Consider the following 57671-nt stretch of genomic DNA (forward strand, 5'->3'; position numbering starts at 1 on the left):
CCACATCAGGCATTAATTCGATCAATTTTTCAACTTGAAGACCCGCTTCACGAGTTTTCTTTAAGGTTGGAATTTTGTCTAATTCAGGCAACACACTGAAATAAGCTTGTTTTAAATCTGGCGCGTACTGCGTAAGCGAATCACTCCAACCCGCAATACGAGATATCCCACTTTTACCCGCAGCAATATCCACTGGCAAAATATCACGACTATCCACCAAAAATAATTTTTCAACGGGAAGATTAACTGTGACTTCACGACCTTGTAAGTCGGTAATCACCGTTGGCGTTTTTGCCTGCCCCCAAAAGCTTAGTAAGCACAATAATCCTGTGAGAAATAATTTCATGGAAAATCTTTTACCTTAAATTTAAATAGGTTGGTATGAATAAAGCCACTGTACAGTGGCTTATCATTAGTTAAAATATCAAATTAGAAAGTCACACTGTAATTAAGGGCAAAAGTTCGGCCACGGCCTTTATAATCGTACAGGTTTGCAGCGCCATATTTAGGGCTATATAAGCTTTGTGCCCGCTGTCCCCAAATTGTGGAGTAATTTTTATCCAGCAGGTTTTCGACAGCAAAGCTAACTTTACCCACTGGTAGCATATAACTTCCTAATAAATCAACGGTATTATAACCATCGAGTTTCTTACCAGCCGCATCCGTTAAATTGAACGTTTGCTGGCTTTGTAAGCGTAGCGCCCAGTCATTCGGCTCCCAACCAATATAGGCATTCACTTTTGATGGGCTCGCGAAATCAACGCTCCATTTTTCCCAACTACCATCCACTTTAGTTTCTGATTTTTGTAGATTGAAGTTACTTCCAACACTCCAATCTGAGTCAGCAAAGAAGTAATCCACCGCACCTTCTACCCCATAGATACGGCGTTTATCGGTTTTCATATAGATGGTCATGTCATCTTTATTAATGCCATAGCTTCTATCAGACAAAGAATAATAGGTAGCAACTTGTGTGCGTAAGTTTTCCCCTGTGTAACGCCATCCTAACTCGAAAGAGTTAACCTTAATTCCTTTTACCTTGGTATCATTAATGTTAACACTTTTATTGAGATGATAGTGGCCATTGGCATCTGGGGTCTTCGCATAATCACCTGTTCCGTAATACTTAGCAATATCAGGAATTTCAAAGCCTTGAGAGAAATTAAACCATGTTTGTTGCTCTTCGGTTAAGTTAACCAGCAGCCCTGCGTTAAACAGTAAGTTGTTGTAATCCGTTTTCCCACCCGGTACTGCATCTGCTGATTTACCTTTTCCGTTAGCAATCGCTTCTTGCTGTGCATAACCAATAAAATCATCGACTTTATTTTCTGTGTACTGATAACGTACACCACCGCTTAACGTGAACATTGGCGTAATGTCATAACTACTTTGTAAAAATGTCGCCATATTCGTCGTGGTATAGCTTGGATAGCGGCCAATTTGGAAAGCTTTAGTTAAGTCCATTCCCCCGGATTCTTTCGCTTTATCTAAATCAAAAAACATTTGGTTCGCACGAAATTGCTCATGATCTGCATCCACACCATAAGTTAACGTTAATTCATCGATAGGTTGGCTATTGAACGTCAGCTTAGTTCCATAAAAATTGGTTTTTTGATCCGATGAGCTGATACTTGTAACATCTTTGCCTGTAAGGGTTGGGAAAGGATAAAACTTTTGTGATTCATCACGATAATAAACTTGTGCAACAAAATCCTGCCCAAATACATCTGCATTTGAATATTGTAAATTGAGCAAATTACGCTCAGTTCCCGGCAAACGGTCAGAACTTAATTTGCTGCTGTTATAAGCTTCACCTTGCCCTTTAACCGCGGAAAAATTTTTTCCTAAATAGAGGCCGTGTTTACCATCAGACTCACTTTTATAATGCTGATAAACAGCTTGAACCTGTTGTTTTTCATCGATTTTGATAGTACCTGACGCCATCACATCCAAACGATCAGAAAATTGCAGCCCTGTTTGGGTATTATCAATATTAATCGCATTACCTTTGCCATCATACCAACCGCCATAGCGTTGATAAGCAACAGAAACACGTCCGTGAGCGTTCTCATTACCACCACTTACTGCTGCAGCAATATTTTCATCGTGATCTTTACCACTGTTAAAGCCTGTTTTTCCACCTAATTGCAGGGAAACTTGTTTTTCTTCTTGGCCTTTTTTCGTCACAATATTAATCAAGCCACCACTGCTACCACCACCGTACATCGCCGTTGCGCCTGAAATAACTTCGATATGATTAATATTAAAAGGATCGATAGAATCTAATTGGCGGCTATCACTACGAGAAGAGTTAAGGCGTACTCCATCCACCATCACAATCATTGAACGGCCACGCATATTCATGCCATAGTTTGTCCGCCCTTGGCCACTGACACTCATTCCTGGAATAAGCTGCGCTAAAATATCTTTTAATTCTTTTCCACCTTCAGCTTGCTGCTCAATTTCAGCATTATCAATCACCCATGTGGTTTGTGCCATTTCTGAAACGGTTTTATAACCACGTGTAGCAGATACGGTTATGGACTCTTCTTTTTTATCGGCACCAAATACGGAGGGGGAAATAAAAGGGAGAAAGCAAGGGGAGATAATAAAAAAATGCTTTATTTTCATTAAATTAAACCTTTACATTATTAGAATTGCTGTTATTGAATCTAAAAAATAAATCACAATGCATAACTAAATTACTGTTTATTATTTTATCAAATAATTATTATCAACAGTAACTAAGAATCAAGATAAATATAAGAATTATTATTATTAACAACAGATAATGAAAGGTTATTCAGTACTAGTCACGCATCCTTGCGCAAGATCTTCCTATTAATTACTTCACGCTAACGACTGCAATATAATTCAACTTTCCACGATTTTGCCGAAAATGACGGAACATACGCAAAAATTGGGGACGATTTTCTTTCTTCAATGCATTACGGATAATCTTTAGGGCACCCAAAATGCCTTCATCGTAAATCAACCCTTTTGGTGATAGCAACGTCATTGGCCCAGTGTGAGATACCACTTGTTGGAAGCCCGCTTGTTGAAATAATTCTACCCATTGCGCTTCAGGTAATGGCTGTGCTTTAACATTAATCGCTTGCTGCATTTGGGAAACCACACTTTGAACAGCTTGGGCATCCTTAAATGCAATATCATGGGTTAATAAACAGCCACCCGGTTTTAGTACTCGATAATACTCCTGCAATAGCTTCGCTTTCGCTTTATCGCCGTACATGGTTAGCATGGCTTCATTAATAACCACATCAAAACTGTTGTCCTCAAACGGTAGTTTTGATGCATCCGCCATTTGGATTGCCACTAAATCTGCTAGCCCTTTATTCGCAACATTCTTTTGTGCTTGTACGAGCGCCTGCTTGTCCATATCAATACCCGTAATATGACAATGGAATTGGGAGGCAATTTCAATGGCAGTGGTTCCCATATTACACGCGACTTCAAGAACTTGGCTGTTCTTGTGTAACCCTGATTGGCTAAGTAACCATTCGGTTGCTTCTTTTCCCCCTGGGCGTAAACGTTTTTTCCCCAAGCGTGCTAGAAATTTGTGCCCTGCTTCGTGGGCGGTAAATGATTGGTCCATTTTCACCTCCAAGTTAATGTGTACAAGCCGTTTCAGGCTCACGTAACATAACTAACAGCATTTTTGCGGGCTCAAGCGCATCTACCGCATGAGGAATATTAGCAGGCATTCTGACAACTTCCCCCGGTTTAGCCATTACAGGCTTTCCTTCGATGGTAAGTTGTAAGCTCCCTTCAACAACCATCACAATCGCATCAAAAGGGGCGCTGTGTTCAGACAGCGCTTGGCCTTTATCAAAAGCAAATAAGGTGATATTTCCCCCGCCATTTTTCGCTAATACGCGGCTTGCAATACCTTGTTCAGTATAATTAATTAACTGATTGATAATCAGCGCTTCTGAAGGTGTTATTGTGTTATTGCTCATCGTTTAATATTCCTTAATTCAATCGTTTTCATTCAGTTATCTAAATAGCGGAATGACCCCTTGGGTCTGCCGGCCTTGATAATCCATTGGCGTAATTGCGACGGGTAATTGGTACAGTTGTGTCAGGTTTTCTTCCGTTAAAATTTGTTCAGTTTCACCAAATAAACAACCGCTGCCGTTAAATAACAACAGTGAATAATCAGCGATATGCAGCGCATGTTGTGGATAATGACTCGTGAATAAGATAGTCATTCCGCGATGTATGGCTAAATCACGTAAAACGCTGAGCACACTGTCTTGGTTGGCAAGGTCCAATGCGGATGTCGGTTCATCAAGAATCAGAATTTCTGGTTCGCTGGCTAATGCCCTCGCAATCATGACCATTTGTTTTTCCCCGCCGCTGAGGCAGTTAAAGGGTTGGTCAGCAAATTTGCTTATGCCTAAGTACGCTAAACACTGCTCTACAATTTGGTTATCTTTTTCATTGGGTGAGGCATACCAAGGTAAATGACGAATACGCCCGAGACTCACCATAGTGCGAACAGAGTAATGAAACAGTGAACCACTAAGCTGTGGAACATAAGCGACGGGTGCATTTAGGGAAATATTGCCTGTTGATCCTTTTTGTAAGCCGAGTAGTAGTTTTAATAAAGTTGTTTTTCCGCGGCCATTTGGCCCTAAAATCGCGCCAATACTGCCCTTTGGTTGCCGAAAACTAACATTCGTAAATAATTGGCGTTGGGCTATTTTGAAATTAAGGTGTTCAACTTGGATCATAAATCGGCCACCTTTTTATTCAATGTGTGGATCAGTAGTGCAAAAATAGGGGCGCCGATCAGTGCGGTGATCACACTTAATGGAATTTCTGCATTCGTCATACTGCGTGCAAAGGTGTCGACAGCTACCATATAAATCCCACCAATGACCGCACTGGCAGGCAGTAATATCCGGTGATCATGCCCTACCATTAGCCGTGCAATATGTGGAACAATCAGCCCTACCCAGCCGATGGTGCCGGATACCGCCACTGTCGCACTGGTGATCAAGGTTACGCTGAGTAACACAGCCCAGCGGGTTCTATTAATTTTCATTCCTAAAGCTTGTGCATTTTCTTCCCCAAGGGACAGCACATTGATACGAAAACGCAGCGCAAAAATGACCAAGACACAGACCAGCACAACCGGAAAAACAATATTGAGTTTGAGGTAAGACGCACTGGCAAAGCTGCCCATAAGCCAAAAAACAATGGTTTGTAACGTGTTGTTTGGGTCTGCAAAATAGGTAATTAACGAAATTAATGCAGCAAAAAAAGCATTAATAATGACTCCAGCAAGAATCAACATTAATAGCTGGCTGCCTTGGCGATTCAAACCAAGTAAAAAAACCATCACGATAGCCAACAACCCACCGATGAAAGCCAATGAAATGGTGACCAACAAAGAAGAAAATAATAAAATAGCTAGCGCGCCACCCAATGCAGCCCCTGATGAAACACCAATAATTTGCGGCCCAACTAATGGGTTGCGGAAAATACCTTGCAAAGCAGCCCCCGCAACCGCCAGCCCAGCCCCTGCCGTTCCTGCTATCAGAACACGCGGTAAGCGCACATTCAGCACCACATTTTGTTCCGTTCGGCTATAGTTCCCCATCATTTCATTACCAAAAATAGTGTCATAGAGAATATGCCAAACCGCGGAAAACGAAACTGGGTAACGCCCACAGCTTAGGGCCAAAACAAAAGTCAACAATAAGCAAATGGCAAAAACGAACCAAAGATATTGGGGCTTACGCATGCGGTTCCCCCATTAAAGAAAGGTAGTGTTGGCTACTTTTGTTCATCTCTATTTGCAAAATTCCGTCAATTTGCTCATCTGACACGTCATAGCCATAAAGTTGCTGATATCTAAGGCGAATTTCCTCACGCAATGGCATTTTCATCGTTTCTGGGTGAAAAATCATCGATAACCATTGCCAGTACAGTGGTGTTTCTTGGTTTGGTGCATCCCAGATAAAACCACCAATAGGGAGCTTATACACACGCTGGTTTTTCACGGCGGTGACTTCACTTAGCATAGGGTTGCGGTAAACATCAGCTGGCGATAACCCTTCTTCGAAATTACCTAATAGAATAATGTCAGGGTCCCAAACCAGAATTTGCTCAATATTGAGGGTTCTTGGCCCAGTGAGGTCACGGTTTAAGCTCACCCCACCCGCCAGTGCAAAATCTGCATTGTTGTGTGATGTTGAGCCAAATGTTTGAATACTCTGGTTAAAATGGGATAAATACAGGACTCGGGGCTGCTGCGCTTCTGGGATTTTAGCGGTGGTTGCCGATAATGCATCGACAACTTGTTGCCGCCACTGGATCATCTTTTGCGCTTTATCATTGTGGCCAAGTGTTTGCCCCATTAGGCGAACCCACTCTTGCGTATAGCGTTCTTGCCCATAATCTAACGTAGCAACGGTGAGCCCTGCATCACGCATAGGAGAAATAATGTCATCTCCTCTATGCCCCCATTGCCACACTAAATCGGGCTCCACATTAAGTAATGCTTCAATGTTTGGCGTAAAATTGTTACCCACCACATTTGAATTCACCTGTAAAACAGAAGAAAACATTTGGCTTAGCATGCCATCTCGCGCAGCAACCTTTGCAAAAGGATGCATTCCGACTAATTTTTCACTGCTTTCATCCATGCCAACTAACATCGAAGCGGCAGGGATTGGGATCACGACAATACGTTTTGCAGGGGCTGATAAATGAATTTTATCACCTGACATATCTGTGAAATCAACGGCTTGTGATGCATATACATTGGCTATTCCACCGAAAGTTAGAAAAACGGCGGCGAGTCTAAAAGCATTATTTATCATAGGGTTATTCAGCTCTCTGCTAACATCTCAATTGATAATGTGTATGATTATCATTTATACTTAAGCCATTCTAAGACGGCGTAAGAGGATGACCTATGACATTTGTCAAAAACGTTTTCCCCCATGCACAATCACTCAATGCCCTTAAATCGTGCTTACTGTTTAATGGGGTAGAAGATGAGAAACTGGCATTACTGCTGGAAAATTGTGGCCATATTCGCTTTAAAAGTGGTGAAATTCTGAACCATGAAGGGGAACCATTTAAGCATTGCCCCTTGATGATCAGCGGGCAAATGGAAGTGTATCGCCACACCTATTTGGGTGAAGAAAAAATTTTTGGTTTGTTTTGTACGGGGGAAATTGTTGCCATCGCAGCCGTTTTTATGCCTCACAACCGTTATCCCATGAGTTTACGGGCAAAAACCGACGGTGAAGCTTTGCTACTTGATAAACGCGATATTTTACGACTATGCCATGCCTGCCCGCAAATTATGGAGAAACTGCTAAGGCGTTTTAGTAGCAAACTATATGAGAACATTAACCATATCGACTGGCTAACTTCGAGTTCTGCTGAACAACGGCTAGCGGCCTATATTCTCGATTTAAAGCATAAGCAACTGACTTCAAATATTGTTTTGCCTTTATCTCGGGGCCAGCTCGCGGCTAAATTAGGCATACGTTACGAAACACTCAGTCGGTTAGTTTCTGGGTGGCGGCAAAAAGGGTTTATTGATATCGAGAAAGACACTGTGCATATCCATAATGAAAACTACTTAACGAAATTATCTATTTCTGCACAGCGCCCATTTTAAGAATAACGCATTAACGAATATTAATGCGTTTATTCATTATTAGAAGTTATAGGTTACACCACCATTCACATTAAAGCCCATACCGGGGAACAAGGTGCTATCTTTTGCTGTGACGGTCTGATTAGCAACTGATGTTGTCGCATAACGTTCATCCGTTAAATTATCCATCGATAAATACACAGACCACTGCTCTGTTGGTTTATAGCTACCTTTAAGCCCTAATACGGCGTAATGTTTACGTTTTTGAATATCGAGATTGTTTTGGTGATCAACAGCCATATCCGTTGGCGCCCAATGAATATTTGGCCCGAAGCTCCAATCCCCAATTTCATATAACACCTCGGCAGCGACAATATTGCGAGGAATACCTGCGATATAGTTGCCGTTATACTCTCCCCCCATAAAACGGAAATCATTATAAGTCCATGAAACTCGGTAATTGATATCCCCCGGCCCTGCGCCAACACGTCCTGTCAGCCCAGCTTCTAAGCCTTGATGGCGGGTTTTCGCGGCATAATTAAACACGCCAACAACCGTCCCTGCACTGTCATAAGTGGTAATATACTCATCTTTAATTTGACTGCGGTACAGCGCAAGGTTCCATTTCAACCCATCAGTGACATCCCCTTCTCCACCAATTTCATAAGTAATGGCTTTTTGTGGTGAGAGTTTCGTCAGTTTTCCATTGCTAGAGTTAATAATTTCCCAAAATGTTGCAGGTTCTTCACTCGCACTGATATTAGCAAAGTAGCGCTGGCTTTCCGTTGGGCGCCAAATAACCCCCGCTTTTGGTGTCCAAAATGTCCAACTTTGGTCTAACGACAAATGACTTTGCCGTTTTTCTACGTCACGGCGTGCATGCGTACCTTTGACATCTAAGTTAACTGTCACTGTTGGTGTAATATGTAAGTCTACCCCCACACTGCCATAGAGGTTTTCAGCTCGGCCATCATATTTGCCTATTTTTGTTTTGTCTGCCGGTGTCCCTTTACGGTTTTGCATTAATTCAGTCTGCAAGGTCATTTGGTCCCATGCAAGTGCCGTACGGTATGTCACGGGTTCAGTTTCAATATTATAGGTGAATTGTAGCCCTTCACTGTGGCTGCGGCTAAAACGGTAGTAAGCGGGAGTAGTAAAATTATCATGAGTACGAATGTGCCAAACTCCAGCGCCAATCGCTTGGTTATCCACTTGCCAGTCAGAGCGGTTAGCCACTCGGAATTGCTCAACATTACGGTGTGGGTCACGTAGCCACACCATCGGGTACACATCTGTAGGGTTATTATTGAGTACCTCTTCAGAAACAGGCCCCGCAACGTCAAAGCGCAAATCTGTCCAACTCAACCAAGTTCGGTTTTCAAAATTATTAGTCACATAACCAAAGTTGCTGCGTAACGTTTTACGTTGAGAAGCAGAGTGTTTGCGATAGCCATCAAAATGGTCATAAGTGAAATTAACACGACCATCAAATACCCCATCGTCAGAAACGCCACCAAATGCCGTTTGTAACCCTTCGCGACCATGGGAGCCGTACTCATAACGTAGGCGGCCTTGCTCGTTTCGACCCGTGTAAGAGAGCACATCCAATTCACCTCCCAAACTATTACTTTGTGGGTTAAGGCTATTTGCGCCGCGGCGTACACTCACCATCCGCGCATCACGCATTTCTAAGGTGCTGATGTGAAAACTGCCGTCTGCATCTGTTGCAGGTAAGCCATCTTGGAGCAGCAATACACCACGAGCAAGCGGTGCGCTTTGTACTCCAGACCCACGAATATTCAAACGTGGCTGGTCAATCCCCCCAAAGAAATTTTGAATCACTAGCCCTGGCTGATAATCAAGAGCATCTTGTAAGGTCGCAAGGCGAGTCTCTTTTTCGATAACAACTAAATTTGTTCCGCCAGCCACTTTTTCAAGCTTGCCTTTTTCTTGCTGTTCACTCGGTGACAAACGGCTTTGACCTGTTGAAGACGTGACGATCAGTTTGTCCGATGTCACTGCTGGTGCAGCGAACCCAATTGGTGTCGCCAAAGTTCCTATACCTAAAGTGAGTGCAATACAATGCGCCAATTGGTGCCGTTTTAAACGATAAGACATATATTCACCCCAATAACAGTAATGGTTATCATTTTCATTTAAGGGGTTTAAAATAGAGGATGGGTTTAGATATCCCTATGACATTTGTCAAAAATGCCTAGAGTGAACTTCGTTTTCAGGCTAATCACACATGTAATTAGCCAAGTGGCACTTTAAGTTACTGTGGGTATCAAAGTATCAATAGCCCATTTTGATTACATGGCAATTTATCATCACGATCCCACGTTAAAACCAATACAGATAAGTCATCTTGAACTGAAAATTCACTTCCTTCAATAATGGCTTGTTGCTTTTCATTATCACATTCAGCCCAAAAACCATCTGTTGCAATAATTAGCCGACAATCCACCTCAGTGACTTCTTTATAATCAAGTAAAAATGCTTTTTGTAAATTAAAACATCGAGTGACTATTTTTCTATTTTCATCCTTCAACATACTTTGTACAAAAGGTTCGCCGAGTGGATTAGCACCAGTATGAACATTAGTAAGCCAATTTATCGATTTATCTTTTTTCCAGTTACCTAAACGAATATCTCCCGTATGAAAACAGAAAACAGATTCCCCCGAATTAAAAGTTCCAATAACTAATAAGCTCGCCTTCCCAATTTTATATTTAGCTTTAGTTCCTTTAAATCCAAGCTGTAAAATATGATCAACGATATTTTCAGTTAAGTGGCTCTGCTCTATTGAATTTAATTCTTGAATAACTATCTCAAAGAAGAATTTAGCCATTTCAGTAGTAGCTGGAGATGACGTTGAAACGTCAAAAGCAATCACCAAATTAAAATTACCTCGGTCAATTAACGCATATAAATCTTTATTTTGTTTTCTATCAGCACCCATTTGAGTTGCAAATAACCATGAGAGCTCTTTAGCTGTTCGCGTTAATGTTTGATGCATTGGGTTAATCTTTCAAAAATAATATCTTCTCGTGAACGAACTCCTTGGCTAGTGCTCTGTACTGCCATTTCAAAATCATATTCATGAATCAATAAAGCTAAATTATTTGAAATATATTCTTTTAATGCTGTATTTGACTGAGAGATCTCTTCAACAATACTTTCTCTTCCATCGAAAATATTTAAAATATCTTCAATATCTCGACTACTTAATAAATCACCATTCCCTCTACCTAGATACGCCTCTAATTTTGTGGCAATAAAATATTCAGGCCGAATTAAATTTATAGTGACATTCTGAGTTAATTGATATTGGCATGCCATTTCTACAGCTTCTTTGTACCAGCGATTACTAAAACCTAATACATTTTGGTCTACAGGCATAAAGTCAACTTTGAGTTCACCAATTAACATTCGGCAGATAACATCATCAAAAGGATCTTCCCTGAACCCTCGTTCTCTCAACTTTTCTTGTAATTGGCTCCACTTAGCATAACCAACTATATCGACCACCAAGTCAACATCATCAGTATATCTAATTTGCTCTTTGGTATATTCATCAGTGACTAACAAGCCTGTAGTACAACCGCCAACAAAAACAACTTGAGCTAATAGCTCTTCACCTAATGCATCTGCAACCACCAGTAACATACTTTTTTGTAAGTTAACCTTTTCGCTCATTTAACTTCCTCAAAAATGATTTTTAGTTTTTCTAAGGATAGATTGTGCTCTCTCGGTCTGCCAATCCTAACCGCATCAACTAAAGCTAACATTGCATACAGCCTACTATCTAATTGAACTGCACGAATAATATTAGAATGTAATGGCTCAATAGCAAATCCTTTTGTCTTTCCTCTTGGATCTGGCCATACAAGAGGAAATTCTCCTGATGTCATTAGTTTTCCTTTTAATACAGGAGCTGCTATTGATGTTGCAATCCCCCTTGTCAGCTCACCTTCCTTTGCAGGAAAAACATACTTGATTCCAAAAGCAATAAAATCAAATAAAGCCTTAGTATTCACCTTGGGAATCGCTAATCTTCTATCTGGCTTCGCTAGACCAACATCGTACATACGATTTAAGCCTAAACTGATTTGTGACTTACTAATTCCTGTCAAAAACTCAAGGTTTCTGACAGAAAAACGGCTTTTAATCGCGCTTTCCTCATTATAACTAGGCTTTAGCCCTTTTTCTGTCCATTCATCCTCTACGACGACTAAAATATCATCATCAACATGAGCTAAAGAAAAATCCGCGGATGACTCTCCCGAAGCATCCTGCCCCCCAAACATATCCCCCCAATCAACTTTACTTTCATATAAATGAAAAGTATCACTATCGAAATTCTGACGATTCAAATCGATATGCATCGAAATTATTTTTAAAAGAATCAGTATATCTTGACTTTTCATATTCTAAATTCCGCCTTGTCTCACGTCCTAGGACACGGGACGATTATTAATAAAAAAATATTTTTGTCAATACACGAACTTCATCTAGGTTTTGCTAACTCCCCAAATACGGCTACACACTTTCTCTAATAACGCTTTGTTATGGCTAAAAATAACCATTGCGAGTGGTCGCTCTTCGGATAATTTCACTAACAACTGCCAAATTTCTTTTTGCAAATTGGCGTCTAACTGTGCGGTGATTTCATCGGCAATTAAAATTTTCGTTCGCGGGTCAAGGGCTCGCAGTAACGCAATACGAGCAAGTTCACCACCCGATAACTCACTGGGAAGCCTTTCAAGCCAAGCAGGTTTAATCGAAAAGCGCTCTAACCAATGGGTTTCTGGCTGCCAAGCATCAAATAAACTCGCCCCCACCTTGCGATAGGGGTTAAAGCTTTTTTCGGGATGTTGGGGGACTAATTGAATTGGGCAATAACCTTGTTGAGGTAACGGTTGCCCTTCAAACAAAATGGTTCCTTGGGATGCCTTTTGCCACTGAGCTAATACTCGGCCCAACGTGGTTTTCCCAAAACCACTGGGCGCAGATATCCCAAGACGTTCACCGCTAGTCAGTGATAAGCTAAAGCCATCCCACACCCGCTGCCCACCTTGTTCAATGCATAAATTATTTACTTGTAAAATAGGTTCAGTGATACTCATTTACTTGCCATAAATTGATGTTCCGGTAACGCATTCCACAACGATTGCAGCCATTTTCCACCACCACCTTGTTGTAGCTTTTGGCTGCTTAACACTTCTTCCAACGCTCCATTACGCAATAAGGCAATACGGTCAGCAAAACGCACAGCCATGGATAAATCATGGGTGACCCATAAAACACCTCGGCCATCGTGGCAAAGCGATTTAATGTTTTCGAGCAGTTGTGTAGCATGGTCATCATCCAGCCATGATGAAATTTCATCCGCTAAAATATATTGCGCGCAAGAGAGTGTCGCACTGCTGGCGAGTACCCGCTTTGCCATTCCACCGGATAACTGGTTTGGGTAGCTATCCACTAGTGAGCTTTGCAAATTATATTGCTGTAAGTGCCGCGCAACATCGTGCATTTTAATATGCTGCCCACTTAACACTGCGGCACGTTCTAATTGTGGGCCGATACGAATTAATGGATTAAGTGCGCTAACCCCTTGAGGTATATAGCATAATACATTACCACGGTGCTGCGCTTTGTTTTGTTCGGTCAGTTTTTTACCATTAAGGTGAATACCGCCACGACAGCGCATATTATGGGGAAGTAACCCCAAAACACTCTGTAATAACAAGCTCTTGCCTTCCCCGCTCCCACCCACCAGTGCAACCATCTCACCGGGCCGAATATCCAATGAAATCCCTTGTAGTAACGGAGCCCAACGCTTGCGCCCTAACCAACGAAATTGCGCGACATCCACGGTGAGATTATCAAGACTCAACATACGGCCCCCTTCAACCAAAGCTGCTGCAAGGCTTTAGCAAATTGGTCAAATAATAACACTAGCCCAACTAAGGCAATGCCTGGGAAAACCACCAGCCACCAAGCTCCTGTGCTGAGATAACGCAATGCATCGGACAATAAAATACCCAGTGAGGGCTCATGGGGCGATAAACCAAAGCCTAAGAAACTTAACGCCGCACTGTGTAAAACCGCATGGGGAAACATTAACAACGTTCCTACCATCCATTGAGGCAAAATCATCGGTAAATAGTGATAACGCCAGCGGTAAAACGCACTGTTACCAATACGTTGAGATAACATAATATAATCTGACTGGCTAACTCGTTGTAACTCCGAACGTAAAATTAAGGCTAATTTTGGCCAATGCGTCAGTGCAACGGCCCAAATCACCCCCATTTTTCCGCCACCCAGCGTAAAACAAATCAATACCAGTAATAAAAGATGTGGCAATGCCAACATGGCATCAATAACGCCACGCACTACATAGTCCATCACTTTGCTTATTGAAGATAAACCGGCCATGACAAGTGCAATAAAACCACTGGTAACCGCTGCCATAAGGCCGATTTGCAAGCTAGTTGCCACACCTTGAAAGGTTCTGGCAAATAAATCACGCCCTAAATTATCTGTACCAAATAGATGCGCCCACGAAGGTGGCAAACGCCTATCGAGTAAATTCATTTCAATATCATTGAGGGAGAGACCAAACGCATAGATACTGACAACAACCAGCAAAAGCAACGAAAAAGCTAACTTAAATAAAGCGCGATTAGGGTTATATGTCATGACGCTCTCATCACTCCCTTATTCACTTTTTTTAGTAGGCTGTCAGCTACCGTATTGCTAAAAAATATTATCGCGGCACATAACATGACGATCCCCATCAACAAGGGAATATCTCCACGTAGCCCCGCATCTATCGTCGCCTGACCTAAGCCTGGATAGGCAAATACTTTTTCTGCTAATAATGCCCCACTTAGTAATTCACCAATAGAAGCAAACTGTAAACAAATTGCGGGGGTAATAGCATGTTTTAGTACATGAAACCCAATCATCGACCAACCATTATCCCCTTGAGCCTGTGCGTAATGAATAAATTCACTGCTCATCACTTCAACAACTTTGGCACGTGTATGCAATGCGATATTACCCACGCCTAATATACCCAACGCAATGACAGGTAAAACTAGGTGATGAAGTTTCTGTGAAAATGTTGCCGTTTGCTCATCCAAGCCTATCGGCCAAGCACAGCATATCGGAGCCCACTGTAATGTCACCGCAAACAAAGACAACAACAGCAAACCTACCCAAAAAACAGGAATTGAAGCCAGTAAATAGCATAATGTTGAGATGAGTTTGTCTGGCCAGCGGTTTAAATAACGCCCAGCCACTAAACCCAACGCAAAACCAACAACTCCAGAGAACAGCCAAGAACTAATAAGTAGAGCTAAAGAAGGCACAAGGCGGTCAGCAATCACTTGAATTACTGGGGTGTTATAGAGCATGGAATAGCCAAAATCCCCCTGTAACACTTGTGAAAACCAACGCCAGAACTGTACCCATAATGGCTGATCAAGCCCCCATCGCGCGGCAATTAGCGCGTATTGCTCAGGGGGAACATGCAGTAAGTCATTGCCAATATAGGCTTTTATTGGGTCGATAGGCGAGTAACTCAGCAGGATAAAAATTCCCGCTGCCGTTACGGTTAATAAACAAATAAATCGCAATAAAAGCCCGAGTGCGGTTCGCATTACTGACAGGTCCACGCCCATTCATCGACATTATTTAACACTGACCAAGAGCCATGAATCTCAGGGGCACTAGTCCCTAAATCAACACAATTATTCAGCAAATAAATATGTTGCAGGTTCATTAACCAAGCCCATGGAGCATCACCTTTAATACCAACACCCGTGTTACCGTTCCAATCCACTTGTTGCCATAATGGAATCGCTGCCTCTTGGTCAGCTTGTGCTAACGCTTTTTCGATTAGTTCATCAACTGCCGCATTTTTATAATAACCGGGGTTATAAAAACCAACACCAGCTGCTTTGCTGCTGTAATTATGGACAATTTCCATCGGGTCTAAGCTTCCCCAACCAAACAGTGTTGGGTTAGCATGCATCTGTAGTTCAACGGTTTCCCAACTTCCCGATTTTAAATCCATTTCGATACCAATCGGTTTTAAGCTTGAACGGATTGCCTGAGCAAGGTCACGACGTGTGGTATCACCACTGGCATACCATAATGTCAGTTTCGCCACTTTACCATTTTTCTCACGTAGGCCTTCTTTATTCAGCTTCCACCCCGCCTCTTCTAAAATAGATTTGGCTTTCTCAAGGTCACCATCTTTAAAAGCGGAGTCTGGGTTATTCCATGGCAGCCCTGCGACGCCAGTATAAGCCGGTACGGCAAAGCCTTCTAATACGGATTCTGCCAATAGTTTACGGTCAAGTGCATAGTTAATCGCTTTACGGACAGCAACATCAGAAGTGATGTCGTTACCGATAGGGTTACCTTGAGCATCTTTCTCACCCGCGAGTGGAATCGGGAAAGAGATACCGCGGTTTTCCACGCTATAGCGCTCAACCAATTTCATGTTTTTCACATCATTAGCATTCGCTGCTACTGCGGCAGGGATACGAACGATTTCCAGTTGATTGCTTTGTGCCGCAGCAAAGGCCGCATCTTCATCAAGGAAGACAAAGACCATTTTACCAAAGTCATTTTTTGGCCCTGCATAATACGGATTTTGCTCGACAATCAATTGCTGCCCCGGCTGGAATGCGACTAAGCGATAAGGGCCTGCGCCAATCGGGTTATGTGCATAGGTTTTCGCATCATATTTATCTGCACAAACAATCCCTAGCGAACCTAGTACATTAACAAAGGTACTTTGTGGGGAAGATAACGTGATCTTCACGGTTAGCGGGTCAACTTCTTCTGCTTTGGCAAAGTTGCCCATATCCACCTTACCGCCACTTGCCGCGGCATTGTTATAAGTAAAAACCACATCTTTGGCGGTCAATGGTGAGCCATCGGAAAATTTTAAGCCTTTTTTCAGCTTAAGTGTCCACTGTTTACCATCGGCATTATGTTGATAACTTTCAAGCATATAGCTATGCCATGAGAGGTCAGCCTTTTGTTTCAGTAATGGGCTATGCAACAGTAGATAGCTGCCATGGCTCCACCCAAGCATAGGGTCAAATCCTTCAGTGGGCTCTGAACCAATAGCTAAACGTAAGGTTTGTGATTGAGTAGGTTCCACGGCTTGAGCTTGCAGTGTGAGCCCCATCAGGCACATTGCTGCAACGATATTTTTAATCATACATCCCTCTATAGATAGGTTTTATTTTTTATTTCAAACCACCAATGCCGTTATTTTCATTGGTGTCGCTATCGGTGAGATATTCGCTATGTGTAGAGTAACCAATATGAGTTATATTAAATTTAATGCCCTGATTGCTAGGCGCTACATCAATAGAACAGCGAATTTATTAGAGAAACCGTCAAAATTAAGTCGTTATTTGACCTATCTTAACAACTACTCATCAATTTCTTTGTCAAATTCAATTGGGTTAGATCGCAAGGACAAATTAGTAATAAAATTAGGGTCGTTCGACTGCCTTGATTGCAACCGAAACTGAGAAGGCGTCATATTATATTTTCGCTTAAAGACATCACAAAAATAAGCATTGCTACCAAAACCGCAGCGATGACTAATTTGAAAAACAGAATAATTCGAAAACGTTAAATAATTCAATGCCATCCCCATGCGAACATCTAACAATAATTGGCGAAAAGACACCCCTTCGCGGTTCAAATGGCGGCGCAACGTTGAAGGGGTCGTAAATAACGCTTTCGCAACATCGTCTAAATGCCATTTTTTTTGCGGTTCTTGGGTTATCAAATGGGTGATCGCTTGGTTTTTCGGTTCATCGTAATTGAAACGAAAAAGATTCAGAATATCGATACCTTCTTGATATATCGCCATTAAAATAAAATATAGGCTCTGTTTCATTAACAATGCTTCTTGGGATGCACTCTGTTTTTTTAATGGTAAGCATTGTTTTAGCAAACTAAAGTTATCTCTCACAGTTTCTGGGGGAGAAATATGGTAGATGGGTTGGTGGCTAGTCAGAGGCGCACCGGACTTCATCAATGTTTTCAGTAATAAAAATACCGCTTGTAATTCTTCTGCTGACATCGACAGCGTGTGCAACTCAAGCGGCTGCTTCACGGTATTACACACAATATTACAGGAAACTTGGCTGTATTTAGGAATAATTAAGGTGACATCGCTTTCAATTTCAATGGATTGGCCATTGATCACGATATTTCCTTTCGCGCCAGTTAGCATGGCTATCATCGCGCTTTCAATATAAAACGCTTTTAACACCATCTGGCTTTCTGAAAGAAAGAATTTATATTCCATAATCTCTATAAACTGCTGTTAATGTCAGAATGACTTCCCAAGAAAAGGGATTGTTGAATAGATATAAAGTAATGAAACAAAACATATCAGCTCTATATCAGTGCGGCTGAGAATATAGTCCGGTTGCGTTGAAATCGCAATATAGATATACGCTCATTTTTTACTGTTATTTTGATGGTTGTTATATTTTCTAAATAAAATGCTGTTTAATTGAAAGGCAATTTTCGATATAAGGTGTAGAATCGCGCGGCATACACATGCAGCCTACGACACTGCATAATAATAATGATTTTTGGCGTTCATTCACATCCTACCCTACTTGCATTAGCTTTTACATCACAAATACCCAATTTTGGCTGGGGTATAGCTAAACATGTTCGCGTATTTTTAGTTGACTGAGTTGCAGGAGAAAGTATGTCTGATTTTTCAGGATCAGGCTGGTTAGCTGAAATCTTCTTACGATATGAACTAAAACGTGGCGTCACCCGCTTAACGGATAAACAACATATCGGCCCTTTAATGGTTCAGCGGCCATTCTACCCCGAGCAAGGAATTGCACACACCTATTTACTTCATCCACCCGGTGGCGTTGTCGGGGGGGATAAACTCCTTATTAATATTGATGTTCAACCACACGCCCATGCGTTATTGACCACACCCGGCGCGACAAAATTTTATCGCAGTGCGGGCGGTGTTGCGCGACAAGTACAAACATTAACTGTTGCGCCCAATGGGTTCTTAGAATGGCTACCTCAAGAAAATATTTTTTTCCCTGAGGCTCAAGTTCGCTTAGAAACCCACGTTCGAATCGCTAGTTCATCAAAATTTGTCGGCTGGGAAATCCAATGTTTAGGGCGCCCAGTATTAAACGAACAATTCGACAACGGTGATATTCGGGGCCGCTTTCAGTTTTATATTGATGACAAACTCACCTTGGCGGAATCCATATTTATCGAAGGTTCGCAAAAACAATCAGCCGTCATGCGTGAATTTCCTATGGTCGGCTCCTTGTATATCTACCCCGCCAGCGATGAGTTAAAAGCTGAACTTCACGAGAGTTTGGCCGTGTTTTTCTCTACGGAAGTGAGACCGCTTGAATATGGGCTAACTGATGTAGACGGCATTTTAGTATTACGGTTATTAGGTTCTCAAACCGAGCCGATGATGGCTTGCTTTGCCCATATTTGGCAGGCAACAAGACAATATTGGTTAGGTTATTGCCCAGAACCACCGCGTATTTGGGCAACTTAAACGTTTTTTAGGAGCAAAAAATGGAATTAACCCCAAGAGAAAAAGATAAATTATTGCTTTTTACAGCAGGCCTCGTTGCTGAAAGGCGTTTAGCCCGTGGGCTAAAGCTCAATTACCCTGAAGCCGTCGCGCTGATCAGTTGTTCGATTATGGAAGGCGCACGTGATGGTAAAACTGTCGCCCAATTAATGAGCGAAGGCCGAACCCTGTTAACCGCAGAGCAGGTAATGGAAGGCGTGCCAGAAATGATCAAAGACATCCAAGTGGAATGTACATTTCCTGATGGCACAAAACTGGTTTCTATTCACGACCCGATTGTATAGGTAACAAAATGATCCCCGGTGAAATTAAAGTCAACCACGCTTTGGGTGATATCGAACTAAATGCAGGCCGAGAAACCCAAACGATACAAGTTGCCAACCATGGTGACCGCCCGATTCAAATTGGCTCTCACTATCATTTTTATGAAGTCAACGACGCCCTAAAATTTGAACGCGAAAATACACTCGGTTTTCGTTTGAATATCCCTGCGGGCATGGCAGTACGTTTTGAACCAGGACAAAGCCGCACAGTTGAACTCGTGGCTTTTAGCGGCAAGCGAGAAATATATGGTTTCCATGGCAAAGTCATGGGTAAATTAGAGAGTGAGAATTAATAATGAAAACAATCTCTCGTCAAGCGTATGCAGATATGTTTGGTCCAACAACAGGTGACCGTTTACGCTTAGCTGATACAGAATTATTTCTAGAGATCGAAAAAGATTTCACCACGTATGGTGAAGAGGTCAAATTTGGTGGCGGTAAAGTTATTCGTGACGGCATGGGCCAAAGCCAAGTCACCAGTGACCTGTGTGTCGATGTGCTAATCACCAACGCCATTATTTTAGACCATTGGGGCATTGTTAAAGCGGATATCGGGATCAAAAATGGCCGTATTGCGGGGATTGGTAAAGCAGGTAACCCTGATGTTCAACCCAATGTCGATATCGTTATCGGCCCCGGTACCGAAGTGGTTGCAGGCGAAGGTAAAATTATCACCGCGGGTGGCGTTGATACCCACATCCATTTTATTTGCCCACAGCAAGCAGAAGAAGGTCTTGTTTCCGGTGTTACCACCTTTATAGGCGGTGGAACTGGCCCTGTGGCTGGCACTAATGCCACTACCGTCACCCCCGGTATTTGGAATATGTACCGCATGTTAGAAGCTGTTGATGAACTGCCTATCAACGTCGGGCTATTTGGTAAAGGCTGCGTCAGTAGGCCCGAAGCGATTCGCGAACAAATTGAAGCGGGTGCCATTGGCTTAAAAATTCACGAGGACTGGGGCGCTACCCCAATGGCTATTCACAACTGTTTGAATGTGGCTGATGAAATGGATGTGCAAGTGGCTATCCATTCAGATACGTTAAATGAAGGCGGTTTTTATGAAGAAACCGTGAAGGCCATTGCAGGACGAGTGATCCACGTATTCCATACAGAAGGTGCTGGCGGTGGCCATGCCCCTGACGTCATCAAATCCGTCGGAGAACCGAATATTCTGCCTGCATCGACCAACCCAACGATGCCATACACCATCAATACCGTTGATGAGCACTTGGATATGTTAATGGTTTGCCACCATCTCGACCCATCAATTCCTGAAGATGTGGCTTTTGCGGAATCTCGTATTCGCCGTGAAACCATTGCTGCGGAAGATATTTTGCACGATATGGGCGCAATTTCTGTGATGTCTTCAGACTCACAAGCCATGGGTCGCGTTGGTGAAGTTATCACTCGCACTTGGCAGTGCGCCCATAAAATGAAATTACAGCGCGGAACTTTAGAAGGTGACACACCAGAAAGCGATAATAACCGTATCAAACGTTATGTGGCGAAATACACCATTAACCCCGCTATCGCTCACGGTATCGCCCATGAAGTCGGTTCGATAGAAATAGGCAAGTTAGCTGATATCGTATTATGGGACCCTGCATTTTTTGGCATCAAACCCGCCCTAATTATGAAAGGGGGAATGGTCGCCTATGCGCCAATGGGAGATATTAACGCCGCAATCCCAACACCACAGCCTGTACATTACCGCCCGATGTTTGGAGCGTTAGGTAAAGCGAAATACCATACCTCAATGATTTTTATGTCAAAAGCAGGTATTGAAGCAGGTGTTCCTGAAAAATTAGGCTTACAGAGCCAAATAGGCCGAGTTGAAGGCTGCCGAAATATTAGCAAAGCCTCTATGGTGCACAACAGTTATGTGCCACATATCGAACTTGACCCGCAAACTTATATCGTCAAAGCCGATGGTATCCCACTGGTATGCGAACCTGCGACTGAGTTACCGATGGCACAACGTTACTTTTTATTCTGACCCCTAATTAAAAGAGCCAGAAAATGAAAAAATTTATTAAAGTGGTTGCCCCAAAACCCCATTCACCAAGCGCATTAACCCTGTGCTTAACCATGGATGAGCGCACCAAAAGCCGTTTAAAAGTTACCTTAAGTGATGGGCAAGAAGCGGGGCTATTTTTGCCGCGTGGAACCATCCTGAAAGAAGGCGACGTTTTATCCACTGAAGACGGTGAGTTAGTCACAATCGAAGCCGCGAAAGAGCAAGTTTCTACCGTTTACAGCGATGACGCTCTGTTGCTCGCCCGCGTTTGCTATCACTTAGGCAACCGCCATGTTCCTTTGCAAATTGAAGCGGGTTGGTGCCGTTATTTTCATGACCATGTGTTAGATGATATGGCGCGTGGGTTAGGTGCTACGGTTAGTGTCGGTTTAGAAAAATACCAACCGGAACCGGGGGCTTATGGCGGCTCATCCAGTGGTCATAACCACCATCACGGCCACGATGATCACCATCACTAATCAGGTTCAGGGAGTGTGCCTATGTTAGCAGATCTGCGCTTATACCAGTTAGTTAGTCCTTCTTTACCTGTTGGCTCGTTTACCTATTCACAAGGCTTAGAATGGGCGATTGAAAGAGGTTGGGTAACAACACCAGATACCCTTGCAGGCTGGCTAACCGCACAAATGACGCATGCCATTGCAACATTAGAGCTTCCCGTTTTACGGCAAATTCAGACTTCCCTTTCCCTTGGTGATATTGAAGCGGTGAAATATTGGTGTGAATTTATGATTGCCAGCCGTGAAACCAAAGAACTACGCCAAGAAGAGCGACAACGAGGAATTGCTTTTGCACGGTTGCTGCCTCAACTAGGCATTGAACTGGATGCTAACCTGCAAACCTGCGTGAAACAAACCCAGCTAATGGCCTTCGCCCTCGCCGCGGTAAATTGGCAAATTGACGTTGAAAAATTGTGCACCGCGTATGCATGGGGTTGGCTAGAAAACACGGTGATGTCAGGTGTTAAGCTTATCCCTTTAGGGCAAAGCGCGGGGCAAAATATTTTATTTACCCTTGCTGAGCGCATACCCGAGGTGGTTGCGCAATCGGCAATCTGGCCAATAGACGATATTGGTAGTTTTACACCTGCACAAATTATTGCCAGTAGTCGGCATGAAACCCAATACACACGACTTTTTCGTTCATGAGAAAATGCTATGCAAGAATATAATCAACCCTTAAGAATTGGTGTCGGTGGGCCGGTCGGCTCAGGAAAAACCGCATTATTAGAAGTGTTATGCAAAGCCATGCGCGACACTTACCAAATTGCCGTTGTCACCAATGATATTTACACCCAAGAAGATGCCAAAATTTTAACCCGTGCCGAAGCACTAGATGCAGACCGCATTATTGGTGTTGAAACTGGCGGCTGCCCTCATACCGCTATTCGTGAAGATGCATCAATGAATTTAGCGGCAGTTGAAGAGTTAGCCATCCGCCATAAAAATCTTGATATCGTATTTGTGGAAAGCGGCGGCGATAACCTCAGCGCGACGTTTAGCCCAGAGCTGGCAGACTTAACCATTTATGTTATTGATGTTGCTGAAGGCGAAAAAATTCCACGTAAAGGTGGGCCAGGGATCACCCATTCCGATTTACTGGTGATAAACAAAATTGACCTTGCTCCGTATGTCGGCGCTTCATTAGAAGTGATGGAAGCCGATACCGCAAGAATGCGACCAGTAAAGCCCTATGTGTTTACTAACTTAAAGAAAAAAGTCGGCTTAGAGACCATTATCGAATTTATCATCGATAAAGGCATGTTAAGACGTTAATAAATTTGGACGCCCTATAGGTTTTATCTATAGGGCGTTTTCAATTAACAAATACGGGGTAAAGGCTCGCTGTGAGGCAAATCTAATAACCTTGATGTACCGAAGATCCCAACTAATTTGACTTGTTTTTGCTCAGTCACACAGCCAATCGTGGCTGCATCTTTCCCTAATGGGTGTTGGTGTAGTGCAGCAAGCACTGCATTTTCCGCTTCAGGTTTCACCACAATCACTAGTTTACCTTCATTGGCAAAGTTTAACGGCTCTAAACCCAATAGCTCGCACACGCCCCTAACTGCAGAAGAAACTGGTAAATCCCCCTCATTTACGGCAATTCCATAACCACTGGCTTGGGCAAATTCATGTAAGATTGCCGTTACGCCACCACGAGTTGCGTCTCGTAATGCCCGAATGCCGTCAATTTCACGCAGCGGAGCTATCAATGGCGTTAATACCGCACAATCACTGCAAAGCTCCGCTTCTAACCCGAGTTGTTCGCGCAGGTTTAAGATAGTCGCACCGTGATCACCCAACGTACCGCTAACAATCACTTTATCCCCCGCTTGAATATGCTGAGCTCCCCACTGGATATTGGACGGGATCACGCCAATACCTGCCGTATTGATAAAGATTTTATCTGCAGCCCCGCGCTGCACTACCTTGGTATCGCCTGTCACAATATCCACACCGGCCGCTTTTGCCGTTGCCGCCATAGATTCGACAATGACCTGCAATTCAGTCAGGGAAAAACCTTCTTCCAAGATAAAACCGCAAGAAAGGTATTTTGGGGTAGCCCCACTAACTGCAACGTCATTCACTGTGCCGCAAACGGCTATTTTACCAATATTGCCTCCCGGGAAAAAAATCGGGTCGATGACATAGCTATCGGTACTGAATGCCAAACGGTCACCCAATGCTGTCATTTCGGACAATGCTAGCCGAGCTTGGTCTTCTCGCTCATTCAACGCTGGGTTTGCAAACGCCTGCAAAAACAACTGTTCAATCAATTGCTGCATCGCCTGCCCACCACTTCCGTGTGCCATCGTCACCACATTGTTAGCATCACGACTCATTTATGCCTCCCGACGATATTGGTAATAAGCTGCACAGGCACCTTCAGAAGAAACCATTAATGCGCCAAAAGCCGTTTGTGGCGTACAACGGCGCCCAAACAACATACATTCGTTCGGTTTACAGCGCCCTGTTAACACCTCACCGCAACGTGCTTGCGGGTCATCCGCCACTTTATGGGGTTGTACCTGAAAACGCTTCTCAGCATCAAAAAATTGGTAAGCTTGAGTTAATTGAACCCCTGAACCTGCAATTTCCCCCAACCCGCGCCATTCACTGGCTTGTTTAAGTTCAAAAACTTCCTCTAACGCTTTAAGTGCCAACAGGTTACCTTCATCGGCCACAACGCGTTTATATTGGTTTTCTACCTCACAACGACCATCAGCGATTTGGTCAACTAGCATGGCTAACGACTGCAAAATATCTAAGGGTTCGAACCCTGTGACCACCAAGGGTTTATGGAAGTCTTCGCTAATAAACTGGTAGGGATGCGCCCCGATTACCATACTCACGTGTCCTGGTGCTAAAAAGCCGTCAATACGGACATCCGGTTGCTCAAGTAAGCTGCGCAAGGTGGGAATAATCGTAATGTGTTGGCAAAATACACTAAAGTTTGTCAACTGGCGGTGCTTTGCTTGCTGCAAGGTGATTGCCGTGCTTGGCATAGTGGTTTCAAAGCCTAAGCCAAAGAAAACCACTTGGCGATGGGGATGCTGCTCTGCCAATGCCAAAGCATCTAGCGGTGAATAAACGATACGGACATCCGCCCCATTACGTTTAGCGTCAAGTAAAGAGCCCCTTTCCCCCGGAACGCGCATTGCATCGCCATAAGTACAAAAGATAACCTCAGGGTGCTGTGCAATTTCAATACAACTATCAATTCGTCCCATTGGCAAAACGCACACAGGGCAACCGGGCCCATGAACAAATTCAATGTCAGTGGGTAATAACTGGTCAATACCAAATTTAAAAATCGCGTGGGTGTGGCCACCACAGACTTCCATGAGTTGTAATGGGCGTCGTTTCGCTTGGGGTATTTCATTCACCCGTTGATGAATATGCGCCAACAGCGCTTTTGCAAGAACAGGGTCGCGAAATTCATCGACGTACTGCATCTGCCGCTCCTGCATTTAAACCACTAAAATCGCTGACCTCGTGGTCTAGCTGGCTCATCGCGGTTAACGCATCCAAGGTAGATTGCGCTTCTTCTTCATTGATGATACTCATGGCAAACCCGACGTGTACCAATACCCATTGGCCTAATAAATCGGCGGTTTCCCCTTCACAAATGAGGCCAATATTCACATCGCGTTTTACACCACAAACATCCACTTGAGCGAGTTGGTGAATGTCTTCACCAACTGCCACTATTTTGCCCGGAATGCCTAAGCACATAGCTGTGTCTCCAACCATGCCAGCCATGCATCCATCCCTTCGCCGCGTGTCGCAGAAACTTGGATAACTTGGATATTGGGGTTCACTTGCTTAGCATTGGCGATACAAGCATCAACATCAAAATTCAGGTATGGCAGTAAGTCGATTTTGTTCAATAACATGATATCTGCTGCCGCAAACATATGTGGATATTTGAGAGGTTTATCTTCCCCTTCCGTGACTGACAGTACCGCTACTTTATGGCGTTCCCCTAAGTCAAAACTGGCAGGGCACACGAGATTCCCGACATTTTCAATAAATAACAAACTGTTATCGGCTAACTCTAAACGTGCTGTTGCATCGTGGACCATTTGTGCATCTAAGTGACAGCCTTTTCCTGTGTTCACTTGAATCGCAGGCACACCCGTTTCGCGGATCCGTTGTGCATCATTAGTGGTTTGTTGGTCACCTTCAATCACTGCGCAATTAATTCTGTCACGCAGTCTTAACAACGTTTCTGTCAACAAGGTGGTTTTTCCTGAACCGGGGCTAGAAACGAGGTTTAGCGCTAAAATATTCTTCTGGCAAAAATCCTTACGGTTATGTTCCGCCAGATGGTTATTTTTATCTAACACATCCATCTCAATTTGTAGCATGCGTTTTTGGCTAATCCCCGGTGCATGGGTACCTGCTTCACCGTGGCCATAATCAAGGTCATGGTGTTCCCCAGCTGGTTTAAAACTTGCCTCAGCCGTTTGATAAATATGTTTATGTTTATGCTTATGTTTGTGTTTATGCTTTTTAGACTTGCTTTCAGCAGGTGCGGGTTCATATTGGTGATAATGGTTGTGGACATCACCTTGATGATAATAATGGTGATGAATGATCACCGTTTGCCCATTAGGTTCATGATCATGGTGATGGTCGTGATCATGATTGTTGTGACCTTGGTGGTGATCATGGCCGTGATGGTGGTCATGGTGATGATCGTGGTCATCCCCCTCAATTTTGCGCTCTCCCGACGCACATCCACAAGTACTACACATAAGTTTCACTCCCAACCGCTAAATTGTTAAATTAGATTAATACATAGTCCATTGAGTCTAGTTGATACACCTCAAGCTCAGCTCAAAAAGCTACTCCACTTCCAACTCTTTGATGCGCAAACTATCCCCACTTTCCACTTTCAGGTTCAACCCCTGACAGCATGGACAAACCGATTGGTGGCTGTCTATTTCCACTATTTCACTGCAATCCCAACACCATGCTTGTGCAGGCTGGTAAATAATGTGGAGCTGGCAGCCTTCTGCAACCGTACCTCGGCAAACGACATCAAAACTGAAGCGAAACGCACTCTCTTCAACACAAGAGAGTGCGCCGATTTCAAGCCAAACACCGGTGACTCGGTTAACTGCATTTTTTTTCGCCTGCTGTTCAATAATTTCTATCGTACTTTGGCATAACGAAACCTCATGCATCCTGCCCCCTTAAGTGGCGGGCAAACAATGCTCTACGTTCAGGTGCTTGAGGAATATTCGGGTCACTAACTGGGAGCGATAACAATATTCGCTGGCAATCATCCGTTAGGTGAATACCTTGTTCTGGTGTCAGTTTTTTTTCTAATGGCGACATTAATGAGCAAGCAAAATATTGAGTTAAGCCGTCTAATTCACCTACGGTATAAGTCATTTCACCATAGGGGAGGATTAACCCAACCTTGTCACCGACCACGCGGCGAGGCCAATATTGCTCAGGCCCCGGTAGAATAATCGCGCTGAGCATCCATGGCGTAATCACCGCACCCACCCATTGCCCTTCAAACAGGACAAACTCACTGGCGTGCACAGGCATCGTTGGATGCAAAAATGACAAATCATGCATCGATTGTTCAGCAACGCGCGTAAATGCGGCCTCAACCTGAGGCCGAGGGTTAGTTTCATAACCTAATATGTCATCCGGCATGCAAACTCTCTTCTTTCGCTATGATTTCCAAGCCTTCGCTTCGCAAAACCTCAATAACCTTTTGTAAAGCTGGCTCTAAAGCGGCCAGCCCTGTTGCCGTCAAACCGATATGCGGCTCGAGGGATTCAGGCACAACGCCAACTAATGTTAGCCGCTGTGGGAATTCATCGGTTAAATGCAAAGCGGATAGCACATCTGATAAACCGAGTTGATGTGGGGAAATTTTACGTGTAAACAGCGCAGGGACTTCGTCATCACGCAAGACTAAAATCGAGCCAGCCTTCTGGCTCGATAACACAACATCGGCAATGATCAAATGGTCTCTATCTGCCATTGGGCCAATTAACTCCATTCCAGCAGTTCCACCATCAAGCACTTCTACGCATTCAGGTAGGTGATAGCGCTGTTCTAAAGCCTCAACGATGCGTACCCCAATCCCTTCATCGCTCAACAGTATATTGCCAACACCTAAGACTAAAATACGCATTACAGCACCTTAACCTTAGTGACTTCGCCACCTTCAGGGTCAACAATGTGCACTGCACAAGACATACAAGGGTCAAATGAGTGAATGGTCCGCACCACTTCAAGGGGTTTAGATGGGTCAGCGACAGGAGTTCCTACCAATGCTTGCTCATAAGGGCCTGGCTCATCATTGAAATTACGTGGGCCTGAATTCCAAGTAGAAGGCACTACCGCTTGGTAATTTTCAATTTTACCGTCTTTGATCACGACCCAGTGAGATAATAAACCTCGAGGTACTTCACCAAAACCGACACCTTTAATGGTGGCATTTTCTGGGAATACGGGTTTTACAAAGGTGGTGTGATCCCCTTTTGCGATGTTGTCCACCAGCGCTTGCCATTGAATTGACAAGGTTTCATTCAATACACAACAACGAACACTACGTCCGATAATCCGCCCCAATGTGGAATGCAGTTGGTCCACACTAATATTGTTACCTGTCAGTGTTTGATACAGGTTCACCACATCATTAAAGTGTTTTTCTGTCGGTTCATGTTTTGCCGCTAATTTACACAACAAATCAGCGAGCGGCCCGACCTCAACGGTTTTATCATAGAAAGTTGGTGCTTTTACCCATGAATATTTACCGTCATCATCCCAGCCGGTGTAATCCGGGTTCGTGGTGCCTTCCCACGGTGCTTGTGGCTCATTTTCTTTGTACCATGCATGTTTGCTACTTTCTTTGATACCGTTGATCAAATACTCATCTGTATGGCTAGTAATGGGGCGATAAGTACTAAAGTCACTGTTCTCTAGATACCCGCCAGGTAATAGAAAATTCCCATTTTTACCGTCCATTGGCATTTCAGGCATACACATGTAATGTTTCGCACCTTGACCGACTTCGAGCCATTCAGGGTAGCCTGCTGCAATCACCGCTGCGTCAATCTTATACACTTGCTCGATAAAATCCCCTAAACGGTCAATAAAGGATTTTACATACATCAAGCGTTCAAGGTTCAGAACCCCAACACCATCAAGGTTGATAGGGTTTGCGACACCACCAACAGCAAGGTTTTGAATATGCGGCGTTTTACCTCCTAATAATGCCACAATACGGTTAGCATCACGCTGACATTCGAGGGCTTGTAAGTAGTGAGCTACAGCAATTAAGTTCACCTCAGGCGATAGTTTCATCGCTGGGTGCCCCCAATATCCATTAGCAAAAATACCCAATTGCCCACTGGCAACCAGTTTTTTAATTTTATCTTGAACTCGCGTGAACTCTTCTGGGCTATTCAGTGGCCACGTCGAAACGCCTCTCAAAATTTCTGCTGCTTTATTTGGGTCTGCATTCAGCGCAGAGGTGATATCTACCCAATCTAACGCCGATAATTGATAAAAATGGACAATATGGTCTTGAATAGTATGCGCGGCTAAAATCATATTACGGATATACTGCGCATTCACTGGCACATCAATATTTAAGGCACTCTCAATCGTGCGTACCGACACAATACCGTGCACGGTGGTACAAACCCCACAAATACGCTGCATGATCATCCATGCATCACGAGGGTCTTTTCCTTTGACTATCTCTTCCATACCACGCCACATCGTGCCTGAAGCCCAAGCCTTAGTGACTTTTCCATCTTCAATTTCACAATCAATGCGTAAGTGACCTTCGATACGAGTGACTGGGTCTATTGTTATACGTTGGCTCATGCTTTACCTCGGGCCTCTGAATGGCTCATCGTTGTTTTTTTCAATGCAGGAATAACAGGTAATAAGCGGATCAATAAGATATAAGCACATACCTCTATTGCCACGAAACCTATTGAAATTAAAAGTTCTTCTGTTGTTGGGAAGTAGTCGTATCCGCCCCCTGGGTTGAATGCAACGAGGGAATAGCTCATCCGCCACATGGCAGCGCCAATCAACATGCTTAAACCGCTTGCATATAACCACCGAGAATCATTCCTCAGTGATGGCATACGGAAAATAACCAATGGGAAAACCATTAATGCGGTTTCTATCCAAAACATCATGGCGTAGAAATCGGTATTGAAGATATGGTGCAACTTATCTCGATAAATCAGCTCACCAAAACGACAGACCAGAAACAGCACTAACAGTACCTGCAAGATCCGAGTGATACGAACAAACAATGGCCGTTCATCAGCACCCTGCCCACGTAATGCGGCTTGAAGTAATGATCCTTCAAAAATAACGATGGAAAAGCCCATAATAAATGCGGTCAACAATGAGAGTAGTGGTAGCATTTCATAGCTTTGCCAAATAGGATGGACTTTATATCCTGCTGAAATCATCAATGACCCCATTGATGACTGGTGCATCATCGGCAATAACGCCCCTAGCGCAATGATAAAAAACATCACTTTATTTAAGCGTTTTAATGAAACCTTCCAACCAAAACGTTCACACAGTGCAGGAGCAAACTCCAGTGCCATCACACCGATATAAATCGTCATACACACTGCCGTTTCAAATAGCACCGAATTGGTGTTAAAGAAACCGGGGATGTAAAAGTAAGGCAAGTTCCAGTAACGACCTACGTCAATGGTAATGGATAAACCACCGAGGGAGTAACCGAACAAACTGGCTAATAACGCAGGGCGCACTAACGGGTGATATTCACCGCGATTAAATACATACACCGCCCAAGCCAGCGCCCAACCGCCACAAGCAAAACCGGTACCAATTAGTAAGTCAAAAGCAATCCAGATCCCCCAAGGATAGCCACCATTTAGGTCAGAAACTGAGCCTAAGCCGAAGACCAAACGTTTAACAATCAAGATGACACAAATCAGCACTAATGGCCCAAATACCATAATTGGCCAACTGACTAAACGCCCGCCTAACGGCTGCTCTTTATGATGCGTCGTCATTTGAGTCGTCTCCTTCGTGTTTATCATTCTTGGTATTGCGATACACCAAGAAACTCAACCCTGCCAACGCCGCGAGCGGCAATACCATCCCTTTATAAAGGGTGTGCTGGACATATTCAGAACGAGCCCCAGTAGACAACTGCTCCAATTCAGGCAACCCAAGATTTTGATAGGGCACACCTGAAAGAACAATAACTTGTGTACCACCACCTTCAAGTTCCCCATAAACATGAGACTCATATTTCGGCACTTTAATAACATTCGGGTCATTGCTGTGTAAGGTTTGTCTTGGGTAACCGTACTCATCCCCCACTTTGAGTGTTAAGCGTTTTTTGGCTTCCGCGAGCAATTCTTCCCGCGTCCCGAAAATTACCGCTCCCGTTGGGCAAACTTCGACACAACCGGGCAAGCCACCCTTGTCTAAACGTTCGACACCTTTTTGGTTACATAACTCGCATTTATGAATTGCGCCAAATTTGTCATCGTAGGCATATTTGGGAATATTAAATGGACACGCTACCATGCAATAACGGCAACCAGTACATACGCTGGCGTCGTAATGAACAATGCCGGTTTTTGGGTCTTTCTTCAGGGCTTGAACTGGACAAACCGACACGCAATTAGGGTCAACACAGTGCATACACTGCTTTTTAATGTAGGCATAGCCATCTTTTTCTTGGTCTTTATGAACGCCTGTTCCACTGCTCCAAACCTGAATAATATTGTTGGTATAAGGGGTGAGTTTGTCATTATTTGACCAAGTTTGCTCCCCGACCGGGTTACGTTCTGGGTGGTTAATATCTTGGCATTTTGTCACACACGCCTGACACCCAATACACAGGGTCGAGTCATATAGCATCCCCAAAGAATTAGGAATTGGCGGGCGGTTTTCAGGCCCCGCCAAGCTGGGTGAACTTCCCGCAAGTAATGCTCCCCCTGCGGAGAGTTTAAGAAAATTTCGTCTATTCACGGTTATTCTCCCCGTGAGTCAGTATCTTGTTGGCGTTTTTGACGACCTAATTCACGTACCGCCATCACGCTAACTCCAGCTACTAACCCGACAACACCACCAATTAACCCCACAGCTGTAGATGAAATTTGGCCACCTTCGCGATTATTGACATCCGGTTTATCCACCCGTGGTGTTGGGTTTTCCACGCTCGCCAACTGATGTATCGCTTTGTGAAAGCCGACATTTTCCTCGTTACAGCCATAACAAGGGTGACCAATCGCCACAGGCCAGACGCCACCGACATCACAGAATTGCAATGTGGAACAGTTCCCGTAAGTTTCAGGCCCCTTACAGCCTAAATGGTATAAACACCAACCTTCACGATGACCATCATCACCGAACTCTTTTGCGAAACGGCCCGCATCAAAATGAGGGCGACGTTCGCAGTGTTCATGAATTAATCGACCGTACGCGAACATTGGGCGATTTTTGCTATCCAGTTTTGGTGGACGATTAAACGTAATTAAGTGCGCGACCGTCGCAAGGAAGTTATGTGGATTAGGCGGGCAACCTGGAATATTGATAACGGTTTTATCTTTAATGACTTGATCTAAACCCACGGCTCCTGTTGGGTTATCTCCTGCCGCAGCAACACCGCCCCACGAAGCACAAGAACCAATCGCAATCACGGCCGCGGCGTGTTCAGCCACTTCACGAATATGTTCAACAATCGGTTTCCCCGCCACCATACAATAAATACCGTTATCTTTTAGCGGGATAGAACCATCGACGACTAAAACATATTTTCCTTTGTACTTTTCAATTGCATCATGTTTATTTTGCTCAACTTGCTCACCAAAGGCGGCAGACAACACCTCGTGGTATTCCAATGAAATAGTATCGAGAATTAAATTTTCCAAAGTTGGATGGGTTGAACACAGCAAAGATTCCGTACACCCCGTACACTCTTGGGCACCAATCCAAATGACAGGAGGTCGAGCTGGGTCACTAATAGATTCAGCTATTTGGGCAGCAGCCTTCCCGCTTAATCCCATTGTCGCTGCTAATGCTGTACATAACTTCATAAAATCACGGCGGTTAATGCCATGCGAAGAAATAATAGAGTTATCTCCTATCATTCTTTTTTCCTATTATTATGGGTGGCTTAAAACCTATTCATTAGAAGGAAATTTTTGTTTATTATCTTAAGGTTATAAATACCACAAGGCCCTATACACAAATGATGCATACGCTTTTTGTTTGTATTTATCTATTTAAGAAGCAAACAAAACCAACTCTAATGAAATAAATTCTTATTTAAGTAACCTGATGCATAAATATAAAATAAGATCCTATTCCTACCGCTCCTAAATCATTTGATCTTCATCAATAGGCAATAAGAAATTTTATTTTTTTTATATATTTGCTAGAAAAATCGATTCAGTAACCTGTGTTAAAACAAGAGGGAAAATATAAAAAAATAGATTTGATTTTCAATACTGCGTTATACATCACATCATTTAAAATAAAAAACCATTTATTTTTCATTATGATACTTAGATTCATTATCGTAATATAATTAATTAAGCAGAATAGGTGTATTAATAACAATCCAACTATTAATATAAAAACAAATATGTTAAATAAGAATCAATATCAAAAAGACAATATATTCTATTAAAATGAAAAGCTGAAAAATAGGTAGATATACAATCCTATAAATATAATACTGCCCATCAGTAATAGATTAATTTTTCAACATCGCAGAAGCGATAGCGACTTGCCCCAATGATAGCCCACCATCTCCCATAGGAAATTGTTTTGCATATAACACATCGAACTCAGATAGATTATTCATTAATAGTTCTCGCAATAGTTGGTTATGAATCACACCACCTGACAAAACAATTTTCTTAGTACCATATTGGTTCGCTGATTTCCTTGCTAGCTCAGCAAAACCTTCCGCTAACGCTACATGAAATGCATGTGCGCGTTGTGGTTTAGGCGCACAGTACGCCATCCATTGCTGCCAAAATGTATGTAAATCTAATTGTTGACCAACTAACGGCATAGTGACCGGATGTACGCTCACGGGAGATTTCATTGCAATCGCTTCCAGTTGACAAGCGGCCTCCCCTTCCCAACTAGTTTGTGCCGTACAAATACCTAACGCCGCAGCAACCGCATCAAAAAGCCGCCCAGTAGATGAAGCCGTTGGGCTATTAATTCCTTTATCAATCGCCTTTTGTAAGCCTTGCCAAGGAAATGACATTAAGTAAGCAACGCTCTCTTGCTTTTGCCACTGGGGGACAAATTGTAAACAATGCGCAAGGAAATTACGCCATGGCTGCCGAGAAGCTAATTCCCCTCCCGGCAGTGCAACTGGGGGCAAGCCTCCTAGGTATTGACTGGATTTATAATCCACTAGTAAGCATTCACCTCCCCATAGCCGGTGGTCATCACCATACCCCAAACCATCCAAAGCTAACCCAATGACTTTACTTCCATTTAGTGGTAAACCATGCTCAACCATTACTGCTGCGATATGCGCATGATGATGCTGCACTTTTATCAATGGGATTCGTAATTGCTGTGATAACGCCTCGCCATAGCGCGTACTCACATAATTAGGATGCATATCAGAAACTATAGCGGTTGGCGTAAAACGATAAATAGATTCAAATAATGCAATCGCAGACTGGTATTGTTCAAAAATATCCATGTCATCAAGGTCGCCTAGGTGTTGGCTCATTACTGCACTTTTGTCTCGCAATAAACAAAAGGTATTTTTAAGATCAGCCCCTAAAGCCAGTATTGGTGGGGAATTTTCAAACCCTTTAGGTAAATCAATCGAATCAGGGACATAGCCCCGCGCACGACGGAGCATTTCCGCTTGCCCATGATGATAACGCACCAGTGAGTCATCTGCACGTTGGACAATATCGCGGTTATGAGTGAGGAAAAAATCAGCAATATCCGTTAAATCAGCCAGAGCAGCTTGCTCACTCAATACAGGGGGCTTTCCTGATACATTTCCTGATGTCATCACTAATGGGCAATTAACTTGTGCCATCAATAGGTGTTGCAACGGATTAGAAGGTAACATAACACCTATTTCCGCTAGCTTTGGCGCAATATATTGGCTTAATACATGATTTTTCCAATTTTTAATCAACACAATCGGTGCGGCAGGGCTTTTTAATAATGCACATAGGCCATCACTAAGCGGCATATTGTGCAACTCTAACCAATTCAGTGATGGAACCATTACCGCAAGTGGCTTAGTTGGGCGGCATTTACGTACGCGCAAAGCTTCTACCGCCTGATCCTTACTCGCATCACAAGCAAGGTGAAAACCCCCAATCCCCTTAATGGCAACAATTTTACCTGCCAATAACTGCTGAGCTGCCAAGACTAATGCGTTCTCTTTATTTGCAATCGTTTTTCCTGATGGGTCGCACAATTTAATTTCAGGGCCACACACCGCGCACGCATTAGGTTGCGCATGAAATCGTCTATCTGCGGGGGATTGATATTCCTCTAAGCAATTAGGACACAAAGGAAAATCGGCCATTGCGGTATTGGGTCTATCATAAGGCATATGACGAATAATAGTGAAACGGGGGCCGCAATGCGTACAGTTTGTAAACGGGTAATGAAAACGCCGATTTGATAGGGCAAAAAGCTCTTGTTGGCACGCATCACAAGTGGCAGCATCTGGAATTACTTGCGTGTCCATTTTACCTTCACCACTACGGCGAATAGTAAAGGTATCAGGTAATTTATCCCATTGAAAAGGTTGCGATTCAATACTTTCTATATGGGCTAATGGCGGACAATGTTGGTACAATAACTGAGTAAATTCAGTGATATCCGAACCAATACATAAACGCACTAGCACCCCTTCACCATCATTACAAACATCACCTAATAATTTGCATTGGTGGGCTAACTGCCAAATATAGGGGCGAAACCCCACACCTTGCACTTTCCCTTTGATGCGTAACTGTATACCACTTTTCACTGAGATATCCCCTTAGCATTGTAAGGGTATTTTCGCGCTAAAACATAAAAAAAACTTCACTTGAGATCAAGAAAAGTTGTGGAAATACAATTGGCAGACTCATTTTTCAAAAACCGAACCAATTATTTAGTAATACAATAATGATTCCATTTAAAAATAGAGCCTATTATTTATTCATTAATAACCCTAAACAGAGTTAAATATAAATTTAAAATCCAATTTAAATAGGATGAGCAAACAATATAACTTTCTCTATTAAATAATATTAGAATTATAGTTAAATTGAATAATTATTTTCAGAACTATTCTCTATTAATTAACATAAATAATCTTCTAAATCATTCACCTAGTCCATAAGAACGATAGTATCCCACCACACATAAACGTAGAGTTATTCATATGTTAACAATATACCAATACCCTGCAATGAATAAATATTATTCATAAAACTCAATCTATTAATAATATAAAGAGGTGATATTTTGAAACTAAAACAACTCTTCGTTTCTCTTTCTATCGGTGCTGCGCTATTTGGTGTTAGCCATCTTACTAGTGCAGATGAAATTATTACGCTTGGAACAAAAGGCGGTCCTTCCTTATTAAATGAAAAACGCTTGCCGCAATCGACGGCATTTATCAAGAACGATAAAATATACTTATTTGATGCGGGATACGGAGCAAGTTTGCGATTAGTTCAATCAAAAGCCCCATTAAAAAATCTTGATTCTATCTTTATTACCCACCTCCACAGTGATCATGTTGCCGATTACCCAGCCCTACTGTTAAATGCATGGAACAGTGGTTTAAATCATAATATCGCTGTTTATGGCCCTGTTGGAACGGAAAGTATGACAAAAGGTGTTTGGGATACTTTTAGTCGCGATATTGATTTACGCGTTAAAGATGAAGGTAAACCTGATTTGCGTCAAATGGTTACAGCAAAAGATATTCAAGAAGGGCCTGTACTCAAGAATGATGATGTCGAAATTAGTGCCTTATTTGTTCCACACCCACCTTTTAACTCAGACGAAGCTCTCGCTTATAAAATACAATCTGGCGGAAAAACTATCGTTATTACTGGTGATATGATTGATAATAGCCAAATTATTGAATTTGCTAAAGATGCTGATTACTTAATTAGTGAAGTCGTCTTAGTCTCTGGTGTGGAAAATTTAGCCAACCGTATCGGCAACGGTTCAACGCTGGCAAAAGCGATTATTTCTCACCATACAACAGCAGAAGATGTCGGAAAAATAGCCAAGCAAGCTAATGTAAAACACCTTGTCCTAACCCACTTAGTCCCCGCGGATGACCCATCGATTACTGATGACGTGTGGATTAATGAAGTCAGAAAACAATACTCAGGCCCTGTGACGGTCAGTAAAGACTTGCAACGCTTTGAGGTGAAATAAGTTATTTGAATATACCATCAATAGGATATTAAGAGCTTATATGCAATATCCTATTGATATTAATTTATATATTGAGCTTATTATTCTATAGACTATTTTTCACATTTCTCCATGACTTCCTTCCCAAACACCATAAACGAGTAGTCCTATTTGAATAAACCTATCGAAAGTTTCTCATATGAAACCAAACTCCATCATAACCTCGACACACCCCACATTTTGAAACGAATATTTTACATATAGTCAACATTTGATTGACTAATAATCACCCATACAATTAATCTGGTTTTAAATAAAAAACAATGTTTCGCATATGAAACAAAATGTTACAACACATTCAAAAGGAGAAAACCATGAGCTGGATTGCTGTCTGCGATGTCTCACAAGTTCAAGAAGAATTTCCTTTTTCAGCCAAAGTTGATGATGCCGAAATTGGGATCTTCTTAGTTGAAGACCAATATTATGCCTTAGAAGATGTTTGCCCACATGCCTATGCCCTGTTAAGCCAAGGTTTTGTTGAAGATGGCAAAGTGGAATGCCCATTACATGAAGCCGTTTTCGATATTAAAACGGGTAAATGTTTACGCGAACCTGGTGGGCGAGATCTCAAAACCTACCAGACACGCATTCACGATAACCGAATCGAAATCAGTTTGATTGAGGAGTAGAAATGGAACCTATTCAAAATATTAATCCGTATTTACCAGCAAATAATCAAATTATCCCAGCACGAGAAGGTGGTAAAGGCAGTATCCAAGCGCCAGGAAGTGCACCGAATATCGTTTGGCAAACACGTTCACGTATGCCTGATGAGTATGAAAACAAACTCATTTTTGCACTGGAAACGCTATTCGCTGCAGGCACTGAATCACTTGAAGAATTAGTTAGTGCATTAAATCAACAACAACTATATGACCGACAAGGGCAACCTTGGTCCACAAGCAGTTTCCGCGAATTTCTTCTCGTCAATGGTTACTAGCACATTGTCATACTAAGAAAAGAAAACAAAAACACCTTTGATAAACGGAAGCAAATGATGATGACAAATACACAACTTCAAAACTACCAAGATTATTTGGATGTCGGATTACGTGGGCAATGGTACCCCGTTTTATCCAGTTGGGAAGTCAGTAGTAACCCTATCGGTATTACTCGCTTAGAAGAACAAATCGTGCTTTGGCGTGATGATAAAGGCCAAATTCATGCTTTAGAAGATAGATGCCCTCACCGTGGTGCCCGTTTATCAATGGGTTGGAACTTAGGTGAACGCATTGCCTGCTGGTATCACGGTGTCGAAGTCGGTGGAGATGGCATCGTTAAAGATGTTCCAGCGGTCAGTCAATGCCCTCTTGAAGGTCAAAAATGTTTAAAAACCTATCCCGTTCAAGAAGTCCATGGTGCCATTTTCCTCTATTTTGCGGTAATTGACGGTGAAACGCCTCCCACCCTCGAATTTCCTGAAGAATTAGCTGATGACGAAAACCACAGCAATTTCCTCTGTACCGCATCGTGGAAGTGCAATTACCAATATGCACTCGAAAACGTGATGGACCCAATGCATGGCACCTATCTCCATTCATCATCACACTCAATGGCAGAAGGTGACAAACAATCAGAAATGATCCTAGAAGCAACAAAAAATGGCTTTATTTTCCGTAAAAATGACCAAATAGGTGTCAACTTTGACTGGGTGGAATTCGCGAGCACGGGTGCAAATTGGCTACGTTTATCTATCCCATATCAAAAACGCTTCGGCCCTGGTGGGCACTTTTGGATTATCGGCATGGTCGTACCTGAAGACCGTCACCACACTCGTGTTTTCTTTTGGCGTATTCGCAAAGTGAAAGACTGGCAACGTGATTTATGGCGCTTTATGTACCGCAACCGCCTAGAAGGACTGCATTGGGATGTTTTAGAACAAGATCGCATTATTTTAGAAAACCTCACACCAAATGCACGTGATAAAGAATTTCTTTATCAGCACGATGTGGGTTTATCCCGCCTACGCCGCATTATGCAACGCGAAGCGAAGAAGCAGTTTGACTTAATCAGCAATAAGGAAACTGAAAATGCATGATATCTTGGCAGGAAAACGCATTGTAATCACAGGAGCTGCAAGAGGGCTTGGCTTGAGTTTCGCACAAGCCGCCGCAGAACAAGGTGCTCAAGTTATCTTGTGTGACATCCTAGAACAACGATTACAAGAAAGTGTCGAGTCCTTACAACAACAAGGGTTTGAAGCCCAAGGTGTTTCTCTCGACTTAGCGGATCCTGACTCAATCACTCATGCATTAAACAGTATTGGTCAACAAGGCGCAATTGATGGGCTGATTAACAATGCGGCTCTGGCAACCGGAGTGGGTGGGAAGCTGCTCGACGAATATGACTTGGCGCTATGGGATAAGGTCATGACAGTGAACGTCAGAGGAACGTGGCTAGTCACCAAAACCGCTCTCCCCTTTTTAAAGCAGAGTTCCCGCGGCAAAATTATCAATATTGCCTCTGATACCGCACTTTGGGGAGCCCCCAAGCTAATGGCTTATGTCGCCAGTAAAGGGGCTATCATCAGTATGACACGCTCAATGGCACGTGAACTCGGTGTTCACCGTATTTGCGTCAACGCGATTGCCCCTGGGCTCACTAAAGTCGAAGCGACCGAATACGTTCCCGCTGAGCGCCACCAGCTATATGAAAATGGCAGAGCATTACAAGGAGAGCAGATGCCCGAAGACGTTACGGGAACCGCTTTGTATTTGCTTTCGCCCATGGCCGATTTTGTCACAGGCCAGCTAATCCCAGTTAATGGTGGCTTTATTTTTAACTAATTTCGCCATTCAGTCGGTAAAGAGGTGAGGACCATGAATTCAACGTGTAAATATCTAGTACCCGGTTTGGAAAAAGGGCTACAGCTTCTTCTGTTACTCGCTCAACAGCATCGCGAATTGACATTTGCAGAGATCCTCCGCTTAGTCGATATGCCCAAAGCAACGGCTTACCGTGCGATCCAAACCTTAGTGCACTTGGATTTCCTCGTCCAACATCCACGTACTGGGGCATTTTCATTAGGCCGCAAAGTACTCAGCCTTGGTCTTGGCTATATTGCATCACTCGATTTAACCCAGTTAGGCCAGCCCATTATTGAGCAACTTAGAGACCGAAGCCAATGTAACAGCCACTTGGTTATCCGAGATGGTCGGGACATTATTTATATCGCCAGAGTCAGTGGCGCAGAATCAAAAATTAACCATGTTAGCGTAGGCACGCGTTTATCAGCGCACCGAACCTCACTGGGCCGAATGCTACTCAGCGGGTTAACTCGCGCTGAATTTGATGCGCTTTACCCTGATGATGAACTCCCCGATAACGCAGGCTGTAAGCAGGAATTTTGGCAAATGATCCAAGCTGACAAACTGCGAGGCTATGTGATTGGTGAATCATTTTACCGTCGGGGGATTTCATCCATTGTTTACCCTGTTTATAACCAAACGAATGGCGTAGAAGCGGTAATTAGCATCATGGTGCCAATGAGTAGCATCCCTGCACAAGAGTGCCGGCGATTACAAAATGAAGTGAGCTATGCAGCCCAAAAACTCACTGAATTTATTGGTGGTATGAGCCAAGCAAAAGCCGTTTAGCGTTAACCAAATATCATCCACACATTTTTAGGTTTATTGCCATAAGCCTCAGGTTCTTTTTGTCCAAAAAAACCTTTGGCAATAACACCAATCGATAGAGGACTTTACAATGTCAGTGATTGGAATAGAAAAATTAGAATTTGGTGTTGAAAATATCCCTAGCTGCCAGAAATTTTTACATGATTTTGGCCTCAAAGCGGCCTCTGATAACGCCTCGTTATTCACGACCTTATCTGGTGCAGAAATACAGTTATTTTCACACCAAGACCCAAATCTGCCAGCCCCTTTTGAAGCGGGTTCAACACTGCGCCGCATTACATGGGGTGTTGAAAACTCGGATAAACTCCAAGAGGTCATTGAGAAAATTAGGCCTTGTGATGGCTTTCAACTGACGCCAGATGGCGCACAATGCCGTGACCCAAATGGCATGACTGTCGCTTTCACCATCAGCAAACAAAAAACGGTTGAATTAGAAGTCACCGCTATCAACCAATGGGGGGATATTCGCCGCATTGATAAACCTAGCCCGGTTTACGAAAAAGCCACCCCTATTAACGTCGGCCACGTGGTGTTCTTTGTTGATGACTTACCTTCTACAGAAGCGTTCTATTGCCAAAAACTGGGTTTTCAAGTTTCTGACCGTTATATCGACCGTGCCGTCTTTTTACGGACACAAATAAACGGTTGCCACCATAACCTGTTTTTGCTGAAGCTTCCTCATCGTAGCAGCGGCCTCAACCATGTCGCTTTTACGGTTCGTGATATCCATGAAGTGATTGGCGGCGGCCTAGCAATGAACCGTCATCAATGGAGCACCTTTATTGGCCCAGGCCGCCACCCTATCTCATCCGCTTACTTTTGGTATGTCAACAGCCCAACAGGTGGCGCTTTCGAATATTACACCAATGATGATTACCTTACCGATAAGTGGCAACCGCGCGAACTGGAACATTCCTTAGTTTCATTTACGGAATGGGCTGTAGAAGGCGGTCTCGATTATGAAACTCGCCGCCAAGTTAAGGAGTAACACCATGAGCTCATTAATCCAAGGCGGTATTGTCATTATCGGCGGGGGCCAGGCTGGTGGCTGGGCGGCAAAAACCCTACGAGATGAAGGCTATCAAGGTATTATTTCGGTGGTCAGCGATGAAAATCATGATTTTTATGAGCGCCCACCGCTGTCTAAAGCGGCACTGACGCAGGAGAGTTTTTCGTTATCACGTTTATTCAGCGAACAAGAAACTCACGCCTTAAATTTACAATGGTTTCGCCCACTACGTGCCACTAAAATTGATAGTCAAAACCAATACGTTCATTTAAGTGATGGCCGTGTCATTACGTTTGACAAATTACTGCTCGCGACAGGCGGCCGACCTCGCTACCTGTCAAGCCGCTGGCAGCAACACCCAAAAGTCTTTGCCTTACGTTCGTGGGATGACGCTCAGAAATTACGCACTGCACTACTATCAGCACAAAAAATTGCCATTATTGGTGGTGGTTGGATTGGCTTAGAAGTCGCTGCTTCCGCACGAAAAATGGGTATTGATGTCACAATTTTTGAGCGGCAAAGCCGATTGTGCGAACGCAGTGTGCCGCAAAATGTTTCAGAGGCTCTGGCACTACGTCATACACAAGCGGGCGTTCATGTCATAACCGATTGTGGAAATATCGAACTTGGCGAGCCGACAACAACTGGATTACAAATTAGTTGCCAAAAGCAGCCTTCGCAAAACTTCGATCTCGCTGTTATGGGGATTGGTGTTGAATTAAATCTCGAACTAGCCAAAGAAGCAGGGCTTGATGTCACCCACGGTATTGTGATTAATCACCAAGGGCAAACTTCTCACCCCAATATTTATGCTGCGGGGGACGTCGCTTGCCATCCCACACTATCTTTATGTTTACAGTCATGGGCTTATGCTCAAAACCAAGCCATCACCACAGCAAAAGCCATGCTAAACCCGCAGTCTGAAGGGTTCAATGAACTCGCTTGGTTATGGTCAGATCAATACCAGGACAACATCCAAATTTTAGGTGTCCCAACCTCACAAAAATTAAAGCATATTCAACGATATACTCCTAATTCAGAGGTTCATTTTGCTTTAAATGAAAGCAATGAATTGGTGCAAATGATTGCATTTAATGATGCTCGTGCCATCAAGCTCGGTAAACGTTGGATACAAGGCCACCGCAAATTGGACCCTTCACAACTTGCTGACCCCACATTTTCACTAATGTCATTGAAATAGTGTTCAGCAAGGAGAAATCTCATGGCTAACCAGACTATAACCTTACGAAACTCAGAACCTGATCAAATCGAGCAAGATGTTCCTGAAAAGATCAATTGGTTGATCCCAATCGGCCTGTTTTCCTGTGTACTACTGGCTTTCTTCGACAAAATCAGCATTGCGGCTCTATTTTCTGACGAAAAATTTCAGCAAGCACTGGGAATTGATTTTGACCCAACCCGTTTGGGATTACTGATGAGCGCATTTTTATTCGCTTATGGTGTTTCTTCCATGTTACTAAGCGGCATTGGTGATAAATTTCACCCCACTAAAATGCTGTTATTTATGATCAGTAGCTGGTGTTTCCTCATGATTTTCATGGGATTCACACACCACTATGGCACGATGGTTTTCTTACGCGTGTTACTGGGAATTGCCGAAGGGCCTTTGCTGGCAATCGCTTACGCCATTGTGCGCCGTACCTTTCCGCCCAAAATGCAAGCTCGTGCCACCATGATGTGGTTATTAGGCACTCCGTTAGGCGCGGCATTAGGTTTTCCTATCTCACTGTATTTGCTTAATAACTATGGCTGGCAAAGTACATTTTTTGTCATGGCCGCCTTTACTGTCCCCGTTTGGTGGCTTGTGGTGATTGGTATTCGCCATCCCAACTTAGTCAATCGCCAAGCACAAACGAAAAATACAGCGGGTGAAGCACTGCCTGCCGAGCAACTGGCCGCGATGCGAGCCCATAAAAAACGCTTATTCCAAAATAGCCATTTTTGGATTATCTGCATGTTTAATATCGCTTTTCTTATCTATCTTTGGGGGATGAATGGTTGGTTACCTAGCTATTTAATTAAAGGTAAGTCTATCCACTTGGAACATGCTGGGATCCTGTCATCCCTTCCCTTTATCGCCATGTTATTTGGTGAGGCTATCGGAGCATGGTTATCAGATCGCTACGATCGCCGCGCACTCGTTTGTTTTATTTCATTACTTGGTGCCGTCCTAGGTCTTGCTGGCGTGTTATTTCTCACTGGCACCTACAGCATCATTCTTATGATGGCGTTTAGCATGTTCATGTGGGGGGCAGGCGCACCAAATATCTTTGCCCTACTCGCAAAAGCCACACAAAAACAGGTCAGTGCATTAGCAGGCGGTATTTTCAATGGGTTAGGAAACCTGGCTGGCGCTGCTGCACCGCTGGCAATGGGAGTTCTTATTACCGTCACTCACACTATGGATAGCGGGCTGTTATTTATCGTCGTCATAGGTTTATTCGGCAGCTTATTACTAGTGCCTTTACTGAAAAAATATTAATTCATTTTTTATTGGAGATAACACCATGTCACAACCGCAAATCAAACCACAAGATATTCCAATGGCACAATGGATTGAGTCACGCATTGCTCGCCTTGAAGGACGTAAATATGACTGGAATGCCCTGAAATTCCAAGCGGATTACGACCCTAAATATCGCCGCGCACAAATGCGCTATATCGGCACTGGTGCGACTGGCGTTGCTAATGATGTCAACACCGTTCCCGCAGAGAACTTTACCTTCTCTACCATGGTTCTTCCTGCCAAGTGCGAAGGCCCATTACACCTGCACCCCGATGTTGAAGAAGTGTTCTTTATGTTGAAAGGCACCATCACGTTGTTTGTAAAAGATGGCAATGAGGAATATGAAACGGTTCTCAAAGAGCGTGACCTGATCTCAGTTCCTGCGGGCATTTATCGTGGCTTATTTAACCACGGGGAAGAAGAAGCCTTAATGTGCGTCATGATCGGCACACCAAAACCGGCGATCCCGACATATCCCGAAGATCACCCTTTATCAAAAGTTAAACGTAACTAATAGGAGTCGTCAGTGATGAATTTGCTCAATAAAACACTCCCGGAACCACAAGTGGCAGACTTTGGCCCATACCGCCTCAATTGGCGAGAAGCCGGCCAAGGGCACCCTGTCGTATTACTGCATGGAATTAGCTCTGGTTCTGCTTCATGGGTAAGCCAACTGACGAGTCCATCACTGACAGACCATTACCATCTCTATAGCTGGGATGCCCCCGGCTATTTAGAAAGCCATGATCTAGAGACGGCAACACCTACCGCAATTGATTACGCAAATGCATTAAATGCTTTCATTGATAAATTAGCCTTATCACCCATCGTGTTAGTGGGGCATTCTCTTGGCGCCATAATGGCAAGCGCTTTTGCAGCACAATATCCCAATAAAGTGAAAGGATTAATATTAGCGAACCCCGCACAAGGTTATGCCACAAAAAGCCCTGACCAACGAAAGCAAGTTTACCAACAGCGGCAAGATATTGTTTTTAGTTCCGGTATTGAGGCATATGCGCAAAACCGTGCCGCTGCTTTGTTATCCGCCAACGCAACTACTGAAAAAGTCAATTGGGTTCAACAGAACATGAAGAAGCTCAACCCCACAGGTTTCTTAGCTGCTGCGTGGATGCTAGCTCATGATGACATCAGCCAATATTTAAATCGCTATGATGGCCCATTGGAAATACTGGTTGGCACAGAAGATACCATTACGCCACCAGCGCAAGTAGAGCGACTCGCATGGCAAAAAAACTGCCCTTACTTTCTGATAAACCAAGCGGGACACGCCAGTTATTTAGATGCGCCAGACGCCTTTAACCACCACTTACAACAATTTTTAGAGACGCTCTATTGCCAAGCCGAATAAAGGAAGACTCATGAATTTACAGTTAAATAACCGTGTTGCTGTCGTGACAGGAGGAAGCTCCGGCATCGGCTTTGCAACCGTCAAACTCTTACTGGATGAAGGCTGTAAAGTGGCATTCTGCGGCCGTGATCAAGACAAACTTCAGCAAGCGCTCACAACATTACAAGAGCTCTACCCCCAAGGGCATTTTATCGCACACTCTTGTGATGTTCTTGATAAAACACAAACCGAAGCCTTCGCAAAACAGGTTCATCAGCAATATGGCCAAGTCGATATATTGATTAACAACGCAGGGCAAGGCTATGTCGCAAGCTATAGCGATACCCCCGAAGAAGCGTGGTTACATGAAGCCCAACTCAAACTATTTGGTGTGATTAACCCCGTGAATGCTTTTTTGCCATTCTTAGAACTATCAAATATTGCTTCTATTACCTGTGTCAATTCACTGCTGGCCTTACAACCTGAACCGCATATGGTCGCCACCTCGGCAGCTCGAGCAGCACTATTAAACATGACACTAAACTTGTCGAAAACACTGTTACCTAAAGGGATCCGCGTGAACTCTATTTTACTTGGCATGGTAGAGTCCGACCAATGGCGACGTCGCTTCGAAAATCGCACTGACAAGAATCTCGATTGGGAACAATGGATTGGCGATATCGCTAAAAAAAGAGGCATACCAATGCAACGTTTAGGAAAACCCGAAGAGCCCGCGCGTGCCTTAGTCTTTCTAGCCTCTCCCATGGCGTCGTTTACCTCGGGTGCCGCTTTAGATGTTTCAGGTGGCTTTAGCCATCATATTTAAAGGATTTAATGATGAAAACACTCATGTTGATTGGTTATGGTGCGATGGCTCAAGAAGTGATTACTCGCTTACCTGATGAGATAGCACTGCGCTACATTATCGCTCGGCCTCATCACCATCAAGCCATTTTGGAACGCTTTAAAGGGGCTGTCACACCTATCGATAGCCTTGATAATAATATCGTTCCCCCTGATTTAGTGTTGGAGTGCGCGGGGCACCAAGCCGTTAAGCAATATGCACCAACGGTACTAGAAAGAGGCTGGACACTGGCCATTATCTCTACAGGTGCACTTGCAGACACGGACTTTGAACAACACTTGGTCGCCTTAACCCAACGCCACCACAGCCAGTTGATCCCACTGACTGGCGCTGTTGCAGGGCTTGATGGCTTACGTGCGGCAAAAGAAGCCAATATCACTCAGGTGACCTACCAGTCACGTAAAAGCCCCGCAAGTTGGCGCAATGGTGCGGCTGAGCGTTATGTCGATTTGTCACAAGTGACACAGCCTACGGTGTTCTTTAGTGGCAGTGCTCGTGAAGCGGCTCTGAATTTTCCCGCAAATGCCAATGTCGCTGCCACTGTCGCGCTGTATGGCATTGGGATGGATGCCACACAAGTTCAATTAGTTGTTGACCCGAACACCACACACAATTCACATCGCATTGATGTTATGGGTGATTTTGGTCATTTCTGTATTGAACTCAATGGAAATCCTCTCCCCTCCAACCCGAAAACATCGATGTTAGCCGCCTTAAGTGCTGTTGAAATTTGTCGTCGTATCGCTGGGCAGCAAGCTATTTAATAGGAGCCAAATAATGAACAACATGGATATTTTTGTTGGTGGTCAATGGCAGCAAGGTCGCGGACCTGAAATGCAGTCGCGTTTTCCGGGAGATAACCAAGTGATTGCCACCCTCAACAGTGCAAGTTTGGAAGATGTCGAAGACGCCGTGATTGCAGCCGATATGGCCTGGAGGATGCCTTCTTGGCGCAACCTTCCCGCTCACCAACGGGCGGCTATCTTATACAAGGTTAGTCGCTTAATTGATGAAAACTGCGAAGCATTAACCCAATTACAAACCTTAGATAACGGCAAGCCTTGGGCAGAAGCGCGTGGCTTAGTAATGAGCGCAGCAGCAACTGCTCGCTACTTTGCCGCGGTTTGTGAAGTCTCAGGTGGTGAGCTTCCGCCTCGCCGCCAGCCAGAACTGATGACCATAAGTACTTACCAACCCATTGGCGTGATCGCCGCAATCACGCCATGGAACTCCCCGATTGCCAGTGATATGCAAAAAATTGCCCCAGCGATTGCCGCCGGTAACGCGGTCATTTTAAAACCCGCGGAAGCCACACCTCTAATTTCATTAAAATTAGCTGAGCTATTTGAGCAAGCGGGTTTACCCAGCGGCCTATTGAGCGTGCTCCCGGGTAAAGGTTCGATTGTCGGTGATGCACTGGTTCGCCACCCTCTGGTGAAAAAAATCTCCTTTACGGGTGGCACCAATACGGGACGACAACTGGCTCACATTGCGGCAGATAAACTTATCACCACGTCACTCGAACTTGGGGGTAAATCCCCAACTATCGTGTTGTCAGACGCTGACCTTGATATTGCTGCACACGGTGTTTGCTACGGTATCTTTAGTTCGATGGGGCAAGCCTGCATCGCGGGTTCGCGCCTGTTTGTGGCTAAAGATATCTACTCATCTTTTATGGAAAAATTAACGCAACTGACCCGCAACCTGATTATTGGTGACCCAAGGCAAGAGCGCGTTCATTTGGGGCCATTAATCTCCCCTTCGCACCGAGACAGCGTCAGAAACTATGTCGAACAAGCCGTACAACAAGGCGGGAAGATCCGTATTGGTGGAACTGCACCGGCTGACCCTGTACTCCAAGATGGCAACTATTTTTTACCGACGATTATTGAAGGCTTAAATAACCAATCTACTGTTTGCCAAGAAGAAATTTTCGGTCCCGTACTCGTCGTTATGCCATTTGATGATGAAGACGATTTAATTCAACAAGCTAATGATTCTGTTTATGGGCTTGCAGCAGGTATTTGGACAAAAGATTACACCCGGGCGTTTAAGCTCGCCGATGCGCTTGATGTCGGTACCGTTTGGGTTAATACCTATAAAGTTTTTTCTATTTCAACGCCATTTGGCGGCTTTAAAGAAAGTGGCATTGGCCGTGAAAAAGGCCTTGAAAGCCTCAAAGCCTATATGCAACAAAAAAGCCTATTTCTGGCACTTAACCCACAACCAAACCGTTGGTGTGAATAGCAAATCCGTCACCGGATTATGGCAGCATTGAGGAAAATATAATGTCTGAAATGATTACAGTTGGCGAAGCTATCGCCAGAACACTCGAACAATACCAAGTCACAACGGTTTATGGGGTTATTTCAATTCATAATTTACCCATAGCAGATGCTATCGGGCGCCGAAAAGTGATTGATTTTACGCCAAGTCGTGGGGAGGCAGGAGCCGTTACCATGGCGGATGCACATAGCCGTTTTACTGGATTAGGGGTAGCGTTAACCAGTACGGGAGCAGGAGCTGGGAATGCTGTTGGCTCAATGATTGAAGCCATGAATGCATGCTCCCCCATGATCCATATTACTGGGCAAGTTGAAAAAGCTTATCTGGATATGGACGCAGGGTTTATTCATGAAACCCATGACCAACTCGGCTTTTTACGTTCGAGTTCTAAGCTAGCTTTTCGTGTTCATACCCCCGAACAAGCCGTTGCCACTCTACATAAAGCCATTCAGGTTGCTCAAACGATACCTTGCGGCCCTGTCTCTATCGAAATTCCAATTGATATTCAAAGTGCGCAAGTGCCATTATCTGTGCTCAGTGTGCCACTTCCCCCTTCTACGCTGCCTGACTGTTGTACATCGCTAGTCAATGCAATTTGGGATAAACTTCAACACGCTACACAGCCTCTATTATGGGTTGGCGCAGGTGCTCTACAAGCAAAAGATGCTGTCAAACGCCTTGCTGATGCGGGGATTGCCGTCATCAGCAGCACCCATGGGCGAGGTATTTTATCGGATGACCACCCATTCAGCTTACGTGCTTTTCATAATGCAGATTCCATTGATGCATTACTGCGTTCATGTGATTTAACCATCGTCGCTGGCTCGCGTTTACGCAGTAATGAAACCAAAACATGGTCATTACCTTTGCCACATCCCATCATACAAATCGATATAAACCCACTCGCAGCCAATCGCAACTATTTAGCCGACTTAACCGTAACTGGGGATTGCAAAAGTTTACTTGAAGCACTTGCCGATAAAATTGAACAAGCCAAGCGCCCTATCTCTACTCAGTGGAAAAAACAAGTGCAAGAGGCCGTACAGCAGGCAGAAGAGCAACTCAGGCAACAATGTGGCCCTTATAGCCAACTCAGTGATGCCGTGGAGCAAGTCTTACCGAGTAACGGTATTTTTGTCCGAGACATTACGGTATCAGGGAGTTTATGGGGAAGCCGTTTACTCAAAGCGACCCAACCAATGCACAACATTCACTCATTAGCCGGTGCGATTGGTCTAGGACTCGCTATGGCAATTGGCAGTGCCAAAGCAAATCCGAATGTGCCTGTTATTGGCTTAGTGGGTGATGGCGGGTTAATGTTAGGCATAGGTGAATTGGCCACCATGGCACAAGAGCAGCTCCCCATTGTTCTGATTATTATGAATGACCAAGGTTATGGCGTAATGCGAGGTATTCAGGAAAAATATTTTTCAGACCGCCAATACTATAATGAGTTACTCACGCCTTCATTTAGCCAACTCGCTCAATCGATGGGGATTCAGGCATTTACGATAGATAAAGCTACAGATTTCGAATCAACACTACGCCAAGCCGTCGATTTGAAGCAACCTGTTGTCGTTGAAGTGTTAATGAATAGCATTGGCAAAATGAATTTCTCAGGCCCACCACAGAAAAAATTATTTTAACTTTCAAACTAATACGGGTGGCACAAGCCACCCTACTTCATTGATAGATAATGATGCAGTCAAGGCTATAAATTTGGCTTAAAATATTGCGTATAAATAGAAATAGCTTGCTCTTTTAAGACGCCTTTAACCACTTCAGGTTTAAAGGGGCTTTTGGCAAAAATCTCATCGCTACCTAACATAATATTAAAACCTGCAATCTCTGCGAGTTCATCATGAGAAAGGCTATAAACCATCCGACCTAATTGGCTCCATACCATTGCACCGGAACACATACAACATGGCTCACAGCTGGTATACAGCGTATAATCTGATAAATCCATGACTTTATGTTCAGAGCAATACTGGCGTATGAGACCTAACTCCGCATGATAGGTCGGGTCACTTTCAGTATGGATATGATTTTCACCAGTCATAACGACTTGGTTATTTTTAACCAATACCGCACCAAAGGGTTCATTACCATTTTTCGCCGCATCCGTAGCCAAAGCTAAAGCCTGAGTCATAAACTGAATATCCAATTCAAACTGTTGCGCATTGTTTTTCGATTTATTTTCCATATACACTACCTTCATGTGTGGATTTATATAATTTACAAATGGTTTAAATAGATATATCAAGTTTACTGGGCTAGTAAAACATAAAAAATGGCCATTCTCATTAATGCTAAAAAAACTGAGCTATTAGAGAGTCAACGCTAAAGAATGTACCTACTCTAATTTTCAAGTCAGATATTTAGTTTATCACTAACTGCAACTTTATATAAAACAGCTAATTATTGGTAAGAATATGTTAAGCCAATCATTGCATTTGCTGTTCCCGTTTTGAATTCTTCTTCTGGCTTACGTACATAGCCAAAACCCAAGCTAAAACTAATTGGGTTATTTTTTTCAGCGGTACCAGAACGCTGAATATAATATTTCTGTTGGCCTGGAATATTTGGAGCAGAGCCATCTGGGCCAAATTGTAATCGTTGTCCGCTTAAACCTATTACAGCATATCCAACACCTGATGCAGAAGAATCAGCTGTTAGCGTTGAAACCGTAGTTTTATTTGTTGTATCAGATAAATCAACAATTGATACATATACATTTATATTAGGGTCACATTGTAGTGAAAATGATTGTCTTTTTAGGCTTATATTTTCTGATGCGTCTGCTTTTTCAATAATACTTGCTGGAATTTTTTCCATTTCAACAGAGACAATTTTATTTGTTGGTGCACAGCTAGAAACAGTAGCATTAACAGTTATTGGGTTATATTGTACATTAACTATCTCTTGCAGATTTCCAACATCATCATAACACGCATATCGATACATTTTTTGACTTGGAATCACCACACTTCCAATAATTCTATCCGGTCCTTTGTAGATAAAAACACCTATAGTGACTTTAATAGGAGATGCTATTCGTGAATTATTACTTAAACTACCTTCCCAAACGACTGTATTTTTAACCGGTAACGGGACAAAACTTTCGTTAAATCCCCCAATAGGGGAAAATGAAAATCCAGAAATACCAGTTTCAAATAAATAAATCATCGGGTGAGAAGGTGATGCTTGATAAGATTGCCCATTCCAATGAGCTATTGGTTGGTACTCTATTCGATCAAGTGTATAGTTTATACTATTACTATTACATATGCTTATTCCTCTCCGAGAACCAGAGTTTTTAATAATCTCACCAAATGGTATTTGGTCGGCAGGCCCAGTGATCTCTATGTTAGTCATAGAATTAGTATTATACGTGTACTCAGGGATACCAAAAGCTTGACCCGATTGAAATAAAAAAGCAATAAAAAAAAACGTTGTACTACATTGTTTCATATTAATTCCTAATTTTTACTATATGATAAATCCAGTGATTTAATTACGTCATTACTCTCATCATAAAAATTAACCCATATATGGCATGTATTACCTTTACAAATATCGTTTAATTTCACCTTTTCCTCTGGAACTATATTTACTATCCGTTCATTATTATATTGCTTATCTTTTGAAACTGAAATTGTAAAAATAAACTTTGATTTATTAATCAAATAAAACTCTTTATTAAAATTGATTAAACTTATTTTATCATAATCACTTTCTCGTATTTTACGATGTCGATAAATAACTTTAAAATGTGAGCGAATCGCTAGAGAAATAGAATTTTCACCACTATTTAAATCTGACTTTGGAATTGATGTAACAGTTAAGTTAATTAATTCATCTGATATATTATCAATTGCTGTTGTTGGTAATATTGTTATAATACTATTACTGTTTCTAGGAAGTAAAAAAAGTGGTGGTGATATGATAAATCTTTTATCACTTAATTCACTTTTTATTAAATAATCACTATTTTCATCATTCATTATTTTTATATTTAATGATTTATTTTCGTTATTAATTAAAAACCGTGTACCAACAAGTGTTGTACCAGAAAATGCATTGGTAATAAAGAAAACAAAAAATATAGCCATTAATATTCTATTAATCATAAGACAACTCGAAATTTGCAATACAGAGCACTTTACCTGCAGAAGAAGTATTTCCTGTTTTAATGTAAGAAGCGTAAAAATTAAAAATATTATTCACTAAGTTATGGTCAATTTTTAAAGTTGTTTTATTATTACTTATATCTATAATTTTTTTATTGTTATCATAAATTCCTATTGCAATATTACTTGCACCAGCATCTGTTTCATCTAAATTTTTTAATAAATTAGTCATTATAGTATCATTTACACCTGTAAATATAATATGAGCAGAATTAATATTTTTAGGGCAATTTTCTAAAACAATTGAAAATGGTGTTTCAGTGAAAGGAATACCGACCTGCTTTCCATTCAAATCGTTAGGATTAAGTCCGACTAGTAAACTAGCTGTATCATTAGAAACAGTGCAGCTACGCTCCATAACATTTGCATTAATGTTAATTTTTATTTGTTCGCTAAAAACAACTCTAGGAAGAAGTAGGAATATTATTAAAAACCCAATAATTTTATTCATAATAAATATCCAAAAAAAGTAAAGATGACGCATCACCTGATCCTATATTTATTTGAGTTGACTTATATCTTAAATAGAAATTCAAATCATAACTTGGGGTTGTGATAACTTCATTCAAAGCATACTTTGTATTTAATGAAATTTTTTTCCGGTATTTATCTAATATTTCAATAGCAAGTCCGGTAGCTATATCACCTTCAAGACTGTTTGCCTTTCCTAATATTTTCAATAAAGTTGGGTCGTTATCATCTTCCTCCCCAGAAAATTTATATGACATATTATTAACTTTACCAGAACAATTCTCGAGATGTATTGAAATAGGTTGCGTAGCACTAGTCGAGCCAATTTGATTAAAATCACTTGGATTTAAATCTAAAAAATTGATATTTTTAATTAAATCCTTACCCGTCACATTGCAGCTTTGTGTTAATATTTCACCATTAACATTAACTGTGACATCGACTGCGTACGCAAAAAAACCGATGAAGTATATAACTAAAAAAATAATATTTATTTTCATTATATAGTTCCTATTATTGGCACGCCATATTAACTTTGTTAATATTTTTCATTTTATCATTTTCATCATATTTAATAGAAAACTTACAAAGTTTATCTTTATCTATATTTACTGTATAGCTTGAATTAGGTTTAACACCAGTTAAATAAACTGTACTATCATCATTTACAATAGATATATTTTTTCCAGAATCATTAACTACTACTGTTCCAAATTTAATTGGTTTTTCTTGATACTGAAGTGAAACTAAAAAATTATACCCTTTACGTACATCGAAAATAACTTTACTGATAGCTCCTCGTGTCGGAGCTACTTTTATAACATTACCATCAATATCATAACCTGCCCCTAATGATTCAGGTGATAGACCTATATCATTATAGTGATATGCCGTTGCATAAGGAATTAAAGCGTAACCACTATTATTGATAGTAATATTTTCACCTGTTTTATCCACTTTAGCTCCAGCAGCCCCTTTGGCTTCAACTAAAATTGCAGTATCATTTGCCTCTCTAGCAAAAAGTAAACCACCAGAATGAACAAGGACAGAACCAGTGACTCCATAATCAAGCTCTTTTGAATTATTTGAAAATGATGTTCCTGCACTAAGTTCTGTTACATCTGCTTTATAACGTAGATTTAAATTTGATTTATTATCATTATTATTATTTATAGTTTGATAAATATTATAATTTAATTTTTCATTTAATGCAGTACCATATAGACTTGTCATAGTGTTATACTTTGAGTCATTGAAAGTGGTACTATTTGTAATATACATTCTATTTTTGTCCATCGCATTTGACAATGGGATAGATAATGATAAGTAAAATATATTGTCTGTATTATGGCTATACGTATTTTTATTATAGCTAGCTGATAGTATAATATTATTATACTGAGACAATGTCTTATTCCAGCCTATTTGAATATTTTTAGATTTTAAGTCGCTCCCCCAGTATGAATTAACATTTCCCCATGCATATAATTGTCCATAGTCACCTAAACTTTGAGAAATATTTACTTGAAAGCTGTTCTTTTTCCTTTCATTACTTGAATAAAATAAGTAATCATTTATTTCACCTTTGTAACTATTTCTGTAATTAGCTTCACTAAAAGTATAATAGTCAGATGTTGAGTATCTATATCCTGTCAACTGAATATTTGTACCAATATCACTAAATGATTTCGCATACAATATTCTATATGACCCCCCACTATATTTTTTATCATGTATTTTAGCTTGTGCTTGTATTGTATCAATAGATAAAGCTCCAAATGCACCAATATCTTTACTTAAACCGATTCCAGTAGCTAGATAGCCACTCGCAATTTGATATCCCGTATAAAGAGTTGAATCTAGTGGTAAGCCAATTCCAATTGTCCCTTGAGCAAACTTATCTTTTTTGGCTGATGTTATATCTAGCTGCCCAAAAGTAAGTGAGTAATTATAACTACCTTTTCGTAGTAAATTCGGTAAAGAAGAATATGGAACGATATACTTTGTTACTACGCCTTCACCTGATGTTAGCTCAACTTCATAGTCACCACTTGTACCAACAGAGTTTAAATTATCAATATTATATGGACCTGGGTTAATATACTCTTGGTACAATATATTTCCATTTTGTTTAATTGTTATCTTTGATCTAGACTCTGCTATACCTTTAATTGTTGGGCTATATCCTTTTTCGCTATCTGGTAGCATTTCATTTGCAGTAGATAATGTGATACCTATATACGGATTTGAGTCAAAAATCATTGAACCTAAAACAGTTTGGCCTGCAATAAGTGTACTTTTAATTGAATTTATATTTCTTAAGATTGAAATATTATTTGACTTCCATTCATGATTTGATTTTGACCCCATTTTATTCTGATTATAGTATAAGTTTGAACTGATGCGCCAAGCACCTAGGTTCAACCTATTATTTAAATTCAAAAACAGAGAAGAATAGTTACTCATTCTATTATTTCTTGAATATGACCCATTTAAATTGTAATTTGTCATTAGTGCAGAAATACCATCATCCCAATCATTCTCGCTTGCCAAGGTTGATCTAATGGAATTAAGATATATTTGTGGTATTGAGAGTGTTAGTGTTAACTTTGACAAGTCAACATTATAGCTAAAATTATTTATGTATTTATCAATATCAATACACTCATTATCATTTATTTTTGATAGATTAATTTTTTCTTGAGTATCCTTATTAAAGGGAATCAAACTCACAATTTCTTTTGTAAAACAAGCTATAACTTTCTTATCATTACTTTGCTTGAACTCAATACTAACATTTCTAATAAATCCATCACCAACATTCAGGTTTAAAAAATATTTCCCAGGTGTAACATTATTGCCTGCCGAAAGATAAGACAAATCATCGATAGAAGAAACATCAGAACCTAAAAATAAAGGATTGAAGTAATCTTGCGAATGTAAGTCATTAGAATGTAAAAATAGACTAATTAAAAAAAATTTTCTTATTATTCGCATAGATATACTTCCAGAATTAAACAAAGTTACACTGTATATTTTTTATCTGAACACCATAGTCATTAATGAAATTGAAAAATAATTTTTTACTCTTATCATTATTGTTAATATGGATGAATGTTTTTGGTGCTATCGTTTCTGCTTTTGATACTTCAATACCATTTATAGTCAAAGATACTAAATTCATATAAAATGGAGTTGGGTTATCAATTCTTAATTTATTATTTTCATAACTACATTTTAAATCTTTGTATGACTCAAATGAATTTCCTTTAATTTCACTAGGTCTAACAATAAGCTTTATTTTAGTTGTCGTTGATATTAATAATGCATTATCTATCTTCTGTTCTTGTTCTGTTAAAGATGGAATAACTTTTGAGTTTAGATAATATAACTTCTCTCTGTCTTTAGGTAACTGTTCTTTATCCCCAGTAAAAACAATATTCAATAAGCTATCTGAATTTGATTTAATTACAAATAAAGGCGGTGTTATTACAAAATCAGTACTTTTTTTTTCATGATCATCCGATACCCATGATTGAACAAGGTAATTTCCATCTTTATCACTATTATATATTTTTAATGTTATTTGATTTTTTTCAGTTGGATAAATTAATCGAGTTGCTCCTAGTGAGACTCCGCCAGCATAGACCGATTGGCAAAAGAAAAATAAAGATAATATAACGAATATTTTTTTTAGCATATAA

The 57671-nt window shown here is 42.2% G+C and carries 59 protein-coding genes (1 of these 59 cut by a window edge); 23 read left to right on the forward strand and 36 right to left on the reverse strand.

The annotated features are described in order from the left end of the window. The 7 genes from M1F17_RS16005 to M1F17_RS16035 all read right to left on the reverse strand — a co-directional run. A protein-coding gene (locus M1F17_RS16005; protein WP_004257836.1) for an ABC transporter substrate-binding protein crosses the window boundary here: on the reverse strand, positions 1–346 show its 5' end (the start). Its footprint begins 755 nt before the window's first position; 346 of the gene's 1101 nt are visible here — the first part of the coding sequence; its start codon is at positions 344–346; its stop codon lies off the left edge, out of view. 83 nt (positions 347–429) lie between these two features. Continuing rightward, a complete protein-coding gene (locus M1F17_RS16010) occupies positions 430–2631 on the reverse strand; it encodes a TonB-dependent siderophore receptor (protein WP_318837061.1) in 2202 nt (733 codons plus the stop codon). A 214-nt stretch (positions 2632–2845) separates the two neighbouring features. Further along, positions 2846–3616, reverse strand: a complete 771-nt coding sequence (locus tag M1F17_RS16015) for a class I SAM-dependent methyltransferase (protein WP_164565465.1) — start codon at positions 3614–3616, stop codon at positions 2846–2848. A gap of 13 nt (positions 3617–3629) precedes the next feature. Beyond that, complete coding sequence (locus M1F17_RS16020; RefSeq protein WP_004257847.1) at positions 3630–3980, reverse strand: cupin domain-containing protein; 351 nt, start codon at positions 3978–3980, stop codon at positions 3630–3632. 36 nt (positions 3981–4016) lie between these two features. Next, positions 4017–4757 carry an ABC transporter ATP-binding protein gene (locus M1F17_RS16025; RefSeq protein ID WP_004257851.1) on the reverse strand — a complete coding sequence of 247 codons (741 nt, stop codon included), beginning with the start codon at positions 4755–4757 and terminating at the stop codon, positions 4017–4019. Then, a complete protein-coding gene (locus M1F17_RS16030; protein ID WP_318837062.1) occupies positions 4754–5773 on the reverse strand; it encodes an iron ABC transporter permease in 1020 nt (339 codons plus the stop codon). Before M1F17_RS16030 ends, M1F17_RS16025 begins: the two co-directional genes overlap by 4 nt. Further along, complete coding sequence (locus M1F17_RS16035; protein ID WP_318837063.1) at positions 5766–6854, reverse strand: ABC transporter substrate-binding protein; 1089 nt, start codon at positions 6852–6854, stop codon at positions 5766–5768. Before M1F17_RS16035 ends, M1F17_RS16030 begins: the two co-directional genes overlap by 8 nt. Positions 6855–6949: 95 nt before the next feature. Between M1F17_RS16035 and M1F17_RS16040 the strand changes: the two genes are divergently transcribed. Continuing rightward, complete coding sequence (locus M1F17_RS16040; protein ID WP_004257865.1) at positions 6950–7666, forward strand: Crp/Fnr family transcriptional regulator; 717 nt, start codon at positions 6950–6952, stop codon at positions 7664–7666. Between the two features lie 39 nt (positions 7667–7705). On the opposite strand, the gene M1F17_RS16045 is transcribed toward M1F17_RS16040, so the two are convergent. From M1F17_RS16045 to M1F17_RS16090, 10 genes are all read right to left on the reverse strand, one after another. Continuing rightward, positions 7706–9763: a TonB-dependent receptor family protein gene (locus M1F17_RS16045; RefSeq protein ID WP_164565468.1), complete on the reverse strand. Its 2058-nt coding sequence runs from the start codon at positions 9761–9763 to the stop codon at positions 7706–7708. Between the two features lie 169 nt (positions 9764–9932). After that, positions 9933–10664: a hypothetical protein gene (locus M1F17_RS16050; RefSeq protein WP_072503036.1), complete on the reverse strand. Its 732-nt coding sequence runs from the start codon at positions 10662–10664 to the stop codon at positions 9933–9935. Then, on the reverse strand, positions 10649–11344 hold the full coding sequence (locus M1F17_RS16055; protein WP_164455968.1) for a hypothetical protein: 696 nt from the start codon (positions 11342–11344) through the stop codon (positions 10649–10651). Before M1F17_RS16055 ends, M1F17_RS16050 begins: the two co-directional genes overlap by 16 nt. Then, complete coding sequence (locus M1F17_RS16060; RefSeq protein ID WP_094961076.1) at positions 11341–12075, reverse strand: hypothetical protein; 735 nt, start codon at positions 12073–12075, stop codon at positions 11341–11343. Before M1F17_RS16060 ends, M1F17_RS16055 begins: the two co-directional genes overlap by 4 nt. Before the next feature lie 84 nt (positions 12076–12159). Further along, positions 12160–12756 (reverse strand): ATP-binding cassette domain-containing protein, encoded by a 597-nt coding sequence (locus tag M1F17_RS16065; protein ID WP_164456349.1) that lies wholly within the window; start codon positions 12754–12756, stop codon positions 12160–12162. A 14-nt stretch (positions 12757–12770) separates the two neighbouring features. Then, positions 12771–13547, reverse strand: coding sequence for an ATP-binding cassette domain-containing protein (locus M1F17_RS16070; RefSeq protein ID WP_004257884.1), 777 nt, complete (start codon positions 13545–13547; stop codon positions 12771–12773). After that, complete coding sequence (locus tag M1F17_RS16075) at positions 13541–14353, reverse strand: ABC transporter permease (RefSeq protein WP_004257889.1); 813 nt, start codon at positions 14351–14353, stop codon at positions 13541–13543. The genes M1F17_RS16070 and M1F17_RS16075 overlap by 7 nt, the downstream gene beginning before the upstream one ends. Beyond that, positions 14350–15318 (reverse strand): ABC transporter permease, encoded by a 969-nt coding sequence (locus M1F17_RS16080; RefSeq protein ID WP_180312113.1) that lies wholly within the window; start codon positions 15316–15318, stop codon positions 14350–14352. The genes M1F17_RS16075 and M1F17_RS16080 overlap by 4 nt, the downstream gene beginning before the upstream one ends. After that, positions 15318–16871, reverse strand: coding sequence for an ABC transporter substrate-binding protein (locus tag M1F17_RS16085; protein ID WP_242452126.1), 1554 nt, complete (start codon positions 16869–16871; stop codon positions 15318–15320). The genes M1F17_RS16080 and M1F17_RS16085 overlap by 1 nt, the downstream gene beginning before the upstream one ends. Positions 16872–17111: 240 nt before the next feature. Continuing rightward, entirely contained in the window at positions 17112–18002 is an 891-nt protein-coding gene (locus M1F17_RS16090) for an AraC family transcriptional regulator (RefSeq protein WP_004257901.1), read from the reverse strand. A gap of 414 nt (positions 18003–18416) precedes the next feature. On the opposite strand from M1F17_RS16090, the gene M1F17_RS16095 reads away from it, so the two are divergent. From M1F17_RS16095 to ureG, 7 genes are read left to right on the forward strand one after another with little or no spacing between them, the layout of a single operon-like run. After that, positions 18417–19253, forward strand: coding sequence for an urease accessory protein UreD (locus M1F17_RS16095; RefSeq protein WP_144139872.1), 837 nt, complete (start codon positions 18417–18419; stop codon positions 19251–19253). A 20-nt stretch (positions 19254–19273) separates the two neighbouring features. After that, the gene (locus M1F17_RS16100; protein ID WP_136135464.1) at positions 19274–19576 is read left to right on the forward strand and encodes an urease subunit gamma; all 303 of its coding nucleotides are present in this window, start codon (positions 19274–19276) and stop codon (positions 19574–19576) included. 8 nt (positions 19577–19584) lie between these two features. Beyond that, positions 19585–19908: an urease subunit beta gene (locus M1F17_RS16105; protein WP_004257906.1), complete on the forward strand. Its 324-nt coding sequence runs from the start codon at positions 19585–19587 to the stop codon at positions 19906–19908. A 2-nt stretch (positions 19909–19910) separates the two neighbouring features. Then, positions 19911–21614: an urease subunit alpha gene (ureC, locus tag M1F17_RS16110; RefSeq protein WP_072503028.1), complete on the forward strand. Its 1704-nt coding sequence runs from the start codon at positions 19911–19913 to the stop codon at positions 21612–21614. A 23-nt stretch (positions 21615–21637) separates the two neighbouring features. Next, the gene (gene ureE / locus M1F17_RS16115) at positions 21638–22114 is read left to right on the forward strand and encodes an urease accessory protein UreE (RefSeq protein WP_094961070.1); all 477 of its coding nucleotides are present in this window, start codon (positions 21638–21640) and stop codon (positions 22112–22114) included. Between the two features lie 21 nt (positions 22115–22135). Next, positions 22136–22801 (forward strand): urease accessory protein UreF, encoded by a 666-nt coding sequence (locus M1F17_RS16120; RefSeq protein WP_094961069.1) that lies wholly within the window; start codon positions 22136–22138, stop codon positions 22799–22801. 9 nt (positions 22802–22810) lie between these two features. Further along, a complete protein-coding gene (gene ureG / locus M1F17_RS16125; RefSeq protein ID WP_004257918.1) occupies positions 22811–23428 on the forward strand; it encodes an urease accessory protein UreG in 618 nt (205 codons plus the stop codon). 44 nt (positions 23429–23472) lie between these two features. On the opposite strand, the gene hypE is transcribed toward ureG, so the two are convergent. The 12 genes from hypE to hypF form a co-directional block, all read right to left on the reverse strand. After that, positions 23473–24498: a hydrogenase expression/formation protein HypE gene (gene hypE, locus M1F17_RS16130; protein ID WP_094961068.1), complete on the reverse strand. Its 1026-nt coding sequence runs from the start codon at positions 24496–24498 to the stop codon at positions 23473–23475. After that, positions 24499–25611 (reverse strand): hydrogenase formation protein HypD, encoded by a 1113-nt coding sequence (gene hypD, locus M1F17_RS16135; RefSeq protein ID WP_094961067.1) that lies wholly within the window; start codon positions 25609–25611, stop codon positions 24499–24501. Continuing rightward, positions 25595–25891 carry a hydrogenase maturation factor HybG gene (gene hybG, locus M1F17_RS16140; RefSeq protein ID WP_004257928.1) on the reverse strand — a complete coding sequence of 99 codons (297 nt, stop codon included), beginning with the start codon at positions 25889–25891 and terminating at the stop codon, positions 25595–25597. The genes hypD and hybG overlap by 17 nt, the downstream gene beginning before the upstream one ends. Beyond that, positions 25882–26916 (reverse strand): hydrogenase nickel incorporation protein HypB, encoded by a 1035-nt coding sequence (hypB, locus tag M1F17_RS16145; RefSeq protein WP_094961066.1) that lies wholly within the window; start codon positions 26914–26916, stop codon positions 25882–25884. The genes hybG and hypB overlap by 10 nt, the downstream gene beginning before the upstream one ends. Before the next feature lie 90 nt (positions 26917–27006). Next, positions 27007–27348, reverse strand: a complete 342-nt coding sequence (hypA, locus tag M1F17_RS16150) for a hydrogenase maturation nickel metallochaperone HypA (RefSeq protein ID WP_004257935.1) — start codon at positions 27346–27348, stop codon at positions 27007–27009. Further along, positions 27341–27832 carry a hydrogenase-2 assembly chaperone gene (gene hybE, locus M1F17_RS16155; protein ID WP_144139878.1) on the reverse strand — a complete coding sequence of 164 codons (492 nt, stop codon included), beginning with the start codon at positions 27830–27832 and terminating at the stop codon, positions 27341–27343. The genes hypA and hybE overlap by 8 nt, the downstream gene beginning before the upstream one ends. Continuing rightward, the gene (locus tag M1F17_RS16160; RefSeq protein WP_004257940.1) at positions 27822–28319 is read right to left on the reverse strand and encodes a HyaD/HybD family hydrogenase maturation endopeptidase; all 498 of its coding nucleotides are present in this window, start codon (positions 28317–28319) and stop codon (positions 27822–27824) included. Before M1F17_RS16160 ends, hybE begins: the two co-directional genes overlap by 11 nt. Next, positions 28319–30022 carry a hydrogenase 2 large subunit gene (gene hybC / locus M1F17_RS16165; RefSeq protein ID WP_004257943.1) on the reverse strand — a complete coding sequence of 568 codons (1704 nt, stop codon included), beginning with the start codon at positions 30020–30022 and terminating at the stop codon, positions 28319–28321. The genes M1F17_RS16160 and hybC overlap by 1 nt, the downstream gene beginning before the upstream one ends. Continuing rightward, complete coding sequence (gene hybB / locus M1F17_RS16170; protein WP_004257947.1) at positions 30019–31206, reverse strand: Ni/Fe-hydrogenase cytochrome b subunit; 1188 nt, start codon at positions 31204–31206, stop codon at positions 30019–30021. The genes hybC and hybB overlap by 4 nt, the downstream gene beginning before the upstream one ends. Then, positions 31190–32176 carry a hydrogenase 2 operon protein HybA gene (gene hybA, locus M1F17_RS16175; RefSeq protein WP_094961065.1) on the reverse strand — a complete coding sequence of 329 codons (987 nt, stop codon included), beginning with the start codon at positions 32174–32176 and terminating at the stop codon, positions 31190–31192. Before hybA ends, hybB begins: the two co-directional genes overlap by 17 nt. Positions 32177–32178: 2 nt before the next feature. After that, positions 32179–33297 (reverse strand): hydrogenase 2 small subunit, encoded by a 1119-nt coding sequence (gene hybO, locus M1F17_RS16180; RefSeq protein WP_004257951.1) that lies wholly within the window; start codon positions 33295–33297, stop codon positions 32179–32181. 608 nt (positions 33298–33905) lie between these two features. Next, a complete protein-coding gene (hypF, locus tag M1F17_RS16185) occupies positions 33906–36182 on the reverse strand; it encodes a carbamoyltransferase HypF (protein WP_318837064.1) in 2277 nt (758 codons plus the stop codon). A 482-nt stretch (positions 36183–36664) separates the two neighbouring features. On the opposite strand from hypF, the gene M1F17_RS16190 reads away from it, so the two are divergent. The 15 genes from M1F17_RS16190 (at position 36665) to M1F17_RS16260 (ending at position 50949) form a co-directional block, all read left to right on the forward strand. Beyond that, positions 36665–37594 (forward strand): MBL fold metallo-hydrolase, encoded by a 930-nt coding sequence (locus tag M1F17_RS16190; RefSeq protein ID WP_180312115.1) that lies wholly within the window; start codon positions 36665–36667, stop codon positions 37592–37594. Between the two features lie 353 nt (positions 37595–37947). After that, positions 37948–38262: a nitrite reductase small subunit NirD gene (nirD, locus tag M1F17_RS16195; RefSeq protein WP_094961062.1), complete on the forward strand. Its 315-nt coding sequence runs from the start codon at positions 37948–37950 to the stop codon at positions 38260–38262. Between the two features lie 2 nt (positions 38263–38264). Beyond that, the gene (locus M1F17_RS16200; protein ID WP_004257971.1) at positions 38265–38573 is read left to right on the forward strand and encodes a recombinase-like helix-turn-helix domain-containing protein; all 309 of its coding nucleotides are present in this window, start codon (positions 38265–38267) and stop codon (positions 38571–38573) included. Between the two features lie 57 nt (positions 38574–38630). Continuing rightward, positions 38631–39671 carry an aromatic ring-hydroxylating dioxygenase subunit alpha gene (locus tag M1F17_RS16205; RefSeq protein ID WP_318837065.1) on the forward strand — a complete coding sequence of 347 codons (1041 nt, stop codon included), beginning with the start codon at positions 38631–38633 and terminating at the stop codon, positions 39669–39671. After that, positions 39664–40419: an SDR family oxidoreductase gene (locus M1F17_RS16210; protein WP_094961060.1), complete on the forward strand. Its 756-nt coding sequence runs from the start codon at positions 39664–39666 to the stop codon at positions 40417–40419. The genes M1F17_RS16205 and M1F17_RS16210 overlap by 8 nt, the downstream gene beginning before the upstream one ends. Positions 40420–40452: 33 nt before the next feature. Further along, positions 40453–41229: an IclR family transcriptional regulator gene (locus M1F17_RS16215; protein ID WP_004257979.1), complete on the forward strand. Its 777-nt coding sequence runs from the start codon at positions 40453–40455 to the stop codon at positions 41227–41229. A 109-nt stretch (positions 41230–41338) separates the two neighbouring features. Further along, positions 41339–42256 carry a VOC family protein gene (locus tag M1F17_RS16220; RefSeq protein ID WP_136135496.1) on the forward strand — a complete coding sequence of 306 codons (918 nt, stop codon included), beginning with the start codon at positions 41339–41341 and terminating at the stop codon, positions 42254–42256. A 4-nt stretch (positions 42257–42260) separates the two neighbouring features. After that, a complete protein-coding gene (locus M1F17_RS16225) occupies positions 42261–43478 on the forward strand; it encodes an NAD(P)/FAD-dependent oxidoreductase (protein WP_318837066.1) in 1218 nt (405 codons plus the stop codon). Between the two features lie 21 nt (positions 43479–43499). Next, entirely contained in the window at positions 43500–44780 is a 1281-nt protein-coding gene (locus M1F17_RS16230; RefSeq protein ID WP_094961057.1) for an MFS transporter, read from the forward strand. Between the two features lie 25 nt (positions 44781–44805). Next, positions 44806–45318, forward strand: coding sequence for a cupin domain-containing protein (locus tag M1F17_RS16235; protein WP_004257990.1), 513 nt, complete (start codon positions 44806–44808; stop codon positions 45316–45318). A gap of 15 nt (positions 45319–45333) precedes the next feature. After that, a complete protein-coding gene (locus M1F17_RS16240; RefSeq protein WP_318837435.1) occupies positions 45334–46173 on the forward strand; it encodes an alpha/beta hydrolase in 840 nt (279 codons plus the stop codon). A 10-nt stretch (positions 46174–46183) separates the two neighbouring features. After that, the gene (locus M1F17_RS16245; RefSeq protein WP_004257995.1) at positions 46184–46978 is read left to right on the forward strand and encodes an SDR family oxidoreductase; all 795 of its coding nucleotides are present in this window, start codon (positions 46184–46186) and stop codon (positions 46976–46978) included. 11 nt (positions 46979–46989) lie between these two features. Further along, entirely contained in the window at positions 46990–47781 is a 792-nt protein-coding gene (locus M1F17_RS16250) for an aspartate dehydrogenase (RefSeq protein WP_094961054.1), read from the forward strand. A 13-nt stretch (positions 47782–47794) separates the two neighbouring features. Next, the gene (locus tag M1F17_RS16255) at positions 47795–49264 is read left to right on the forward strand and encodes an aldehyde dehydrogenase (RefSeq protein ID WP_094961053.1); all 1470 of its coding nucleotides are present in this window, start codon (positions 47795–47797) and stop codon (positions 49262–49264) included. A gap of 41 nt (positions 49265–49305) precedes the next feature. Beyond that, complete coding sequence (locus tag M1F17_RS16260; RefSeq protein ID WP_164455985.1) at positions 49306–50949, forward strand: thiamine pyrophosphate-binding protein; 1644 nt, start codon at positions 49306–49308, stop codon at positions 50947–50949. A gap of 65 nt (positions 50950–51014) precedes the next feature. Here the strand turns inward: M1F17_RS16260 and M1F17_RS16265 are convergent, their stop codons facing one another. The 7 genes from M1F17_RS16265 to M1F17_RS16295 form a co-directional block, all read right to left on the reverse strand. Next, positions 51015–51509, reverse strand: a complete 495-nt coding sequence (locus tag M1F17_RS16265) for a nucleoside deaminase (RefSeq protein WP_050763755.1) — start codon at positions 51507–51509, stop codon at positions 51015–51017. 215 nt (positions 51510–51724) lie between these two features. Next, entirely contained in the window at positions 51725–52777 is a 1053-nt protein-coding gene (locus M1F17_RS16270; protein ID WP_318837067.1) for a fimbrial protein, read from the reverse strand. An 8-nt stretch (positions 52778–52785) separates the two neighbouring features. After that, positions 52786–53418, reverse strand: a complete 633-nt coding sequence (locus tag M1F17_RS16275) for a molecular chaperone (RefSeq protein WP_226617201.1) — start codon at positions 53416–53418, stop codon at positions 52786–52788. Positions 53419–53428: 10 nt separating this feature from the next. Continuing rightward, positions 53429–53947 (reverse strand): fimbrial protein, encoded by a 519-nt coding sequence (locus M1F17_RS16280; RefSeq protein WP_094961049.1) that lies wholly within the window; start codon positions 53945–53947, stop codon positions 53429–53431. After that, positions 53940–54467 carry a fimbrial protein gene (locus M1F17_RS16285; RefSeq protein WP_036958016.1) on the reverse strand — a complete coding sequence of 176 codons (528 nt, stop codon included), beginning with the start codon at positions 54465–54467 and terminating at the stop codon, positions 53940–53942. Before M1F17_RS16285 ends, M1F17_RS16280 begins: the two co-directional genes overlap by 8 nt. Positions 54468–54480: 13 nt before the next feature. Next, on the reverse strand, positions 54481–56964 hold the full coding sequence (locus M1F17_RS16290; RefSeq protein ID WP_172412222.1) for a fimbria/pilus outer membrane usher protein: 2484 nt from the start codon (positions 56962–56964) through the stop codon (positions 54481–54483). A 16-nt stretch (positions 56965–56980) separates the two neighbouring features. Beyond that, on the reverse strand, positions 56981–57667 hold the full coding sequence (locus M1F17_RS16295; RefSeq protein WP_164455991.1) for a molecular chaperone: 687 nt from the start codon (positions 57665–57667) through the stop codon (positions 56981–56983). Positions 57668–57671 lie beyond the last annotated feature (4 nt).

It is taken from the genome of Providencia sp. PROV073 (genome assembly GCF_033688125.1).
GTDB lineage: Bacteria > Pseudomonadota > Gammaproteobacteria > Enterobacterales > Enterobacteriaceae > Providencia > Providencia hangzhouensis.

Bases quoted from the DNA above. Each gene is read 5' to 3' on its own strand.
- hypD (WP_094961067.1), bottom strand. From the start codon at position 25,611: ATGCAGTACGTCGATGAATTTCGCGACCCTGTTCTTGCAAAAGCGCTG.
- M1F17_RS16055 (WP_164455968.1), bottom strand. From the start codon at position 11,344: ATGAGCGAAAAGGTTAACTTACAAAAAAGTATGTTACTGGTGGTTGCA.
- ureC (WP_072503028.1), top strand. From the start codon at position 19,911: ATGAAAACAATCTCTCGTCAAGCGTATGCAGATATGTTTGGTCCAACA.
- M1F17_RS16025 (WP_004257851.1), bottom strand. From the start codon at position 4,757: ATGATCCAAGTTGAACACCTTAATTTCAAAATAGCCCAACGCCAATTA.
- hybE (WP_144139878.1), bottom strand. From the start codon at position 27,832: ATGCCGGATGACATATTAGGTTATGAAACTAACCCTCGGCCTCAGGTT.
- M1F17_RS16030 (WP_318837062.1), bottom strand. From the start codon at position 5,773: ATGCGTAAGCCCCAATATCTTTGGTTCGTTTTTGCCATTTGCTTATTG.
- M1F17_RS16040 (WP_004257865.1), top strand. From the start codon at position 6,950: ATGACATTTGTCAAAAACGTTTTCCCCCATGCACAATCACTCAATGCC.
- M1F17_RS16275 (WP_226617201.1), bottom strand. From the start codon at position 53,418: ATGGCTATATTTTTTGTTTTCTTTATTACCAATGCATTTTCTGGTACA.
- M1F17_RS16075 (WP_004257889.1), bottom strand. From the start codon at position 14,353: ATGACATATAACCCTAATCGCGCTTTATTTAAGTTAGCTTTTTCGTTG.
- hypB (WP_094961066.1), bottom strand. From the start codon at position 26,916: ATGTGTAGTACTTGTGGATGTGCGTCGGGAGAGCGCAAAATTGAGGGG.
- M1F17_RS16015 (WP_164565465.1), bottom strand. From the start codon at position 3,616: ATGGACCAATCATTTACCGCCCACGAAGCAGGGCACAAATTTCTAGCA.
- M1F17_RS16230 (WP_094961057.1), top strand. From the start codon at position 43,500: ATGGCTAACCAGACTATAACCTTACGAAACTCAGAACCTGATCAAATC.
- M1F17_RS16295 (WP_164455991.1), bottom strand. From the start codon at position 57,667: ATGCTAAAAAAAATATTCGTTATATTATCTTTATTTTTCTTTTGCCAA.
- hybO (WP_004257951.1), bottom strand. From the start codon at position 33,297: ATGATAGGAGATAACTCTATTATTTCTTCGCATGGCATTAACCGCCGT.
- M1F17_RS16090 (WP_004257901.1), bottom strand. From the start codon at position 18,002: ATGGAATATAAATTCTTTCTTTCAGAAAGCCAGATGGTGTTAAAAGCG.
- M1F17_RS16205 (WP_318837065.1), top strand. From the start codon at position 38,631: ATGATGACAAATACACAACTTCAAAACTACCAAGATTATTTGGATGTC.
- M1F17_RS16270 (WP_318837067.1), bottom strand. From the start codon at position 52,777: ATGAAACAATGTAGTACAACGTTTTTTTTTATTGCTTTTTTATTTCAA.
- M1F17_RS16085 (WP_242452126.1), bottom strand. From the start codon at position 16,871: ATGTGCCTGATGGGGCTCACACTGCAAGCTCAAGCCGTGGAACCTACT.
- M1F17_RS16045 (WP_164565468.1), bottom strand. From the start codon at position 9,763: ATGTCTTATCGTTTAAAACGGCACCAATTGGCGCATTGTATTGCACTC.
- M1F17_RS16225 (WP_318837066.1), top strand. From the start codon at position 42,261: ATGAGCTCATTAATCCAAGGCGGTATTGTCATTATCGGCGGGGGCCAG.
- M1F17_RS16200 (WP_004257971.1), top strand. From the start codon at position 38,265: ATGGAACCTATTCAAAATATTAATCCGTATTTACCAGCAAATAATCAA.
- M1F17_RS16050 (WP_072503036.1), bottom strand. From the start codon at position 10,664: ATGCATCAAACATTAACGCGAACAGCTAAAGAGCTCTCATGGTTATTT.
- M1F17_RS16060 (WP_094961076.1), bottom strand. From the start codon at position 12,075: ATGAAAAGTCAAGATATACTGATTCTTTTAAAAATAATTTCGATGCAT.
- M1F17_RS16095 (WP_144139872.1), top strand. From the start codon at position 18,417: ATGTCTGATTTTTCAGGATCAGGCTGGTTAGCTGAAATCTTCTTACGA.
- M1F17_RS16100 (WP_136135464.1), top strand. From the start codon at position 19,274: ATGGAATTAACCCCAAGAGAAAAAGATAAATTATTGCTTTTTACAGCA.
- M1F17_RS16245 (WP_004257995.1), top strand. From the start codon at position 46,184: ATGAATTTACAGTTAAATAACCGTGTTGCTGTCGTGACAGGAGGAAGC.
- hypA (WP_004257935.1), bottom strand. From the start codon at position 27,348: ATGCATGAGGTTTCGTTATGCCAAAGTACGATAGAAATTATTGAACAG.
- M1F17_RS16010 (WP_318837061.1), bottom strand. From the start codon at position 2,631: ATGAAAATAAAGCATTTTTTTATTATCTCCCCTTGCTTTCTCCCTTTT.
- M1F17_RS16160 (WP_004257940.1), bottom strand. From the start codon at position 28,319: ATGCGTATTTTAGTCTTAGGTGTTGGCAATATACTGTTGAGCGATGAA.
- M1F17_RS16235 (WP_004257990.1), top strand. From the start codon at position 44,806: ATGTCACAACCGCAAATCAAACCACAAGATATTCCAATGGCACAATGG.
- M1F17_RS16255 (WP_094961053.1), top strand. From the start codon at position 47,795: ATGAACAACATGGATATTTTTGTTGGTGGTCAATGGCAGCAAGGTCGC.
- M1F17_RS16285 (WP_036958016.1), bottom strand. From the start codon at position 54,467: ATGAAAATAAATATTATTTTTTTAGTTATATACTTCATCGGTTTTTTT.
- M1F17_RS16265 (WP_050763755.1), bottom strand. From the start codon at position 51,509: ATGGAAAATAAATCGAAAAACAATGCGCAACAGTTTGAATTGGATATT.
- M1F17_RS16280 (WP_094961049.1), bottom strand. From the start codon at position 53,947: ATGAATAAAATTATTGGGTTTTTAATAATATTCCTACTTCTTCCTAGA.
- M1F17_RS16020 (WP_004257847.1), bottom strand. From the start codon at position 3,980: ATGAGCAATAACACAATAACACCTTCAGAAGCGCTGATTATCAATCAG.
- M1F17_RS16120 (WP_094961069.1), top strand. From the start codon at position 22,136: ATGTTAGCAGATCTGCGCTTATACCAGTTAGTTAGTCCTTCTTTACCT.
- ureG (WP_004257918.1), top strand. From the start codon at position 22,811: ATGCAAGAATATAATCAACCCTTAAGAATTGGTGTCGGTGGGCCGGTC.
- nirD (WP_094961062.1), top strand. From the start codon at position 37,948: ATGAGCTGGATTGCTGTCTGCGATGTCTCACAAGTTCAAGAAGAATTT.
- hybG (WP_004257928.1), bottom strand. From the start codon at position 25,891: ATGTGCTTAGGCATTCCGGGCAAAATAGTGGCAGTTGGTGAAGACATT.
- M1F17_RS16250 (WP_094961054.1), top strand. From the start codon at position 46,990: ATGAAAACACTCATGTTGATTGGTTATGGTGCGATGGCTCAAGAAGTG.
- hybB (WP_004257947.1), bottom strand. From the start codon at position 31,206: ATGACGACGCATCATAAAGAGCAGCCGTTAGGCGGGCGTTTAGTCAGT.
- M1F17_RS16220 (WP_136135496.1), top strand. From the start codon at position 41,339: ATGTCAGTGATTGGAATAGAAAAATTAGAATTTGGTGTTGAAAATATC.
- M1F17_RS16080 (WP_180312113.1), bottom strand. From the start codon at position 15,318: ATGCGAACCGCACTCGGGCTTTTATTGCGATTTATTTGTTTATTAACC.
- M1F17_RS16070 (WP_004257884.1), bottom strand. From the start codon at position 13,547: ATGTTGAGTCTTGATAATCTCACCGTGGATGTCGCGCAATTTCGTTGG.
- hybC (WP_004257943.1), bottom strand. From the start codon at position 30,022: ATGAGCCAACGTATAACAATAGACCCAGTCACTCGTATCGAAGGTCAC.
- M1F17_RS16240 (WP_318837435.1), top strand. From the start codon at position 45,334: ATGAATTTGCTCAATAAAACACTCCCGGAACCACAAGTGGCAGACTTT.
- M1F17_RS16105 (WP_004257906.1), top strand. From the start codon at position 19,585: ATGATCCCCGGTGAAATTAAAGTCAACCACGCTTTGGGTGATATCGAA.
- hypE (WP_094961068.1), bottom strand. From the start codon at position 24,498: ATGAGTCGTGATGCTAACAATGTGGTGACGATGGCACACGGAAGTGGT.
- M1F17_RS16035 (WP_318837063.1), bottom strand. From the start codon at position 6,854: ATGATAAATAATGCTTTTAGACTCGCCGCCGTTTTTCTAACTTTCGGT.
- M1F17_RS16290 (WP_172412222.1), bottom strand. From the start codon at position 56,964: ATGCGAATAATAAGAAAATTTTTTTTAATTAGTCTATTTTTACATTCT.
- M1F17_RS16215 (WP_004257979.1), top strand. From the start codon at position 40,453: ATGAATTCAACGTGTAAATATCTAGTACCCGGTTTGGAAAAAGGGCTA.
- M1F17_RS16260 (WP_164455985.1), top strand. From the start codon at position 49,306: ATGTCTGAAATGATTACAGTTGGCGAAGCTATCGCCAGAACACTCGAA.
- ureE (WP_094961070.1), top strand. From the start codon at position 21,638: ATGAAAAAATTTATTAAAGTGGTTGCCCCAAAACCCCATTCACCAAGC.
- M1F17_RS16210 (WP_094961060.1), top strand. From the start codon at position 39,664: ATGCATGATATCTTGGCAGGAAAACGCATTGTAATCACAGGAGCTGCA.